At 44.5% G+C, this 57,671-nt stretch carries 53 protein-coding genes and 1 pseudogene (2 of these 54 cut by a window edge); 28 read left to right on the forward strand and 26 right to left on the reverse strand.

What is annotated here, in order from left to right; all coding sequences use genetic code 11:
- The 7 genes from L3V30_RS10045 to L3V30_RS10075 form a co-directional block, all read right to left on the reverse strand.
- Window positions 1–1,043, reverse strand: the 5' portion of a protein-coding gene (locus tag L3V30_RS10045) for a glycosyltransferase family 4 protein (RefSeq protein WP_237308848.1). It extends 28 nt beyond the left edge of the window; 1,043 of the gene's 1,071 nt are visible here — the first part of the coding sequence; the start codon lies at window positions 1,041–1,043; the stop codon falls past the left edge of the window.
- Window positions 1,018–2,541, reverse strand: a complete 1,524-nt coding sequence (locus L3V30_RS10050; protein WP_237308849.1) for a sigma-54 dependent transcriptional regulator — start codon at window positions 2,539–2,541, stop codon at window positions 1,018–1,020. The genes L3V30_RS10045 and L3V30_RS10050 overlap by 26 nt, the downstream gene beginning before the upstream one ends.
- A gap of 277 nt (window positions 2,542–2,818) precedes the next feature.
- Window positions 2,819–3,199, reverse strand: coding sequence for an Hpt domain-containing protein (locus L3V30_RS10055; RefSeq protein ID WP_005394262.1), 381 nt, complete (start codon window positions 3,197–3,199; stop codon window positions 2,819–2,821).
- Between the two features lie 11 nt (window positions 3,200–3,210).
- Window positions 3,211–3,897, reverse strand: coding sequence for an AAA family ATPase (locus L3V30_RS10060; protein ID WP_053807396.1), 687 nt, complete (start codon window positions 3,895–3,897; stop codon window positions 3,211–3,213).
- Window positions 3,897–5,999: an SLBB domain-containing protein gene (locus tag L3V30_RS10065; protein ID WP_237308850.1), complete on the reverse strand. Its 2,103-nt coding sequence runs from the start codon at window positions 5,997–5,999 to the stop codon at window positions 3,897–3,899. Before L3V30_RS10065 ends, L3V30_RS10060 begins: the two co-directional genes overlap by 1 nt.
- A complete protein-coding gene (locus L3V30_RS10070) occupies window positions 5,996–6,862 on the reverse strand; it encodes an OmpA family protein (RefSeq protein ID WP_046875254.1) in 867 nt (288 codons plus the stop codon). Before L3V30_RS10070 ends, L3V30_RS10065 begins: the two co-directional genes overlap by 4 nt.
- Window positions 6,863–6,888: 26 nt before the next feature.
- Entirely contained in the window at window positions 6,889–7,209 is a 321-nt protein-coding gene (locus L3V30_RS10075) for an STAS domain-containing protein (protein WP_005394270.1), read from the reverse strand.
- 423 nt (window positions 7,210–7,632) lie between these two features.
- On the opposite strand from L3V30_RS10075, the pseudogene L3V30_RS10080 reads away from it, so the two are divergent.
- Window positions 7,633–8,467, forward strand: a pseudogene (locus L3V30_RS10080) (DNA ligase).
- Between the two features lie 15 nt (window positions 8,468–8,482).
- Here the strand turns inward: L3V30_RS10080 and L3V30_RS10085 are convergent.
- Both L3V30_RS10085 and L3V30_RS10090 read right to left on the reverse strand, forming a co-directional pair.
- Entirely contained in the window at window positions 8,483–9,481 is a 999-nt protein-coding gene (locus L3V30_RS10085; protein WP_237308851.1) for a DUF3080 domain-containing protein, read from the reverse strand.
- 133 nt (window positions 9,482–9,614) lie between these two features.
- Window positions 9,615–10,985: an MATE family efflux transporter gene (locus L3V30_RS10090; protein WP_065646737.1), complete on the reverse strand. Its 1,371-nt coding sequence runs from the start codon at window positions 10,983–10,985 to the stop codon at window positions 9,615–9,617.
- Between the two features lie 394 nt (window positions 10,986–11,379).
- On the opposite strand from L3V30_RS10090, the gene L3V30_RS10095 reads away from it, so the two are divergent.
- Window positions 11,380–11,991 carry a riboflavin synthase subunit alpha gene (locus L3V30_RS10095; RefSeq protein ID WP_237308852.1) on the forward strand — a complete coding sequence of 204 codons (612 nt, stop codon included), beginning with the start codon at window positions 11,380–11,382 and terminating at the stop codon, window positions 11,989–11,991.
- Between the two features lie 75 nt (window positions 11,992–12,066).
- Here the strand turns inward: L3V30_RS10095 and L3V30_RS10100 are convergent, their stop codons facing one another.
- Window positions 12,067–12,261, reverse strand: a complete 195-nt coding sequence (locus L3V30_RS10100; RefSeq protein ID WP_005396219.1) for a CPXCG motif-containing cysteine-rich protein — start codon at window positions 12,259–12,261, stop codon at window positions 12,067–12,069.
- Between the two features lie 253 nt (window positions 12,262–12,514).
- On the reverse strand, window positions 12,515–13,381 hold the full coding sequence (locus L3V30_RS10105) for a fructosamine kinase family protein (protein WP_237308853.1): 867 nt from the start codon (window positions 13,379–13,381) through the stop codon (window positions 12,515–12,517).
- 224 nt (window positions 13,382–13,605) lie between these two features.
- Between L3V30_RS10105 and L3V30_RS10110 the strand changes: the two genes are divergently transcribed.
- The 3 genes from L3V30_RS10110 to L3V30_RS10120 all read left to right on the forward strand — a co-directional run bounded on the left by L3V30_RS10110 (window position 13,606) and on the right by L3V30_RS10120 (window position 16,077).
- Entirely contained in the window at window positions 13,606–14,580 is a 975-nt protein-coding gene (locus L3V30_RS10110; RefSeq protein WP_237308854.1) for a response regulator, read from the forward strand.
- A complete protein-coding gene (locus L3V30_RS10115) occupies window positions 14,580–15,542 on the forward strand; it encodes a diguanylate cyclase (protein ID WP_005396213.1) in 963 nt (320 codons plus the stop codon). Before L3V30_RS10110 ends, L3V30_RS10115 begins: the two co-directional genes overlap by 1 nt.
- A 190-nt stretch (window positions 15,543–15,732) precedes the next feature.
- Window positions 15,733–16,077, forward strand: coding sequence for a DUF3802 family protein (locus L3V30_RS10120; RefSeq protein ID WP_005396212.1), 345 nt, complete (start codon window positions 15,733–15,735; stop codon window positions 16,075–16,077).
- Window positions 16,078–16,121: 44 nt separating this feature from the next.
- Here the strand turns inward: L3V30_RS10120 and L3V30_RS10125 are convergent, their stop codons facing one another.
- Window positions 16,122–16,616, reverse strand: a complete 495-nt coding sequence (locus L3V30_RS10125; protein WP_005396208.1) for an NlpC/P60 family protein — start codon at window positions 16,614–16,616, stop codon at window positions 16,122–16,124.
- Window positions 16,617–16,750: 134 nt separating this feature from the next.
- Here L3V30_RS10125 and L3V30_RS10130 point away from each other — a divergent pair, with 134 nt between their 5' ends.
- From L3V30_RS10130 to L3V30_RS10150, 5 genes are all read left to right on the forward strand, one after another.
- Window positions 16,751–18,769: a methyl-accepting chemotaxis protein gene (locus L3V30_RS10130; RefSeq protein WP_237308855.1), complete on the forward strand. Its 2,019-nt coding sequence runs from the start codon at window positions 16,751–16,753 to the stop codon at window positions 18,767–18,769.
- Window positions 18,770–19,049: 280 nt separating this feature from the next.
- A complete protein-coding gene (locus L3V30_RS10135) occupies window positions 19,050–19,463 on the forward strand; it encodes an NUDIX domain-containing protein (RefSeq protein ID WP_012841842.1) in 414 nt (137 codons plus the stop codon).
- Between the two features lie 69 nt (window positions 19,464–19,532).
- Window positions 19,533–19,937 carry a hypothetical protein gene (locus L3V30_RS10140; protein WP_237308856.1) on the forward strand — a complete coding sequence of 135 codons (405 nt, stop codon included), beginning with the start codon at window positions 19,533–19,535 and terminating at the stop codon, window positions 19,935–19,937.
- Between the two features lie 236 nt (window positions 19,938–20,173).
- On the forward strand, window positions 20,174–20,554 hold the full coding sequence (locus L3V30_RS10145; protein WP_012841841.1) for a hypothetical protein: 381 nt from the start codon (window positions 20,174–20,176) through the stop codon (window positions 20,552–20,554).
- Between the two features lie 47 nt (window positions 20,555–20,601).
- A complete protein-coding gene (locus tag L3V30_RS10150) occupies window positions 20,602–20,832 on the forward strand; it encodes a hypothetical protein (protein WP_114322346.1) in 231 nt (76 codons plus the stop codon).
- 90 nt (window positions 20,833–20,922) lie between these two features.
- On the opposite strand, the gene L3V30_RS10155 is transcribed toward L3V30_RS10150, so the two are convergent.
- Window positions 20,923–21,744, reverse strand: a complete 822-nt coding sequence (locus L3V30_RS10155) for a sterol desaturase family protein (RefSeq protein WP_012841839.1) — start codon at window positions 21,742–21,744, stop codon at window positions 20,923–20,925.
- Between the two features lie 149 nt (window positions 21,745–21,893).
- Here L3V30_RS10155 and L3V30_RS10160 point away from each other — a divergent pair, with 149 nt between their 5' ends.
- On the forward strand, window positions 21,894–22,643 hold the full coding sequence (locus L3V30_RS10160; RefSeq protein WP_054867106.1) for a tRNA-uridine aminocarboxypropyltransferase: 750 nt from the start codon (window positions 21,894–21,896) through the stop codon (window positions 22,641–22,643).
- Between the two features lie 173 nt (window positions 22,644–22,816).
- Window positions 22,817–23,725, forward strand: coding sequence for an N-acetylglucosamine kinase (gene nagK / locus L3V30_RS10165; protein ID WP_150918685.1), 909 nt, complete (start codon window positions 22,817–22,819; stop codon window positions 23,723–23,725).
- A 240-nt stretch (window positions 23,726–23,965) separates the two neighbouring features.
- Here nagK and L3V30_RS10170 read toward each other — a convergent pair whose 3' ends face one another.
- The 6 genes from L3V30_RS10170 to L3V30_RS10195 all read right to left on the reverse strand — a co-directional run bounded on the left by L3V30_RS10170 (window position 23,966) and on the right by L3V30_RS10195 (window position 28,940).
- On the reverse strand, window positions 23,966–24,232 hold the full coding sequence (locus L3V30_RS10170) for a DUF2960 domain-containing protein (protein WP_005377584.1): 267 nt from the start codon (window positions 24,230–24,232) through the stop codon (window positions 23,966–23,968).
- Between the two features lie 74 nt (window positions 24,233–24,306).
- Window positions 24,307–26,085, reverse strand: a complete 1,779-nt coding sequence (locus L3V30_RS10175) for a bifunctional molybdopterin-guanine dinucleotide biosynthesis adaptor protein MobB/molybdopterin molybdotransferase MoeA (RefSeq protein WP_237308857.1) — start codon at window positions 26,083–26,085, stop codon at window positions 24,307–24,309.
- Window positions 26,082–26,669 carry a molybdenum cofactor guanylyltransferase MobA gene (gene mobA, locus L3V30_RS10180; RefSeq protein ID WP_005453897.1) on the reverse strand — a complete coding sequence of 196 codons (588 nt, stop codon included), beginning with the start codon at window positions 26,667–26,669 and terminating at the stop codon, window positions 26,082–26,084. The genes L3V30_RS10175 and mobA overlap by 4 nt, the downstream gene beginning before the upstream one ends.
- Entirely contained in the window at window positions 26,647–27,366 is a 720-nt protein-coding gene (locus tag L3V30_RS10185) for an energy-coupling factor ABC transporter ATP-binding protein (RefSeq protein WP_237308858.1), read from the reverse strand. Before L3V30_RS10185 ends, mobA begins: the two co-directional genes overlap by 23 nt.
- A 50-nt stretch (window positions 27,367–27,416) precedes the next feature.
- Window positions 27,417–28,115, reverse strand: a complete 699-nt coding sequence (locus L3V30_RS10190; protein WP_005396188.1) for an ABC transporter permease — start codon at window positions 28,113–28,115, stop codon at window positions 27,417–27,419.
- A gap of 6 nt (window positions 28,116–28,121) precedes the next feature.
- Window positions 28,122–28,940 (reverse strand): substrate-binding domain-containing protein, encoded by an 819-nt coding sequence (locus tag L3V30_RS10195; RefSeq protein WP_005396187.1) that lies wholly within the window; start codon window positions 28,938–28,940, stop codon window positions 28,122–28,124.
- Window positions 28,941–29,273: 333 nt separating this feature from the next.
- Here L3V30_RS10195 and L3V30_RS10200 point away from each other — a divergent pair, with 333 nt between their 5' ends.
- The 3 genes from L3V30_RS10200 (at window position 29,274) to L3V30_RS10210 (ending at window position 34,564) form a co-directional block, all read left to right on the forward strand.
- The gene (locus tag L3V30_RS10200; protein ID WP_005396186.1) at window positions 29,274–30,725 is read left to right on the forward strand and encodes a sigma-54 dependent transcriptional regulator; all 1,452 of its coding nucleotides are present in this window, start codon (window positions 29,274–29,276) and stop codon (window positions 30,723–30,725) included.
- Complete coding sequence (locus L3V30_RS10205) at window positions 30,715–32,754, forward strand: cache domain-containing protein (RefSeq protein ID WP_237308859.1); 2,040 nt, start codon at window positions 30,715–30,717, stop codon at window positions 32,752–32,754. The genes L3V30_RS10200 and L3V30_RS10205 overlap by 11 nt, the downstream gene beginning before the upstream one ends.
- A gap of 217 nt (window positions 32,755–32,971) precedes the next feature.
- Window positions 32,972–34,564 carry an ABC-F family ATPase gene (locus L3V30_RS10210; RefSeq protein ID WP_012841837.1) on the forward strand — a complete coding sequence of 531 codons (1,593 nt, stop codon included), beginning with the start codon at window positions 32,972–32,974 and terminating at the stop codon, window positions 34,562–34,564.
- A gap of 362 nt (window positions 34,565–34,926) precedes the next feature.
- Here the strand turns inward: L3V30_RS10210 and L3V30_RS10215 are convergent, their stop codons facing one another.
- Window positions 34,927–35,760 carry a formate dehydrogenase accessory sulfurtransferase FdhD gene (locus L3V30_RS10215; RefSeq protein WP_005396179.1) on the reverse strand — a complete coding sequence of 278 codons (834 nt, stop codon included), beginning with the start codon at window positions 35,758–35,760 and terminating at the stop codon, window positions 34,927–34,929.
- 325 nt (window positions 35,761–36,085) lie between these two features.
- Here L3V30_RS10215 and L3V30_RS10220 point away from each other — a divergent pair, with 325 nt between their 5' ends.
- The 12 genes from L3V30_RS10220 (at window position 36,086) to L3V30_RS10280 (ending at window position 51,771) form a co-directional block, all read left to right on the forward strand.
- Window positions 36,086–36,550 carry a DUF3305 domain-containing protein gene (locus L3V30_RS10220; protein ID WP_005396177.1) on the forward strand — a complete coding sequence of 155 codons (465 nt, stop codon included), beginning with the start codon at window positions 36,086–36,088 and terminating at the stop codon, window positions 36,548–36,550.
- On the forward strand, window positions 36,540–37,169 hold the full coding sequence (locus L3V30_RS10225; protein WP_237308860.1) for a DUF3306 domain-containing protein: 630 nt from the start codon (window positions 36,540–36,542) through the stop codon (window positions 37,167–37,169). The genes L3V30_RS10220 and L3V30_RS10225 overlap by 11 nt, the downstream gene beginning before the upstream one ends.
- A 308-nt stretch (window positions 37,170–37,477) precedes the next feature.
- Complete coding sequence (locus L3V30_RS10230) at window positions 37,478–39,139, forward strand: 4Fe-4S dicluster domain-containing protein (protein ID WP_237308861.1); 1,662 nt, start codon at window positions 37,478–37,480, stop codon at window positions 39,137–39,139.
- A gap of 9 nt (window positions 39,140–39,148) precedes the next feature.
- Window positions 39,149–39,775 carry a molecular chaperone gene (locus L3V30_RS10235; protein ID WP_006742580.1) on the forward strand — a complete coding sequence of 209 codons (627 nt, stop codon included), beginning with the start codon at window positions 39,149–39,151 and terminating at the stop codon, window positions 39,773–39,775.
- A gap of 73 nt (window positions 39,776–39,848) precedes the next feature.
- Window positions 39,849–40,049 (forward strand): twin-arginine translocation signal domain-containing protein, encoded by a 201-nt coding sequence (locus L3V30_RS10240; RefSeq protein WP_005396171.1) that lies wholly within the window; start codon window positions 39,849–39,851, stop codon window positions 40,047–40,049.
- Window positions 40,050–40,059: 10 nt separating this feature from the next.
- Window positions 40,060–42,915, forward strand: a complete 2,856-nt coding sequence (locus tag L3V30_RS10245) for a formate dehydrogenase subunit alpha (RefSeq protein ID WP_005396169.1) — start codon at window positions 40,060–40,062, stop codon at window positions 42,913–42,915.
- 11 nt (window positions 42,916–42,926) lie between these two features.
- Window positions 42,927–43,535, forward strand: a complete 609-nt coding sequence (fdh3B, locus tag L3V30_RS10250; RefSeq protein ID WP_005377536.1) for a formate dehydrogenase FDH3 subunit beta — start codon at window positions 42,927–42,929, stop codon at window positions 43,533–43,535.
- Window positions 43,536–43,549: 14 nt separating this feature from the next.
- Entirely contained in the window at window positions 43,550–44,602 is a 1,053-nt protein-coding gene (locus L3V30_RS10255) for a formate dehydrogenase subunit gamma (protein WP_047008778.1), read from the forward strand.
- Window positions 44,586–45,002: a hypothetical protein gene (locus L3V30_RS10260; protein ID WP_005396167.1), complete on the forward strand. Its 417-nt coding sequence runs from the start codon at window positions 44,586–44,588 to the stop codon at window positions 45,000–45,002. Before L3V30_RS10255 ends, L3V30_RS10260 begins: the two co-directional genes overlap by 17 nt.
- A 423-nt stretch (window positions 45,003–45,425) precedes the next feature.
- A complete protein-coding gene (locus L3V30_RS10265) occupies window positions 45,426–49,580 on the forward strand; it encodes an RHS repeat-associated core domain-containing protein (RefSeq protein WP_237308862.1) in 4,155 nt (1,384 codons plus the stop codon).
- Window positions 49,581–49,582: 2 nt separating this feature from the next.
- Window positions 49,583–50,089: an ankyrin repeat domain-containing protein gene (locus L3V30_RS10270; RefSeq protein WP_012841835.1), complete on the forward strand. Its 507-nt coding sequence runs from the start codon at window positions 49,583–49,585 to the stop codon at window positions 50,087–50,089.
- Window positions 50,090–50,550: 461 nt separating this feature from the next.
- A complete protein-coding gene (locus L3V30_RS10280) occupies window positions 50,551–51,771 on the forward strand; it encodes an ammonium transporter (RefSeq protein ID WP_046875293.1) in 1,221 nt (406 codons plus the stop codon).
- A gap of 32 nt (window positions 51,772–51,803) precedes the next feature.
- Here L3V30_RS10280 and L3V30_RS10285 read toward each other — a convergent pair whose 3' ends face one another.
- Window positions 51,804–51,977 (reverse strand): hypothetical protein, encoded by a 174-nt coding sequence (locus L3V30_RS10285; RefSeq protein WP_012841833.1) that lies wholly within the window; start codon window positions 51,975–51,977, stop codon window positions 51,804–51,806.
- Window positions 51,978–52,095: 118 nt separating this feature from the next.
- Between L3V30_RS10285 and cobB the strand changes: the two genes are divergently transcribed.
- On the forward strand, window positions 52,096–52,827 hold the full coding sequence (gene cobB / locus L3V30_RS10290; protein ID WP_005396469.1) for a Sir2 family NAD+-dependent deacetylase: 732 nt from the start codon (window positions 52,096–52,098) through the stop codon (window positions 52,825–52,827).
- A gap of 89 nt (window positions 52,828–52,916) precedes the next feature.
- Here the strand turns inward: cobB and L3V30_RS10295 are convergent, their stop codons facing one another.
- From L3V30_RS10295 to potA, 5 genes are all read right to left on the reverse strand, one after another.
- On the reverse strand, window positions 52,917–53,954 hold the full coding sequence (locus tag L3V30_RS10295) for an extracellular solute-binding protein (RefSeq protein WP_053807418.1): 1,038 nt from the start codon (window positions 53,952–53,954) through the stop codon (window positions 52,917–52,919).
- Window positions 53,955–54,201: 247 nt separating this feature from the next.
- Window positions 54,202–55,233 (reverse strand): extracellular solute-binding protein, encoded by a 1,032-nt coding sequence (locus tag L3V30_RS10300; protein ID WP_012841832.1) that lies wholly within the window; start codon window positions 55,231–55,233, stop codon window positions 54,202–54,204.
- Between the two features lie 106 nt (window positions 55,234–55,339).
- Complete coding sequence (gene potC / locus L3V30_RS10305) at window positions 55,340–56,110, reverse strand: spermidine/putrescine ABC transporter permease PotC (RefSeq protein ID WP_005396472.1); 771 nt, start codon at window positions 56,108–56,110, stop codon at window positions 55,340–55,342.
- On the reverse strand, window positions 56,110–56,970 hold the full coding sequence (gene potB, locus L3V30_RS10310) for a spermidine/putrescine ABC transporter permease PotB (RefSeq protein WP_012841831.1): 861 nt from the start codon (window positions 56,968–56,970) through the stop codon (window positions 56,110–56,112). Before potB ends, potC begins: the two co-directional genes overlap by 1 nt.
- Window positions 56,951–57,671: the 3' portion of a spermidine/putrescine ABC transporter ATP-binding protein PotA gene (gene potA / locus L3V30_RS10315; RefSeq protein ID WP_005396475.1), read on the reverse strand. Its footprint extends 395 nt past the window's final position; 721 of the gene's 1,116 nt are visible here — the last part of the coding sequence; its start codon lies off the right edge, out of view — the gene reads right to left on this strand; the stop codon is at window positions 56,951–56,953. The genes potB and potA overlap by 20 nt, the downstream gene beginning before the upstream one ends.

Here is a 57,671-nt window from a genome sequence, read left to right on the forward strand (position 1 = left end):
CGTAGCAATACAGGAATAACGTTTTGCGCCGAGAAATCATCAATAATGGTCTGCCGAGCGTTTTGACGAATGTGAGATTGCTGCACTTCATCAAGAGACATCCAATGTTTAAGGCATTGAGCGAGAGATGGGACGTCATCGACAATAAAGCCATTTTCGCCAGTTTGGATAATATCGGGCAAGCGACCCACGCGTAGGCTCATCACTACTATTCCTCTAGCCATTGCTTCAAGCGCCGCCATAGGCAGGCCTTCATAGCGAGAAGAAATTACCAGCACGCTAATGTTTTTCCAAACGGTCTCCATTTCAGTTTGATGACCGAAAAATATCACATTTGAAGGGGCAATGTGGGCGAGTGATTCTCTTTCGGGTCCATCACCGTAAACACTAAACTGCAGTGTTGGGCAGAGCTTAGCCACTTCGATAAATTGGTCGGCACCTTTTTCTTGGCTCAATCGGCCGACGAAGGCGATTTCTTGATAGTTGAGATTACAATCGGGAATCGAAACAAAGTTATTCAGCAGTTCCGAAGGGAAAATGACTTTGCGCTGAATGCTTGGGCTGACGGAAAAGCAGTGGTTAGAGAGGTAGCCTGAACTTCTATCAAGCCAATCATAGAGCCACAGTTTTCCCGAGGATGATTCTCCTGCATGATAAGTTGAAATCAAGCGAGGAAATGTGCGCGTGAGTAGCTTGGCACAGCGCGCCAAGATTGACGCTTTGTAACCGTGGGAGTGAATGACCGATGGTTGGTGATTGGCGACCGCGCTTGTTAGGTGTTTGATCTTTAATGCCTTATGTGGCTCACCAGACAAATGGTTCAAGTAACTCACAGGGATAGTGGATTCTTCTGCTTTTTCTACAATCTGTGCTGGTGGCGAGTACTCAGTCGCTAAGACAACACGTGCTTTGTGCCCAAATGTCATTAATCCACGAGCAAGCTCTATGACGTGACTTTCGATACCGCCAAACAGGCGGCTATCAAGAAAAATCCAAATTTCACCAACGTCAGGTTTCTCAAGATTGTTCGAGATTAATTTCATCCGCTTCCCACGCTTGTTTTTTTCGGTAAACCGTAGATGGGCTTAGCTCCAGCATTACGGCGGCATTGAGTACGTTGCCATCACAGTATGCGATTGCGTTTTGAATCGCCTCACGCTCCACTTGCCACATAGGGCGAATGGTTCCATCAGAGTTAAAGTACGGCGAGGCAGCCGCTGATGATTGTATGTTAGGTTCCGGTGTCGGTATTGACGGTTCTCTAGCGGGGGCCGATTGTTCCTCAACATACACTGGTTGGGATGTTATTGTTGGAGGGGGTGCTGGCTCTTGAGTTACATGTGCGGGAGTGGATGTTCTCACCGTTTTAGACTTTCTAGTCAGTTGAGCGGGTAGGTGATTCACCGTGACTTTTTCGTCATTATTAAGCACCACAATGTTACGTATGATGTTTTGTAATTGCCTTACATTACCCGGCCATTCGTAATGCTTGATGATATGTTGAGCTTCGCTGTCGATTGTTGAGAATTTCTTTTTGTCCTGTTTGGCATAAGTGGTCAAAAAGTGCTTGGCTAGCGTGACAATGTCACTTCCTCGCTCGCGTAGGGGGGGCATATCGATAGGTATTACGTGTACGCGGTAATACAAATCTTCACGAAAACGACCTTCTTCCACTTCTGTTAATGGATCTCGGTTGGTGGCACAAATGATTCGAACATCCACCTTCATCTCTCGAGTGCCGCCAAGCGGTGTGTAGGTTCCTGTTTGAAGAAAACGGAGCAACTTCTTTTGCATCTCAAGTTCCATTTCACACAGTTCATCGAGAAAAAGCGTACCACCGTGAGCCAGCGTCGCAGCACCTTTTCGGTCTGTTGTGGCTCCGGTAAATGCGCCTTTAACGTGGCCAAAGATCTCACTTTCCATTAAATCTCGTGGGATAGCCCCGCAGTTAATAGCAATAAAAGGCTTGTCTTTACGATCGCTCTGACGGTGCACGGCTTCAGCACAGACTTCTTTACCTGTGCCGCTTTCACCCACAATAAAGACACTGGCAGATGTTGGAGCAACGGCATCAATGGTTTTATATACCGCCTGCATTGGGAGACTTGAACCGATAAATCCGTGATAGTTATGGCGATCAAACTTGGACTGAATGTTTTCTACTAAATCTTCCAATTTGGCGCGTTTGAGGTGTAATGCAACAGAAGTTTTTAGGCGATCGGCGTTAATAGGTTTTTCTAAGAAATCTTCCGCACCTTTTTGAATTAGGTTAACGGCTAAGTCTACGCTGCCGTGCGCTGTAGCAATAATAACTGAGGTAGGAATGTCATTCTGGTTGATCCAATCCAATACGTCTTCACCAGACATATCGGGCAGTTTCAAATCGAGAATGATGAGTTGAGGTTTGCTTCTTTCAATAAATTGAATTGCTTCGCGACCTGTTTCAACATGAAAAATGTCATAAGGTTCGTCTTTGACATACTGCTTATAAAGTATGGCTAGTGAAGTAGAGTCTTCTACCAGTAACACCCTTGGTCTCATAGTCCTATCCCAACGTAGTTCGTTTCACTTTTATGTTTTTTTGTCAGCACTATTATTTGTATTTGGCGTGATGAGCGAGTTATATGACTTAGTGCTCTCTAGTGCTGAATATTCTCAATTTGAGAAAAGCGTTATCTAAGTATTAGCACAAGGTGGGAAATTTGCGAAAAATCCATACTTTTTAATTGATTAAGTTAAATTGTAAATGTCTTAGATGATATCGGCATCGCACTTTAATAAGTGCGATGATTCATAAGATAATTTATCATTGAAACTGTTACTCGAACCCTTGATCTTTTCGCTTTTCTAGCGCGTCAAACGATTCATTGGCCAGCTGGGAGAGAGACTCACAGAGAGCCAATGCTTCTAGTGTTTTTCCTTCCACACAATATTTCTCAATCATTCTTGCTTGTCTGGAAAGCGTTCGGTTACCTAAAGCAAGGGCAGAGCTGCCGAGTGTATGAACTTCGAACTCTAATGTTTGGAGGTCTCTCGCGCTTAATGCTTGCTCTATTTTCTCCATGCGCTCTCGTGACTCTTCAATATAGTGTTCAATCAGCGTAGGGATGATTTCGGCGCACGTATCTTTGATCATTTGCTGGAGAATGTGTTCATCCACCAATTCTTGTTCGATAGTCGGTGTGTTATTTGCAGTCATATTGGCGCTCCCTATAACATAAACAGTTCACTTTTCTTAATTTGTTGAGATATCTTTTCTTTCCACTTTTTGGGTAAAAAGCGTAGCTTGGAAACTTGGCGGATCAACTCATCTTTCAGGCTAGGTGTATGCTTCATATTCAGCACGGAACCAATCAAATTCGCATCGCTAGCATCAAGTAGTTTTTTGGCTTGTTCGAGTTGGGTTGCCGTCGTAGAGCCATAATGTGCGACTAATAAGGTGGCATCACATACGCCCGCAATCACTTGAGGGGCAATATTGCTTCGGTTGACACTCAGAAGTGGAGATGTGTCTATCACGACGCGCTCGTATTGCGTTAACCACTCTGCAATATTGCGCTTCAGCATTGTCGGGTCTCGGTACGCCAATTGAGTGCTGGCGAGAGATGGAGCAGGGAGACCGACTAAGGTTTGATGCGTATTTTCTCTTGTGATCAGGTGGCCAACTTTTTCGGCATCATCAAACTCGTGAATGGTGCGATAAGCGGGCTTGAACAGGTTAAGATCCACATACAAAGTATTGTGCCCAGCTAAAACCAGACGCTCTGCTAGAGATGAAGCCACGGAAGTGACGCCGTCTTCAGACTTACAACCCACAACACAAATCGTTTTGTGGCCTTTCTGTTCACTCTGAAGATAAATTTGCTCAATCTCAGCGTGAGTGGCAGGAATAGTCATTACAACGCTCCTATTAACACGATGGTTGTGGTGATTTGTAGAATATCTCTTAATCCGGCTCTCGCTTTTTCAGCAAAGCTTTCGTCTTTATGTGGAATGTAAATAGTGTCGCCTGCACGGATGACTGGTAAATCATAAATGTTGGCGGTTTTGCTAAATTTCACCAAATCAAATGTTCGAGCTTGGCCCTGACAGCAAGACATGTTGACCACACTGATTTTTTCAAGATACGCATTGTTTGTCGGGCCTCCTGCTTCGGCCAGCAAGTCAAGTACCGTCATGTTGTCATTAAATACATAGCGCCCAGGGTCTCTTACTTCACCTAATACACGCACGGTGGATTCTTTGGAGCGATCCAACCAGTTTTTGTTTTTTTCCGGAATGTAAATGGTATCGCCGGGACGAACGTGGGGCAGAATAGACTCATCGCCCGTTTCAAAGTACATCGACAAATTCAATTTACTCACTTTGGCATAGCCTAGGCCACGGTGCGTCACACGAATATTGTGAATATCGGCATCCATTGTTGGTCCATCGGCGGCAGATAAAATATCCAGAAAGTGCATCTCTTCGGTAAAGCGATAGCGGCCTGGGGCATTGATTTGACCGAAAACATATATCGAGGCATCAGAGCTCTGGCTTACCCATTGCGATTTGTTGTCTGATGGATCGTCAGGTAATGCATGGACTCTTACTACCGTGCCAGCAGAAACTCGGGGCAGATTCGATGTTGGTGAGCCATCTAAAATGTATTGATCTAAATCGAACTGTGTCATTTGACCATTATTGGCGACTTCAATTTTGGTGGTGTCAGCTCTACGTGTTGGGCCGCCAACATGCGCAAGCAGATCAATTAAATCCATTTCGTCTGACCATTCAATACGTCCCGGGCGCACGACTTCTCCCATCACAGCGACCGCTCGACTTGGCGCCACTTTTAGCCATGACTTCTCGTTGAAATCGGTTTTCTCAGGGACGAAAATCGCGTCGCCAGGTCCGACATTCGGTGGTCTAACCGAAGACAGCCCCTCGGTATGCGCGGTTAGGTCGAATTTGATGACCTTACCATCGGCTTTTATGACACGAATTTGGCGAGATTCTGCATAGCGAGTAGGCCCGCCTGCATTGGCGAGAATATCCATGAAGCTAGCGTCTTGCTTTCCTTCATACGCGCCAGGGTGGGCAACTTCACCCATGACATAAACCACATTTGCACCCGCTTTGATTTCTTCTTCCTGTTTTGGAACAAAGATGGTGGCACCCGGTAGGATTTCTGGTAGTAAGCTTTGATCACCCGTATCTAGATACTTTTTCAGATTAAACATGGTTGGGTTGTTATTTGTGATCACGCGAATTTGCTCAACACTGGCATATCGTGTTACGCCGCCAGCTCTCATCACGACATCAACGAGCGTGGTGTTCGGTTTGTAAGAGAATGAGCCGGGAGCATTAACTTCACCAAAGACTTTGATGGCACGAGCGGAGTCTGCGCTGTCGCCTGAGTTCGCGAGTTTTGCTGCATCAAATTCTTGCTCAATATTCCCAACGAGTGGAGATGCTGGAACAAACAGTACGTCCAGCGATTCCAATTTCGGGAGCTGGCTATTGTCACCAGTATCAAGGAAACGTTTGTAGTCAAACTCGATGTTTTTGTCGCCGCGTTTAACGATCATTTTATCGAGCTGAGCACCAGCGCGAAGGCCGCCAGCTTCGTATACAAACATTTGAATGTTGGAACCTGAAGGTAAGGTATATTCCCCGGGTTTGACCACGTAGCCTTGGACCGACACTAATAACTGTTGTTGTTTGATAAAGACTCGAGCGTTGTTTACGTCACGATACACGGTTTTTAGCGTTTCGATAATCACGTCTTGGAGCTGTTGCTCATTATATCCAGCAACAAATACAGGGCCGACTTCCGGTAAGTTAATACGCCCACGGCGATCGACTTGAAACCCTTTATTTAAAGAAGCTTCTCCAGGTAGGTTAATCTGAATTAAATCGCCGACCTTAACAGTATTGTTTTCATCAGCTGACGAAGTAGGTACCCAAGCGACCAAGCACAAAAGAACTAAGGTGATAAATGGTTTCATCGTGTTCATAGCGCACCTCCTACAGATAGATTGCGATTTACTGAGGTATCGCTATCTGAATTAGGGCTAATAACCTCGATGCTTACGCGGCGATTGGTTAAACGCACGGCAGGTGTTTCACCCTCATAAAGCGGCAGGCTATCTCCCACAGATTTGGTGGTTACGCGTTCTGAAGTGATGCCAAATACAGTCAGGTAACGCTTCACTTGTTCTGCACGCGCTTGAGCGAGTTTCTGGTTGTAATCTGGTGAGCCAGTGACATCGGCATGCCCAGTCACCACAAGAGTTAGGTTAGGGTGGTCACGTAAAATGTAGGCAGCTTCTGCCAAATGTCCCATGTACTTTGGATTAATTTCTGCTGAATCGACAGCAAATTGATTATCAATATTGAGGAGTGCATAAATTTCAGCGACGACGTTCAAATCGCTACGCAATGCTTCAATATCATCGGGTGGCGTACAAGTGGTTTGGCTTAATACATAGTCGAGTTGCTGTTCAAGTTGGTTTAAACGTCGACGCTGAATCACTAGGTCGTTAGCAGCATCGAGTAGAAGTCCGCCTTCTAACTCACGTGCGATTCTGTTTTGCTTCTCAAGCGCCTGCACTACTGCCGCAGGAAAGCACCAGCGTGCGCCTTCTTGAATCAACGCGTCTAGGTGTAGCTTGGTGAGTTGCCAATCAAACCTCAACCCATGCTCTGGACCTAACGGTTCATCGGGCATGACTGGGGAAAACTGATAATTTTCAATTGAGATATCTTGATAGTTTTCCGCCAAGCCACCTTTTCCGTGGTCTGGGTAGTCAAACGACGAACAACCAAACATGCCGACAACAAGACCGCTTACTACATATCGTCGTATAAGATTTACCATGCCAACCTCCGTTTAAACCGGTATTTTTAGTGTCCTTTTGAGTTAACGGGAATAGCATGGTTAATACGAAGCAAGCTCATGATTTCTAAAGGTTGGCCTGATACGTTTTCAATACTCATGCTTCTTTCACGTTCAACTAGACGCTTATATAAGTAAACAATGGCACCAATCCCTGAAGAATCAAGAAATTGGACGTGCTGTAGGTTAATTTCGACTTCTTTGTGATGATTGTCGTGAATTACTTCATCAATGTGATGTTGTGCTTGTCGACAGCCACTTGCGTCTAAGTCACCAAAAAACTCAATGGCTAATTTGTCTTGATTAATTTCTAGTTTGCGTAATTCCATGACTCTATCTCCGTTTGTTTTCTCTACTTGGATATAGAGCAGGTAACGTGCCAGATTTAAATGCAAATAAAATCAAATAGTTATGATTTTTTGTTGATGTCATTCAAATTGAAAAGGAATAGGTTCTCAATTTGAGAATCAAAAACGCATAGACAAACGGCTTGTTCAGGAGAGGTGTCGAATTAAGATCGTTCGCTAAAGCAAGAGTCTCATCGAGATTAGGTTGTGACTTGATTTGAGACTCCCCCATCTTATTGTGAACAATGTGTAAATATTAAATGCAAAATCTGTCTAAAGTTTATGATTGTCCTTGCAAATCATTACTTAAGTTGATTGTTCTGAGTCGAAGAATGACTAGTAACAAATAGGTCATCGAGAGGAGTTACGGTTCAATAAAGGCGCTTTTTTGTACAAGGTCTTCTTATGCCATTAAAAATGACATTAATCGCGCTGGCTGTTATGACAGCGTCTTCGCAGCTTCAAGCTGATACTTCTCTCACACCTCCAGTTTCTCTTGCGCAAAGCTATCAAGATGGTATCGATGTATCTGAATACTGGTATAGCGAAAAACTCGACGGCATTCGCGCCTATTGGACCGGACAACATCTCGTGACGAGAAATGGTAACCGAATCTACGCTCCAGATTGGTTTATAGATTCACTCCCTGATTATCCGTTAGATGGTGAGCTATGGGCGGGACGAGGCAATTTTCATCTCGTACAACAAACGGTTTTGGATAAAACGCCTGTGGAGTCAGCTTGGCGAAACATTGATTTTATGATCTTTGATATGCCGTATTCTGCTGGTGATTACCGGAAGCGTTATTACAACATCAAAGACTTAGTGCTCGAAGTAGACCAACCTCATATCAAATATGTCGAACACCGAGCGATCCAAAATGAAGCTCACCTGTTTGCGCAATTGGATAAGATTTCAATATCCGATGGTGAAGGGGTGATGCTACGTAAGGTATCAAGCTGGACGTGGTAGTGATTTACTTAAACTGAAACGATACGCGGATGATGAAGCGCTAGTCGTGGGCTATAAACCAGGCACGGGGCGTTTATTGGGTATGATGGGGGCGATGTTAGTTCGCTTACCAGATGGTACAGAGTTTTACATCGGTAGTGGGTTTACCGATGAAGTACGCCGTCAGCCCCCGAAAATAGGTTCAACCGTCACGTTCAGGTACAATGGTTTTACTCATACTGGTAAACCACGTTTTGCCCGATTTTTGCGTGAGAGGCTGAAGGAATAGAACGCTCTGCACTTACTAGTTGCCAACGGTTACGCCGCACCGCTTGAAGAGACCCTGCCAAAACTGAACGTGGTTTAGGGTTTCTTGTCTAAAGGTTTTGTGTGCTTCTTTTATGCCATATTGATGACCATGAAGTTGCATACGCTTTTCTATCAAGGTGGCGCCATCATGAAGTTGCTGATAGGTACTGTCTAAATAGGCTAAGTAAGGTTGCACTTCTTCAACGTAAATGGATTGAAAGACATTTCTTAGGTAGCGGAACTGGGTGGTGTCTCTGTTCGGCCCGCACAATACATTGCTCTGATTCTGCTCAAGTAACTGAGTCGTAGCTTTTAGCCAGTGAGAAGCGTTTATTATCGAATAGTAAAGTCGTCCGATTAAACGAGATTTCTCTAGCTCTTCTTGATACTGCACAACCTCAATATCGGGTAGACGTGAAATGGCGCGATGAGGCAAGCCGTACATTTCACTGAAAAGGCGATAGACGTCGTTAATACGTGCAACATCATTTGCTGTTTCTTGAGATAGCCAATCCGACGCCGTTAGCTGCTTTTGCATTGCATCACTCGCGAGTAGCAAGTTGTCAAGATGAGTACCTAAATGTTGCCACTTAGTCGAATAAAGCTCTGTCAATGTCGCGCGTTCTTCATCGCTAAGTGGAAATTCGGATAAACATCGATTCATGACTCGTAACAGTGAAGTTTGGTAATCAAAATCATGAAAGGCATCCTGCACCTTTCCAAGTTGCGAGTTTTTCTCGGCAAGTAGATTGAATAATCCACACTGGCGTAATTGGTAGCTTTCTAGTAAACCAATCGATAGCCTTGGAAGTGGCTCGAATAAGTCACGTTTTGCAGGTATGGTCACAGTAGGTTGCGATTCGATTGGAAGAGTAGGAGCGTCCAACACATTGGCGACACGTTGGTGATACTTGTCAAACATGGCGTTTTCTGGGTTGAACCAGCTATCGCAACCGTTAAGAAACAAGACTAATAACAATAAAATAGACCGCACAAATATCCTTTTTATAACTTCGTATTCGTCACACTGAGAGCAGGCTAAACTGGCTCACAAGCTTGTTATAAGTATACTCAACAGCGTTATTATTCGATCAAAAAAGCCAGCGTGTGCTGGCTTTTTCTTATGATCACTGAACTGAAAAGTTCAATTGCACCTCTGGTTCTTGGCGATGCATCCAGCGCATTCTTACCCCTAACATAAGTGCGGCAGAAGAAAGGCCGATGATAAAGCCTAGCCAGAAACCTTGCGCTCCCATTGGCTCGACGATCCAGTCTGTGCGGCCAAGGACGTAACCCATTGGTAAACCAAGAATCCAGTAGGCGATAAACGTACGGTTGAAGATGGCTCGCATATCTTTATAGCCACGCAGTGCACCTGCCGCGATTACCTGAACTGCGTCCGTACATTGATAAACAGCAGCAAATACGAGCAGTTGCATCGCTAGAGTGATGACCTCTGGGTTGCTAGTGTAAAGTTCGGCGATCCATTCACGAGACAATACGGTTAATATCGCTGTAAGAACAGATAAACCTAGACCAACCATTATGCCCACTCGTGAAGCAACGCGAGCGCCATCTACGTTTTCTTCGCCAAGTCGATGGCCGACACGAATACTCACTGCGGCACCGATACTCATTGGAAGCATAAATACCAACGAAGAGAAGTTAATCGCAACCTGATGCGCAGCAACGATGATTGGTCCTAATGGTGATACCAATAATGCAACGACAGCAAATAGTGTCACTTCAAAGAACAGCGCTGCTGCAACAGGAAAGCCGAGTCTGAACAGACGAACTTGCGCTTTCCATTGTGGTCGATGCCATTCACCAAATAAGTTGATGCTTTTAAGTCGATCTGATGTCATTACATAAAGCAATAGTAGGGCAAACATGACCCAGTAAACAATCGTGGTTGCGACACCACAGCCAATACCGCCTAATTCAGGTGCTCCAAACTTGCCATACACGAAAATCCAGTTTAGGGGAATGTTGAGCAGTAAACCGATAAAGCCAATGACCATTGCTGGTTTCGTCAATGACATACCATCCGTAAAGCTTCTAAGCGTTTGAAAAAGCAAGAAGGCAGGGACTGCTAAGATAACAGCATGAATGTACCCCACTGTTTTTTCTGCCATCAGCGTTTCAACATCCATAAATCCGAGAATAAATTGGGTTTGAAGCAGCACTGCAATAATCGGCACACTGATCAACAATGCCAAAACGACGCCTTGTTGAATTTCAAACGGGATTTTTACTCGACGACCAGAGCCATTTAACTGTGCGACAACAGGGACTAACGCCATTAACAAACCCACACCAAATAAAATGGATGGAAGCCAAATACTTGAAGCGACAGAAACCGCAGCCATGTCGGTGGCACTAACGCCTCCGGCCATAACGGTATCAACAAACCCCATACCAGTTTGAGCAACAGATGCGATCAATACCGGGGTCGCCAATTTGATGAGACTTGATGCTTCTTCTTTATAGCGATGCACGAAAAATACTCCAGAGCGGAACAATAAGTTGAAAGAATGAGAGCGCTCGAGGACAAAAGATGTGGTGAACTGATCTGATGGTTGATTTTAGTCACGATAAGGTGAAAAAATGCCTCGGAGAAACTCCGCGCAAATGATAAACAATTGTATGTTTATATTCCATAGTTAGGTTGCGAATAGTGGATAACACTAACTTAATGCTCGCTAAGCTCAGGGTACGCTAATACTGAGAGCTGTAATAAATCATGTTAATGTTAGAAGCATGTATGAGAACAAGGCTTCATTTTTCAATAGGTCGTTGCTCTATAATCTACAGGTTTTATCTCGATACACAGTGCTGTGCTTAAGGCTCTGTCATCGATTGCAGCTTGTATGAAATCAATAGGTAAAAAGAATGTTTACAGGAATAGTTCAGGGTACGGCGAAGGTCGTTAAAATTGATAAAAAAGAACGCTTTCAAACGCATGTTGTCGAGTTAAGCGAAGAGCTTTGTAAAGGATTAGAAATAGGTGCATCTGTCGCTCACAATGGCTGCTGCCTGACCGTGACCAAAATTAATGGCAACCTTATCAGCTTTGATTTAATGCAAGCGACATTGGCTCTCACCAACTTAGGCGAGCTAGTTGAAGGTGACAGCGTAAACATTGAGCGAGCTGCCAAGTTTGGTGATGAAATTGGCGGACACAGCATGTCTGGCCATATTAGTTTGATGGCTGATATTATCGAGATCATCGATACGCCTAATAACCGCACTATTTGGTTCCAACTGCCGCAAGAATCAATGAAATATGTGTTAGCGAAAGGCTATATCGGCTTGGATGGTTGTTCTTTGACGATTGGTGAGGTTGAAGCGTGTCGTTTTTCAGTACACCTAATTCCAGAAACCTTGCAACGAACACTCTTTGGAGTAAGACAAGTAGGGGACCGCGTTAATATTGAGTTTGACCCTCAGACTCAAGCCATAGTTGATACTGTTGAGCGAGTTCTCGCAGCAAAACAGCTTTAGAATGATAAAAAGGAGCCAAGCGCTCCTTTTTAATTCAAGTGACTTTGTGTTTCCAACGCTTACATGCTCGAGTTGTTATTCGTAATTGTCATCGATAAACAGTTCGACTTTATCTTGCAGCTCATCTACTCGCATATTTAAGTGAATGGCATGGCAACAAGCTGGGCAATCATCATAAAACTCTTGGTCACCATTACTTGCATCTAGTGTAATGCCGATTGAATGTCCACAATGGGGGCATTTGACATGCCTTTCGGTATAATTTTTCATACAACAACTCCTAATATCGCAGGGCTTTTAAACACTCTATTCTTTAAGGAAGTACAGCCCTTCACTTACTTTGCCTACAAGGAAAATAGGCACAATCCAAAGTTAAGTCTCCTTTGATATTAGGTGGAGTTGTTGCTAATTGAGTCGAAATAAGTATAAAACTTGACCCCAAACTCAACCTTGAGCTTAGGGGCATTTTCTGTAGTGATGTGCCTCGAGGTTTTACATCTTGAAATATGCAGTGGCTTCCAAATTAATAAGAAATAATTTTATTAATAACTTGTTGAGCCTGCTCCAAGTAATGGCCGCCAAATAAATTGCAATGGTTGAGAACATGGTAAAGGTTATAGATATCTTTACGCTCTTGATAACCAGCAGAAAGTGGTATAACAGATTCATAACCTTGATAAAATTCCGGTTGAAATCCACCAAAAAGCTCAGTCATCGCAATATCACACTCCCTGTCACCCCAGTAGCAGGCGGGGTCGTAACAGATAGGGCCACATGCCGTGAGAGCCGCATTCCCATTCCATAAATCGCCATGCAGCAAGGAAGGCTCTGGAGCATGGTTTGCTAGCAGTTGTTTTACGACATCTATAAAGTCGTCGATATCAACTAAAGTGACGCCTTTTTCTTTAAGAAGTTGTAATTGCCATCCTATGCGTTGTTCAGCAAAGAAGACACACCACTTCTTGTGCCACTTATTGGGTTGTAGAGTGGACCCGAGATAGTTATCCGTATCAAAACCAAATTCCTTTTGCTCGCCCCATTGATGAAGGTGAGCTAATTGCTGTCCTAATTTAAAGCTGTTTGGGCCATCTTCTAATGGCTTTGTTGGAAGGTAGTTAAGAATTAGGAATGAGGCGTTTTTGGTTTTACCAACCAACACAACCTCTGGAACAAATAGGGTAGATGTCTCACGCAAAAGATGCAGACTTTCTGCCTCAACTTCAAACTTAGACAAAAACTCGCGATCGTTAATTTTCACGAAATAGCGCTGTTCGCCGTCATTGATCATGTAGCTTTCACTGATATCCCCACCAGACAGTCTTACTTTTTCCGTGATCTGGTACTCGAATAATAAAGTATCAGAAAGCTGTTGCGATATTGCTTGCCACATACAAAACCTCGCGAATCTATTTGACCACCAACAGTTTAGGATAAAAAGCAAGGTGTTGGCGCTACGTTGAGCATACTTCGTAAAGAAACCTTCCTCTCAGTGTAGTCAATTTGTATAAATGTGAATCAAATCGCTTATAAGCCTCTGATTTGTCGGCATAGCATATGGAGATGAACGTATACAACAGGTATTATTATTTTTTTGACGTTAGTTCCATTGGTGACATGAAAATACTGATATGTGATGACTCAGCGGTTGCAAGAAAGCTCATTGCGCGCTCCATCGTACAAGATACATCATTGCACCTGATCGAAGCTCAAGATGGGTATGAGGCGCTAAATATTCTTGCGGAGCAAAATATCGATATTTTGTTTCTCGATTTAACGATGCCGATCATGGACGGTTTTGAAGTCCTCGAGTCATTACCTGTTAGTCATTACCAGACTAAAATCGTCATTATTTCTGGAGATGTTCAACAAGAGGCAAAACAGCGCTGCATAGAGCTAGGTGCTCAAGCTTTTATCGCTAAGCCTCTGACAGAAGAGCAGGTGATACCGCTCTATGAACAATTGGGGCTGCACTATGCGTTCAAGCCTAGCCATTCGATGGATCCTAAAAGCCAGATTTGCGAGGAGTTCTCCTCATTAGCCAAATTCCGCGAGATTGCAAACATTGCCCTTGGTAAAGGGGCTGCGATTATGGCAGACCACTTACACGAGTTCATCCAACTTCCTGTTCCACATGTTGGTCCGTTATCCTATGGCGAACTTCATATGACGCTTGTCGACGTTGTTGGGCGTGATGGCTCCGTCGCGGTTGCGCAGAGGTTTGTTGGTGGCGGTATTCATGGTGAAGCTCTGGTGTGTTTGCGTGGTAGAGACATCAATCAAATTGGCGAGAAGTTAGGCTATCTGCTTGAGTTTACACCTCATAATGAAATCATTTTGAATATCTCGAACTTACTGGTTTCTTCATTTCTCACATCGTTAGGGGATCAGCTCGACAAGCAATTCTCACTTCGTCAGCCAGGCATTGTGGATACGTTAACGCCTTACTGTGAAGAGCAGGGTGAATTAGGTGAGCTGTTTACTATCGAATACACCTACATGGCAGAAGCGCTCGATTTTGAGTGTGAGGTACTGTTTTTAATTGATAAACCATCCGTAGAAATTATTTATGAAATCATGGAGCTAATCTAATGTCCGATATTACGCTGGACATAGCAGACTTTCATTGGGTCACACAAATTCTCGATACGATGGATTCAGGGCTTATCGTGTTGGATCAAGAGTATAAGGTCTGTGTGTGGAACAGTTTTATGCAGTCATACAGTGGCGTTCTGTCACAAGAAATCCTTGGCCAATGTTTATTTGATCATTTTGAAGAGCTGCCAAAAACTTGGCTAGAAACCAAGATAAAAACCGCCGCCGATCTGGAAACTCGTTCCTTCTCTAGCTGGGAAAACCGACCGTACCTTTTTAAATTCAACAATTTTTCTCCGGTTTCAAACAGCAGTGATTTCATGTATCAAGACATCGTAATCACCCCGTTAATCGGGCTCTCAGGAGAGGTCAGCCACATTGCTATTCAAGTGAATGATGTCTCTGAAACGGCAAGAAATCGCATTCATTTGAAAGAAACAAATCAACATTTGTCTGAAATCAGTCGCAAAGATGGTTTAACAGGTTTATTTAATCGTGCTTATTGGGAGCAATCTCTGAAAGAAGAGTTTGCTCACCTAAAAGTTATCGACGGACCATGCTCATTAGTAATATTTGATATCGACCACTTTAAAAAAGTGAATGATACCTATGGTCACCCGACGGGAGATGAAGTCATTCGTCGTACTTCTTCGTTATTAAGAAAGACAGCAAGAAGCAGTGATGTGTGCGGTCGTTTTGGCGGAGAAGAGTTTACGGTATTGCTTCCTCATACGAATCAAGAACAAGCTTGCTATTTCGCGGAGCGTTTACGTAAAAGAATTGAGCAAGAGATCGTGAAAGTGGAAGATTTTTTGATTAATTACACGATAAGTATTGGTGTTTGCGAGTATAAACCTTATTTTGAAACTCACACTCAATGGTTAAAGAGTGCCGATGCTGCGTTGTATCGTGCAAAAGAAAACGGTCGTAACCAAACTTGTTTGCATGAAAATGACTGAAATACAAAAAGGTTTGAAGAAACCCTGTATCCGAACGCAGTGAGGCAAAGCGCAATTGTTTGAAAAACATCCAGTTGGTTCGTGAATGTTTGTTAATATGAAATAAGTTAATGAAATTTTCTCGGCATGTCTTACTATTGAAACTATTCCGCTTTCAGCTTCGAAGGCTTGCAATAAACGGAGAAAAACAGTGGTTTTAGAAACCGATGGATATCTCGCTCTTATCGAGCACTTGTCGCTAAATCTAGATATTTTCACGACTGAAATTGGCGACACTGGATCCGAAAGCATCGAAGATGTCGTCACCGATATGGTGGCTTCAAACATCATGGCGATCTTTGAGCAAAACCCAGAGCTTCACTCAAGCGTACGCTTCAAATTACTAAAAGAAGCGGATGCGGTTGTTGAAGATCTTGGTGAGATATTGGCTGGTGTATGGCATAAAAAAGCGACTAATGAACAGATCACGTTCCTTGATGAATACATCGCTTTGGTTAAAAACCTATTCGATACTGCCGTTGCTACTTACGATTGATATTGTTTGATACCAGTCATCTCCAATTCTAAAAGTAAGAAGAGTTACATTGTAACTCTTCTTACTTGCCAAAACTTAGATGCCCAGTATGGGTTGTCGATTCTTGAAATGATCACACCTTTAGACGTTGACGCATGCATGAACTGCTTGTTACCCAAGTAAATCCCTACATGATAGGTCGTCCGTCTTGTCTTAAAAAACACCAAATCTCCTTGTTTGGCGTCCGTCCAATTTAATTCCACACCTTGTTTCGATTGTTGTCTCGTTGTCCTGGGTAACGATAGCTGATAAGCCTCGACAAAGGCTTTTTGCACAAATGCCGAGCAATCAATACCAGATTTTTGTGTGCCGCCTAAGCGATAAGGTGTGCCATGCCATTCTGTATAAAACTGGAACAAGTCAGGGTTATTGTCCAATAACTGATTTGTAGGTGTTGTCACTTGCACTTGCTCGCTAGGTTCAGGCCCAGAAGAGCAGGCGCTTAGTAGCACACTGATTATCAAAGGAAAATATACTCGACGCAAATCACCACCTGTCATCTCTACGACTCACAACTGAAATATTAGTGTCATAACCAATCCATAGTATGGGCTGCAAATCACGGTTTTGTCTCACAAATGTGACGGAATCACTGCAAAACCGATTCAACCTTAAGAAAGAATAAAAATTGATTATGGCAAAGCGAAAACGCTCACGCACATCACTTTCACTGATTCAGGCTGTTAGTGCAACATTTTTAACTATCATAGCTCTTGTTATAGCCCTTTCTGTCTCAAGTTTCAAAGGAATGGAACAGGTAGGAGAGCAATTTGAAGACTTGTCGCAAAAAGCGTTACCAATCGCGATGGCGAACGCAAAGTTAACCAGGAATGTATTGGAGATGGTTAAGCTACTCAACCATGGTATGCAAATTACTGAGCCAAAAGAGTTGCCTCTAATAAAAGAGCAAATCGATTCACTTGCGACTCAAAGTAAAAGTTTGGTTGGAGAAGCTTCTGGTGTTGCTGAGCAACTCTCTGAGGAGTTAGATACAAATTTAGCGCGTTTACATAACATCACGCAGTCCATTTTACTGAAGCAATCTTCAGTGATAAAAATTCAAATGGATATTGATGCAGGAGTTGGTGGGTTCCGCTATGGACTCAGCTCTATCGGCCCGGAAATGAATCGAATTAGCTCGTTTCTTAGTGCCGAAAATCCTGAATCGAGTGATGCCGCCAACCGATTTATTGCCTCAGCGAGCTCAATGGAAAGCACGTTCTTAGTAATGATGATGCATTCTGAGCTGAGCAAAGCCGAAAAAGAATACCGAGAAATGCGTAACCGTATTGCAGGTATTAATCTCGCCTATGAAGATTTCCAGTCTTTACATCCAGAAGTAAGCGAATACGCAAGCCTAACGGCACCGTACGAGATGGTGAAGCAAGGCTTTAGTGAAAAGGGCGTGCTGCGTTTGATCCTCGCCAAACTAGAACAAGGGGAACTGCAACGTTCAGAGTTTAAACAGGCTTCGATTCTTGCGGATGAAACCATGCGGTTGCTTGATCAAATATCACAAGCTGCTGGTGAGTTGATTGCGGATAAAGAGAGTGTGGTCAATGAGACCATTGAGTCGGTGAGTGTTATGATCGTTTTTGCGGCGTGCGTGATATCTTTCATTATTCTGGTTACTTGGTTTAGCCTTAAGTCATGGACAAACCGAGGGTTAAGGAATGTACTAACGCGTCTTTCAGCACTTACCGAGCATGACTTTCGTGACAATGCAGATGAGGTCGGCCCTTATGAACTAAAAGAAGTGGCACGAAAACTAAACCAAGTGATTGATTCAACAAACAACTCTATCCAAACAGTTACACGTAACTGTGAGACGCTTTATCAGACGGCCGAAGTAAGCCACAGTGCAGCTGAACAAACGAGCGATGGGTTGACGACACAAAATGAAGCGTTGGCGAGCATGATCACGACCATTACGCAACTTGAAGCCTCCATTCGTGAAATAGCAACAGTGACAAATGCCTCGTCACAGGACTCGATGCTTGCTACCCAGCACACTGCAAAAGGCGTTCAAGTTGTGGAACAAAACCGTGAACGTTTGGAATCACTTGAAAGCTCTTTGGACATGAATGAGCAATCTATGTTAGAGCTAAACCAGCGTGTTAAGCAGATTCGTGAAATGGTCGATATGATCAGTGGTATTGCTGACAACACAAACTTGCTTGCTCTCAACGCAGCAATAGAAGCCGCTCGAGCTGGTGAACAAGGGCGTGGGTTTGCTGTTGTCGCGGACGAAGTCCGCAAACTAGCAAGTGATACTTCTCAACAAACAACGAATATCCGAGCAATGATGAGTGAGCTTATTACCGCAGCAGAGCGTTCTCGCCAAGCGGTAAGTGATTCAAGAGAAGAAATGGCCCACGCGCTGCAGTCCAGCAATGAAGTGAAATCGACATTCTCTGATATCAACCTTGCGGTCAAACACATTCAAGAACGTGTTGAGCAAATCTCAGTTGCTACAGAAGAACAAGAACGGGCGACGGCAGATGTATCTCAATCCATTACCCATATTTCTGACCTTGGCGAACGTACAAAGCTGCAGCTTGAGTCTATGGTTGAGAGTTCTGAGCAAGTGGCGGAAATTGCGGGGCATCAACAAGCGATGTTGCATAAATACGAGCTACATCAGTCCGCCTAAGTGACATGTTTTTATCTTCTATAAGCAGAACTTCGGTTCTGCTTTTTTGTTGCTTCTACGCAACTTCTCATCGCTATTCAAATCGCAAAAGTGAGTTATATCGCATCTTGCTCATTTCTTAAGGGCTGAGTTATCACTACGTGGTGTTAATGCTATCTCGGTGAAACAAGATGGCTAGAATGTTGTCCGAATTCAAAGGAATGAATCATGCAACTTCATGCGATTCCTTTATATCCAGAACAAGCCAAAGCTTTCTGCTTAAACAACGAGGAGTGGTTTTGTGATCGATAAAGTTTGTCCCGTCGTTCTGCGTAAGCAAAACCAAGAGCTCCTACTTTTTAAACATCCGTTGGCGGGTATTCAGCTCGTCAAGGGCACTATTGAGACGTTTGATGAAAGTTACATCACGGCTGCAAAGCGGGAGCTTGCTGAAGAATCTGGAATTACGCACGTTATCTCCGCTCGGTATTTATGCTCATGGGACAGTGGCTTTCAAAATCAAGTATGGCACTTTGTTTCGTGCGAGTGTGCTGACCTGGCGGATTCATGGACGTTTCATACGCAAGACGATGGCGGACATGATTTTGCGTTCTTTTGGCACGATATAGGGAGCGATATTTCCTCACAAGCGCATACCGTTTTTCAGAACGCACTGGAAAAAGTTCGAAAACTGATAGACCAAGGGGTGGTGTAAGTGAGGTTGCAAGTTGGAGGTTTAACAAAGAAGAACTTGTTAAAGCACTTGAGTCAAAAAGGTGTTCAATTGAATGCCTTCGCCCAACAACTATTCGATGATGACAAAGTCGAGTGCTCAGATGACATTCAATCGATCTTTTTAACGATAAAAACACCGTTTGACTTCGGACTTTATTTTGGCGCGACCCTTGGAGAAATGATTGAAGTGGCGTCGACACAAAACCTATCACCTTGTCCTTTAGCTGTTGCGCCATACCTCCGCTTACAAGAAATTGACTTGGCGAAGGGAGAGTACCTTACTGTGGTGTCTTCCCCGCTTTCGAATGACAAAGCTTATCCACGTGGTTTGTATCTACGGGATCTCGACGACGGATTCTGGCTACGAGGCTTTAGATGCTCGGAAGATTGTATCTTTCCGCCGTCGAAAAAGTTTGTTTTTGTGTCTGAAATAGTGAAGGAGAGTAGAGTGTGACATACCTTTATTATCGCGCGCCTGACAACCTTTCTCACCTTATCACTTGGGAAAACTAGCGGATTTGAGCGAAATGCCAAAGCTAACACTATGCTTCTATCAGGAGCGAATAAATTTCTTTCACACGCCTCGCGTACTGTTTAAAGGCACTGTCGATCTCAAAAATGGCTATGAGATTACAAATGTTTAACTGACTTCTATATGCTTTGCGCATTCATTCAGATAAGGAAACGATAATGGATAAATTCGTCGTGTTTCTCTTATGCCTTTTTATGACAGTTGGCGGTGTGGTTCATCTTTATGACAACATTGCTAACGGTTTTTTGCCTTATGCTTTTGCGCCAGGCTGGTTGAATATTTATTGGAGCTCATTGGGGCTGTTAGACTTACTAGCGGTGTATCTGTTGGTGAAGCACCGTCGTTCCGGATTAGTACTTATGCTATTGATTCTGACGACCAATGTTATTTTTAGCTCGCACGCTCACTATACATTAGAAATATTGGACAACAATGCCGCACTTCAAATGAAAACACTCTTTTTAGGTTTTTCATTCGGCGTATCTATCTGGTTATGGAACGCGCGTAAACATCGACAATCACGCCAGATATTTCGTTAACTTTCACTTTTCATCACTCAATTAAGGATAGTAAACAGGGATTCGTTATGAACGATTTTAAAGACTTGGCCAGTTTCGCTGGTTTCAGCGTACTGACAGGTTTAAGCTTTGGTACCACTTTCTTCAGTCTGGCTTTTCTATACAGCTCAATAGAAGCACAACAAGCAATGAATACTAATGCTTTGGCGTGCACGGTGCTTGGTGTGGTTGGTTTATTTGTTGGTATTACTCAGTTAAACAAAAAACGTCAACTAACGGAGAGTGAATCCACTAGCTAGCATCGCAAGGATGAAGTGGTGTTTAACTGGTTGGTGTTTAGGTTTAGTCTATTCGCTTTGTTTACGCACTTCATCCACAAAAACTTTTCTTCAACTGTTGCGTCTTCTTCGGTTATAGCGAAAAGGTTGCGTTAACAGCTTGTCTAATCGTTGTTCTGCTTCATTCCTAATTTCCGGTATACCAATTACGACATCATCATGGCCAAGTTCAGGCTGAGCTCGATATGTCCCAAAAAGTCGGTCCCAAACAGAAAGGAAGAAACCGAAATTCGAGTTGGTTTCTTTTGCTATCACGGAATGATGAACGCGATGCATGTCTGGCGTCACTATGACGTTTCGCAGTTTCTGATCCGCTGATAAAGCCAGTTTTGCATTACTGTGATTAAACATCGCACTGGCATTGAGCACTATTTCGAATACCACGATAGCGATAGGAGAAACGCCTAAGATAAATACAGTGGCAATTTTGACACCCATCGAGATGATGATTTCGATGGGATGAAAACGTGCGCCAGTAGTGACATCAATGTCGAGATCGGCATGGTGCATTCGATGAAGCTTCCACAGTGGCTTTACATAGTGAAAGACCACATGCTGAACGTAAATGACGAAATCAAGCAGAATAACCGCTAGAAGCACGTTTAACCAAGCGGGCAGGGAGAGCAAATTAAATAGTCCCCATTGTTGCTCCTGAGCGATAATTGCAGCTTGAAAGGCGGCGATAGGCATGACTAACGCAACAATCAAGCTATTCACAGCAACCAGTGATAAGTTATTGACCCAGCGAAACCCGCGTGAAGCGGTAAGTGTTTTTCTCGGCAGTTTGTTTTCCCAAAGGGCACAAAGTAATAATACGCCGAGAAAAAAGCCTAATCTTATCCACGAGGGATCTTGAAACGTCGTTTCTGTCACTGTCATTTCCTTATTTATTACTTTATCTATGACCGAGATAAGGGTGAAATTATTTCAACAAACAGTAAGGTGCGTTGAAGGGCTTATCTTGAGGCGAAACCATAATATCAGTAGAATCGCGCTCTACTTTTTACTTGGCATTACTTACCATGAGAATTCACGCTTTCCACCGTTTATATCAGTACCGACAATCTATCTCAACCAAGCCTTTCAACGCGCGTGGATGTAAAGTGGTTCGTTGCCAATATTGCCAGGTTTCTGAGCAACACTGTTTGTGCGATCTTCAGCCAAACATCAAGGCTAATATTGCATGTATGTTGATTGTTTCTGAAAACGAAGTATTTAAACCAAGTAATACCGGTCGCTTAATTGCTGATACGATTCAAGAGACTTACGTGTATCAATGGAATCGAACAGAACCGTCTGAGGAGATGCTGGAGCTACTACAGGATGACAACTACCAACCAGTGATTGTATTTCCTGCAGACTATGTGGATGACCCATCTCGTTTAATTGAAGATCTGGAGCCTGCGCGATTAATAAACGAAGAGGCTCAGAACAAAAAATGGTTGCTGATCTTTATTGATGGTAGCTGGCGTGAGGCACGAAAGATATTCCGTCGTTCTGACTTTCTTAAATCTTTGCCTGTGCTTTCTATTGAGCCAGAATCTCTGTCTGAATACATCATGCGCCGTTCTGAGAATGAGCAGCATCTTTCAACCGCCGAAGTCGCGACGTTAGTTTTGAAACAAGCCGGTGAGAATAAAGCATCGGAATGCCTGCAGTTGTGGTTTGAAGCCTTTAGAGAAACCTACATGTTGACCAAGACCCGAGTCAAAAACGATCCCAACCGACCGCATTTAAAACGTTTCAAAGAGTGGGTGAAAACCGAGAGCTGACTCTAAGGAATGAACTTTTGTTGATGGCATGTTGTTCAACTGGCTGCGGTGAGGGTATAAATCTGCATTCGGTCACGGTTTGCAGGCGTACAGATATGGATAATGCCACTAGTTTATACTTTTGACTCCAGCCATTTTTGGAGTCGTTTAAGCATTTTTTAGGAGAGAAATACATGTATTACGGCTTTGATGTCGGTGGCACTAAAATTGAATTTGGTGCATTTAACGAGAAGCTTGAGCGTGTAGCGACGGAACGTGTACCTACACCAACAGACAACTACGAGCTGCTGGTTGATACCATTGCGGAATTGGTTAACAAATACGATGCAAAGTTTGGTTGCGAAGGCACCATTGGTCTTGGCCTACCAGGCATGGAAGACGCAGACGATGCAACGGTATTAACAGTTAACGTTCCTGCGGCGAAAGGCAAACCACTGCGCGCGGATCTTGAAGCGAAAATCGGTCGCAGCGTAAAGATTGAAAACGATGCGAACTGTTTTGCGCTATCAGAAGCATGGGATGAAGAGCTTCAAGATGAGCCTTCTGTTCTTGGTTTGATCCTAGGTACTGGTTTTGGAGGCGGTTTTATCTACGATGGTAAAGTTTTCTCTGGCCGTAACCATGTAGCAGGTGAGGTGGGCCATACTCGTTTACCTATCGATGCTTGGTTCCACTTAGGCGAAAACGCACCTCTGTTGGGCTGTGGTTGTGACAAGAAAGGTTGTTTAGACAGTTACCTTTCTGGTCGAGGCTTCGAACTTCTTTATGCCCATTACTACGGTGAAGAGAAGAAAGCGATCGACATCATTAAAGCGCACGCAGAAGGTGAGGCGAAAGCTGTTGAGCACGTTGAGCGTTTTATGGAGTTGCTGGCTATCTGTTTTGCAAACATCTTTACAGCGACTGACCCACATGTTGTTGTGCTGGGTGGTGGTCTTTCCAACTTCGAATTGATTTACGAAGAGATGCCAAAACGTATTCCTAAACACTTATTGTCTGTGGCTAAGTGTCCTAAGATCATCAAAGCAAAACACGGTGATTCAGGCGGTGTACGCGGTGCTGCGTTCCTAAACATCAAGTAGTGACTGAAACGTTACTCGATATAAAGTAAGAAGAAATCTACGCCCCGTTTAGACCATCAAGGTAAAAACGGGGCGTTTTACTTATATACCCAAGTAATTTCGATATGCTTGGGTCAGCGAAAATAACTTGGTTTGTAGACGAGGCGGCGATTTAAAGAACTAGTGGGTCTAAATCAAGAATCGGCAACATGCAAACAGAAAACTCGCGACGAATCGCGAGTTTTCTGTTTGCAGCTAAGCTTATTTGTTCTTTTTGCCTACGCCCAGGTTTTCTTTTTGAGCTAGGGTGATTTTGCTAAAGCCTAATTTTCTGAAGTAGTTATCGCGGTAGTTTCGTACCGCTTTAGTGTCAGACACTGCTTCGATTTGTTGCTCCATCTTTAGGAACTCAGTGATATCGATACCTTCTGCTTCTGCAACCGCTTCTTGAATGTTGCGGTGCTGCTGGTATGAGAACGTCAGTTCTTTGTCTTGGTCTTTGTAAGTGTAAAGAATGGTGCGAGCCATAGCTGTCTCTCTGAAAAGGTTTCTGTATTAAATAAAAAGGCCAGACTCGCTGACCTTTGAATTTCTAGTTTGGGCTAGATTCTGCCTTGAAGTGGGATAATTGTCACGCTTTCTCCCGCTTTTACTGTATCAATAGCTGGGGAGATTTCGATCAAACAGTTTGCCTCACTCATTGAGCGCAAAATACCAGAGCCTTGCTTGCCTGTTGTACGAACGGTTAAACGGCCAGTGTTATCCAGTTCATAGATTCCTCGACTAAACTCGGTACGACCTTGTCGAGAGCGAAGATTCTCAGTCGCGATGGCATTCACTTTCAGAGGCTTCCAGCCTTGTTCGCCTTGCATCTTACGCAGTGCAGGCTCGACAAAGTTAATGAAAGAGACCATCACGGCAACAGGGTTGCCCGGCAGACCAAAGAACGGCTTGTTGTTGATTTGACCAAACGCTAGTGGACGTCCCGGACGCATGTTGATTCGCCAAAAATCGATTTGACCAAGTTTATCCAAGGCAAGTTTGATGTAATCCGCATCACCAACGGATACGCCACCAGAAGTCATAACCACGTCCGCTTGCGCCGATGCGTTTTCCAACGCTTCAATCATTAACTGTTCGTTGTCTTCCAGAATACCGAAATCCAAGATCTCGCAGCCGAGCTTTTCAAGCATGCCCATGATGGTAAAACGGTTGGAATCGTAGATAGAATTCGCTTTTTGCTCTGTTCCCGGCGCTTGTACTTCGTCACCGGTGGAGAACACGGCAACTTTCAATTTGCGGAACACATTCGCTTCACCAAAACCAAGCGAAGCGATCATGCCCATTTCTGGAGAGGCTAGGCGAGTGCCTGCGGTAAAGACGTCACTGCCGATAGCGAGATCTTCACCTGCTTGACGAACGTTTTGGCCTGCTTTGATATTCGCACCGTTAAAGGTGACCTTGTCACCTTCTTGAGAGGCTTGCTCACGCATGACCACTGTGTCGCCGTTTAGTGGTGTTGGTGCGCCGGTCATAATCTTCACCGCTTGGCCGACTTCCAGAGGTTGATCGTAAGCATGGCCCGCCATCACTTCAGCAACCACTTGGTAGCTATCGCGCTCAATATCATCACTGCGGATGGCATAGCCGTCCATCGCGGAGTTGGTGTACTGCGGCACGTTTACTGGTGAAATGATATGTTCCGCGAGAACGCGGCCATAGGCGTTTTCAATCTTGCATGCTTCTATTTCCGAAACCGTGTTCACCAAAGAAAGGATTTTTTCTTGGCCTTGAACCACAGAAAGGAAAGCCGGAGAAAGTGTGTCGCAACATGCGGCGTCTTTCTCTTTAGATTTTGGTGCTTTTGCATCTTGAACGTATTGAAGAACAAATTGAGCGATGGCATCCAAATCATTGATGTTCATTTGAGGGAGCTCAGAATCTAACTCCGCACTGTCGGAAGCGATAACAATGATGTTTTCATCGTGAGGGTAAAGCCAAGGTTTACCCACTTCTTCACGGTGCAATTCAATTTTAGGAAACGCGATGTTTTTACAGCCTTCGACCAAAACTACATCGAGCTTGTCTTCATCAAAACGTGTTAATAGGTATTCAAACTCTGCTTCGGCTTCTGGCGTTTCTGTCATTAACGCAAAACGGTTGCGAGAAGCAATCAGCATTTGAGATGCGCCAGCTTTGCGTAAACGGTAGCTGTCTTTACCTGGCTTATCGACATCGAAGTTGTGATGAGCATGTTTTAGCATGCCAATGCGTAAACCTGCTTCAGTCAGCTTTGGCAATAGGGCTTCAAGTAGCGTGGTTTTGCCTGTGCCTGAATAAGCTGCAAAACCAAGAATAGGAATGTTTAGCGTGTGTTTCATGATTCTAATTGTCCAAATTGCGCCAGTTCTTCCGGAGTGTTCAAGTTGACGAAACAGTTTGGTGAGTCGCTAAAGTCAACGTAACTGGTGTTGCACTCTTTGTAGAGCAGAATGATTTTGCGGTCGCCACGTTCTAAAAATGCGGTGAGTTTTGGCAGTACGCGTTTGTGGTAGAGCGTGAAAACAGGTTGCTGATGGTCACCATCATGCGCGACTAAAATATCACTGTCTTCTTTGACTGCCTGGCAGAAACGCTCGACAAGGTCGGTGTTAATTTGAGGGCTATCGCAAGGTACAAATCCGACCCAGTCAGTTTCAGCATGCATCAAACCCGCGTGAATACCGCCCATAGGTCCAGGGAAATCTTTGAATTGATCACTAAATACGAAACCAAATTTGCTGTACGCATCTTGGTTTCGATTGGCATTAATTAAAATGCGTGGTGTTTGTGGAGATAAACGCTCAATAACGTGTTCGATGAGTGGCTTCTGATTTAATTCAATCAGACCTTTATCTTTTCCACCCATACGGCTGGCTTGGCCACCAGCCAAAATGACCCAACTAGTTTGTGTTGGTTGAAGCATATGCATTCTCTTGGGATGTTTCTTTTGGTATGACATACAACAGGGGAGACTCTATCAAAGTCTTGTCTTTAATCCACCACTGTTTTTTACATAAGTCGGTCAGTGCGTTGGTTTGATGGCTTGTCACCACAATACTGGAACCACGATCCAAAAGATCTTTCGCCATCACCACCAATCGTTCAATGGATTCTTGGTCTAAAGACGCACTTGGCTCATCCATCAATAAAATCGACGGTTTTAAGATCCAAGCCCTTGCCATGGCAACGCGCTGTTTTTCACCGCCGGACAACACGGAAATATGTTCGTCCGCTAAGGTTTCTAAACCTACCATGCGCAGCGCGTGAATAACTTGAGCTCGCTTATCTTTTGGTGTGTCTTGTTGATATTTCAATCCATAAACTACGTTCTCATATACAGTGCCGTCAAAAAGGTAAGGAGATTGATGGAGATAAATCACATCGACACGACCATTGCGACGCGTCAGTCTTTTCAGCAACGTATCTTTTGGCGCAACAACATCGCCAGTAGAAGGTTTGAGCAAGCCGGCAAGGATTTTGAGTAGGGTAGTTTTGCCCACACCATTGTCCCCCTTGAGATAAATGGCATCATTTGGGCCGATGGCTAACTCAGGGATGTGGAAAAGCACACGCTCTTTAAAGCGCATGGATAACTGCTCGGCGGTGATTTTTATAGTCATAATGCGCCTCTACATGGGGTTAATGGTGAGTCGTTTGTTTGCTTCATGTTCTATGTTCTGAGGTAGCCTTTGCCTCTCATGCTTGATAAGAAGAAGTTTAGTGCCAACGCTAAAGATAGTAATACAATTCCTAATGCAACTCCTTGCGCAAAAGCACCTTTGCTGCTTTCCATTGCGATAGCAGTGGGAATATTGCGCGTCACGCCCATAATGTTTCCGCCTACCATCATTGAGCAGCCCACCTCGGTTACGATACGTGAGAACCCTGCAATGATAGCTGCGAGTAGAGGAAAGCGGGTTTCCCAAATCATCGTAGCGGCCACGCGCGGAATGGAGACGCCTAGCGTGATGGCAGTTTCCACAGCGCGACGGTCGCTAGATTGCAATGCACCATGCATCATCGATACCAAAACAGGGAAACAGATCACCATTTGGCCGAAAATCATCGCCTTCTGAGTGAACAGCATTTGCCAGTCTCCCCAAGGGCCAGCGCGCGACAGCAACATGTACAGCAACAGGCCAATCACGACGGTAGGGACCGCTTGCAGCGTATTCACGATCGACAACAAAAACCATTTACCGCGAAAGTCGGTATACGCCAGTACAAAGGACATCAAAATAGCCGGCAATACCACTAAAGATATTGCCGTGATAGAAACACTAAAGGAGACCGCAACGATCTCCCATAGGTCTGCATCAAAATTCACCAGTAAGCGAAGCGCTTCCAGTGTTGTATCAGCAAGATTCATATTGCGTTATTTGCTCTCAGCATTCGCAACAAACAGTTGTTTACCGTTTAGGCGGAAACCATTGATAAGTTCCTGTCCGCGAGGGTTCACCAACCAATCACTGAATGCTTTCGCGCCTTGGTAGTTGATTGTTGGGTAACGCTCAGGATTAACAAGAATAACTTGGTACGGGTTAAACAGTTTTTCATCGCCTTGGAACAGAATTTCTAGATCCAATTTGTTTTGATAAGCCAACCATGTGCCGCGGTCTGTCATGGTGTAGCCTTGCATTTCAGACGCCATGTTCAGAGTTGGGCCCATACCTTGACCTACGCTGCGGTAACCGCCAAAGTTTGGTTCGATTTTAGTTTGAGCCCAGAAGCCCATTTCTTTTTTGTGCGTACCAGAATCATCGCCGCGAGAGATGAACGTTGCGTTTTTGTTTGCGATCTCTTTGAATACATCTAACACGCCTTCGTCATTTTTGATTTTTGCTGGGTCAGCTTTCGGGCCAACAATAACAAAGTCGTTATACATCAGTTTACGAGGTAGAACGCCGTAGCCTTTCTCAACGAATGTGCCTTCGGCTTTTGGTGCGTGTGTCATCACCAAATCTACGTCACCGTTTTCGCCCATTTTTAAGGCCTTGCCAGTACCCGCAGCGATAACATCGACTTTGTAGCCCGTGTCTTTTTCAAATTGTGGAAGCAGGTAATCAAGTAACCCTGAATGGTAAGTACTGGTAGTGGTTGCTAGGCGAACGTGCTCGCCATCTTGAGCGGAAAACGCAGAGTAACTTACAAGCGTGATTGACGTCGCAGCCAGAGTTAGCGCAATTTTTTTCATTTTTATATGTTCCTTTCCAATGATTCTTTGGCTTTTCACCCGATGTATTGGGAGAGGCCTCTTGGGCGAGAGCGATTAGTTCAAAGTGCAAGTTGTCTTAGGGTGTTGGAATAACAAACACCAACATCCTGAGATCACTTGAATACGCCCTGTAGCCACCTTATAGCAAACAAGATGCCAACCTTTTACAAGCGAAAAGTGCTCGATTTATGCACTAAATCATGGGGTTATTTGCACAAAAGTTTGCGTTGGTACAAAATGTCGCACTTTTTGTAGGGTATCTCTGTTTAAACTTGGTACACTCTGTCCCATCCGAAGCCATCTGGGGTAAATATGTCTACTCAATCCCATATTAGTACAAACCAACAATATAACGCCTTTTCCGTACTGGTCGTTGATGATGAATTGGGCATGCAAGCCATTTTGAAAAAGGCATTGGGGAAGCTTTTCTCACATGTCGACACTGCTGGCAGCATCGAAGAAGCAGAGCAACTGCGTAATTCTCGACATTATGATCTGATTTTACTGGATATTAATCTGCCGGGGCGCTCTGGGATTGAGTGGGAAGAAGCGTTTGAAGATGACGACAAACGTGCCGATGTGATCTTCATGACGGGCTATGCGGATTTAGAGATTGCTATTCGCGCACTTCAACTTGGTGCTTCTGACTTTATCCTAAAGCCCTTCAACCTAGAACAAATGCTAAAAGCGGTCAGTCGCTGCATGGACCGACGTCTAAACGAGCGCATGCAGTACGCCATGAAGCGCGATTACCAACGTCACAATACCTCCGAGATCATCGGTGGTTCAGAGAAAACGCGTCAGCTTAAGCAGCTTATTAACCAGTTTGCACCGTCGCGTGCTTCTGTGTTGGTCGAAGGTGAGTCGGGTACGGGTAAAGAGCTGGTTGCGCGAGGTATTCACCAAGCGAGTGGGCGAACGGGCCCATTTGTGCCAATCAACTGTGGCGCCATTGCGCCAGAGCTACTTGAAAGTGAGTTATTTGGTCATACATCGGGCGCGTTTACCGGTGCGAAAAAATCTCGTGAAGGTTTGTTCCGCGTAGCAAATGGCGGCACCTTGTTCCTCGATGAAATCGGGGAAATGCCACTTGCAATGCAAGCGTCGCTGTTACGCGTTTTGGAGCAGCGTACTATCCGTCCTGTTGGTTCAGAAAAAGAAATCAGCATTGATGTCCGTATTGTTGCAGCAACCAACCGAAACCTTCAAGAAGAGGTCAATCAAGGCAACTTCCGCAGTGACCTGTATTACCGTTTAAACGTTCTGAAAATTGAAGTGTGTCCTCTGCGTGAGCGCAAAACCGATTTGTTTGAGCTCGTGCCATTTTTCAGCAATATGCTGACGCGCGAGCTCGGTATGCCTGCGCCAAAATGGGCGCACGAGGACATGGAAGCCATGAGTGAGTACGATTGGCCGGGAAACATTCGTGAGCTGAAAAACTTGATTGAGAGATGCATTTTGCTTGGCAAACCGCCTGCGCATTATTGGCGGGAGCTAAATGGTGGACACTCATTGCCTAATGTGTCGATTACTGTTTCTCACTCTGCTGAACTACCGACATTTAAAGAAGGTAGAGAGTTCACCGGTGAGGGGTATCCAAACAACTGGACTCTGAAAGAAGTCGAAAAAGCGCATATAAAACAGGTCGTTAATTTGCACGAAGGCAACAAGTCAGCCGCTGCTCGTGACTTAGGCGTTGCGCGTAAGACCTTAGAACGTAAGTATAAAGAATGGGATTCTGAGGATGAGGAATATGCCGACTAACGGCCCGCAGCACAAAGGATTGTCGAAATGGACGCACCGTTTTAAAACCATGGTGCGTTATCGCTTATTATTTTTAACCTCCGCACCTATCTTTCTGACTTTGATAGCCCTGATCGGGATTACCATTTATTGGTCCATCCATTATACGTGGCAAAATGCACTGCTTGATGTTTCTGAGCGTCTTGGTGTTGCGAATAACAGCGTAACGTTGTTACAGCAAAAGCAATCGAATTACGTACGTGCGTTTGCTGACTCATACGATTTTCGTATTCGCATCAATCAAGGGATACCGCAAGATGAGCTGCAAAAGTGGGTCACTGAGCAGAAGAAACGATATGCTTTAGATTTTCTCTCTTTCCAACGCGTCAACTCGATGGAAAACAAATTCCGCTTTATGGATCTCACTAAGCGAGAATCGTTTTTTGATGTACTCAATAAAGAAGAACTCGAACGCCTCGATCCTGAACTCGCTAAACGAGCGGAAGTGCCTATTCTTGCCGATGGGGGCATGGAAGCACGTGGGCTAGTCAGTCGAACCGTGATTCCTGTGCATAGCCAAACGAATGATTTGATCGGCTTTCTTGATGGTGGTTTGCTTCTCAATAACAGCACTGTATTGGTAGATCAAATTCGCGACTTAATCTATCTCAGCGATAATGATCGCCTTCGTCCCGTTGGCACATTGACCGTATTTCTTGATGATTTGCGTGTGAGCACCAACGTTCCTCTAGACAGCGAGCATAGGTTAGGGCGCGCCATAGGCACTCGCGTGAGCGCAGAAGTGTATAACCAAGTACTTTCAAAAGGTGAGCAGTGGGTTGACCGAGCCTATGTGTATGACGCTTGGTATATTACGGCGTATCAACCGATCAAAGACCAATACGACAACGTCATTGGTATGCTTTATACCGGTTACCTAATGTGGCCATTCGTAAAAGCCTACATGACCAACATTGCCGAAATTAGCTTGATTACCATTATGTTATTGCTGGTTTCCGGCGTGATGGTATATCGCGGTTCTTATGATCTGTTTCGGCCGATCGAACGCATTCATAAAGTAGTTAAGCAGGTCCAACAAGGAAAAGAAAAACGGATTGGTCCATTGGGCTTAGATGCAGATCATGAACTTGCGCAGTTAGCCAGACAGTTTGATGATATGTTAGACGCGCTAGAAGAGCGCAAAATTGAACTGAAGAACTCCGCAGCACAACTTGAATGCAAAGTTCAAGAGCGCACAGCAAGCCTTAGAGAAAAAACCCAAGATTTAGAGCTGCATATTCAACTGCTCAACCAAACTCGCGACAAACTCGTTGTTCATGAAAAACTGGCAGCACTGGGAGAACTCACCGCGGGGATTGCTCACGAAATTAATAACCCAACCGCCGTGATCCTTGGCAACGTGGAGTTGATCCACTTTGAGTTGGGTGACGATGCAAGTCGAGTACAAGAAGAGATTGATGCTATTCACGCGCAAATCGATCGTATTCGCAATATCACGCGCAGTTTATTGCAATACAGTCGCCAGGGCGGTGTTCAAGATGAAATCACTTGGCAACATGTCAATCCTATCATTGATGAAAGCATCACCTTGGTTAAAACGGGCACCAAGAAACGCGACGTCGAGTTTGTGACTGATCTACAAGCACATACGTCAGTTGAGATAAACCGCCATCATTTGCTACAAATCTTAGTTAACCTGCAAATGAACGCCATTCACGCAATGAACGGCAAAGGCACTTTAACAGTAGTCAGTGAAGACTGGATTGAAGAGGGAGAAGTGAAAGGAGCCGCGATTCATGTTATTGACGAGGGTTGCGGTATTAAGCCAGAAAACTTGAATCGAATCTTCTCACCATTTTATACGACGAAGCGAGAGGGTACTGGATTGGGACTGTCGGTATCCCAAAGTATTCTTAGCCAAACGGGTGGTGAGCTAAAAGCCGAGTCGGAATGGGGAAAGGGCAGTAAATTCAGTATTTATATACCTAAAAAAGCCGAACTGATCCTTGAGGTGACGAATATCGCTTAGTCACTTTTTGGAAGTATTAATGAAAAAAGAGCCAGTGATGATGCTGGCTCTTTTTTGTATTCAATGACGCATTTGTGCTTGAGCTTTTTGCTTTGAAGAAGCACTGCGATGGTTTCACTAGCGATGAATTAATAAAAACAACACTTGCAGTATGTAGCGTGAACAAGTACCGTTGCCCGGTTTTTCTAAATACACCCCAATTGCTAAGGTAAAGGTTTTGATCTCCACAGCGAATATTACTCAACAATTCGGCGCTAAGCCGCTATTCGAAAACATTTCAGTTAAGTTCGGCGAAGGTAATCGCTACGGCTTAATTGGAGCTAACGGTTGTGGTAAATCAACCTTTATGAAGATCCTCAGCGGCGAGCTTGAGCAAACCAGCGGTAACGTGAGTTACGATCCAAACGAGCGCGTTGCAAAACTAAACCAGGACCAGTTCGCTTACGAAGAATTTACGGTAATCGATACCGTTATCATGGGTCATAAAGAGCTATGGGAAGTGAAGAAAGAGCGTGACCGTATCTACTCACTTGCTGAAATGAGTGAAGAAGACGGCATGAAAGTGGCTGACCTAGAAGTTCAGTTTGCGGAAATGGACGGCTACATGGCAGAAGCCAAAGCGGGCGAGCTTCTTCTTGCGGTGGGTATTCCAATGGAGCAGCACTTCGGCCTAATGAGTGAAGTGGCGCCGGGCTGGAAACTTCGTGTGCTTCTAGCGCAAGTTCTATTCGCAGACCCAGACGTTATGCTGCTTGACGAACCTACCAACAACTTGGACATGGATACGATCCGTTGGTTGGAAGACACGCTAAACGCGCGTAACTGCACCATGATCATCATCTCGCACGACCGCCACTTCCTAAACTCAGTATGTACGCACATGGCTGACTTGGATTACGGTGAACTGCGCATTTACCCAGGTAACTACGATGAGTACATGACAGCAGCTTCTCAAGCTCGTGAACGTCTATTAAACGACAATGCCAAGAAGAAAGCACAAATTGCAGAGCTACAAACGTTCGTTGCACGTTTCTCAGCAAACGCATCGAAAGCAAAACAAGCGACATCTCGTGCGAAGCAAATCGACAAGATCAAACTGGATGAAGTTAAAGCGTCTAGCCGTCAAAACCCATTCATTCGTTTCGAACAGTCGAAAGAGCTGTTCCGTAACGCTCTGATTGTTGAAAACCTAAGCCAAGGTTTCGAAGAGGACTTGTTCTCAGACTTCAATGCAATTTTTGAAGTGGGTGAGCGCGTTGCGATCATCGGTGAGAACGGTGTGGGTAAAACAACACTTCTAAACACGCTTGCTGGTGTGCTTGAACCGCGTGCAGGTGAGTACAAATGGTCTGAAAACTCAAATATCGGTTACTACGCGCAAGACCACGCGCATGACTTTGCAGAAGACATGAACCTAACGGATTGGATGGGTCAATGGCGTCAAGAAGGTGATGACGAGCAAGTCGTTCGTGGTTTCCTTGGTCGTATGCTGTTTGGTCAAGACGACATTAAGAAGTCAGTAAAAGTACTGTCTGGTGGTGAGCAAGGTCGTATGTTGCTTGGTAAGCTGATGATGCACAAGCCAAACATGCTGCTAATGGACGAACCAACCAACCACATGGACATGGAATCGATTGAATCTTTGAACACCGCGCTTGAGCAATACAAAGGCACGTTGTTCTTCGTCTCTCACGACCGTGTATTCGTAGACTCGCTAGCAACGCGTATTATCGAAATCCGCGATGGCAAGATCACGGACTTCAAAGGCACGTACTCTGAGTTCCTAAAATCTCGTGGCGTTGACGCGTAATTACTCGCAAAGCGTTTAAAAAGCAAAAGCCTCGCTATTTAGCGAGGCTTTTTTAATTGGTCTTAATCCTTAAACTGACCGGTTATATACGCATATATGCCGACGACACCAAATGTAATGATCATTGAGAGCATGATGCCACTGGGCGTGAGCAAAAAATTCCACAGTTGGTCATTGTCCATAGTTCACATCCTTTGTGAATGAGCTGTAGTTAGCATCAATTAAAGCAAGCGTTGTTATTGCTACAACACATGTTGCTATTTCTGACTTATATCGTTTAATTAAGCCTTCATAACGTGATGATTTACTTATCCCAATTGTTATAAGTTTACACGAATCGACGGTTTTGTATTATTTTCTCGTTAACGAGATGCACTTTCGCCTTTCACATCAAACTCAATCTTGTCGGCTCCGGTAAATACTTGGAAGCGTAAACCTTTTGCTCGCGCAATCGTCGTAATGCCAAATTGTTTCGCAAGATCTAACCCCATTTGAGTAACGCCAGAGCGAGAAAGCAGAACAGGAATGCCCATTTGGGCCACTTTAATCACCATCTCTGAAGTAAGGCGACCAGTTGTGTAGAAAATTTTATCTTCACCTGTTTCTTCTTTGAGCCACATCTCACCTGCAAGCGTATCCACAGCATTGTGGCGACCGACATCTTCCACAAATGACAATACCTCATTGCCTTTGCAAACCGCACAGCCATGCACCGCACCTGCTTTTTTGTAGGTGTCGTTGTAATGAGTCAACGCTTCCAATGCGGAATAGATTTCTGATTGTTTAAGCGGAACTTGAGGCACTTGGTAGTTCTCAAGCTGCTTCATCACGTTGCCATACATGGTGCCTTGACCACAGCCAGATGTGACGGTTTTCTTTTTCAGAGCGCCTTCTAAATGTTCGGTATTTTCTTTAGTAATTACCGCTGCGGAATGCGTTTCCCAGTCAATAATGACGGATTCAATCGCTGCTGGATCGGACAGGAAGCTTTGGTTTTTCAAATAACCTAGTACTAACGCTTCTGGACGCGAACCTAGCGTCATGAGCGTGACCACTTCTTTCCAGTTCAGCATGACCGTAAGAGGGCGCTCGCATGCGATTTGCTTTGTCAGTTTTTCGCCGTACTCGTCGTACACGTCGACTTCAATGGTTTGCAGGGGATTTTCACTGGTTTTAATAATATTTGGTTTCAGCACAGTCGTGTCCTAGTGATTAAGAGCGTTAGGTTGCTACGCATTTAGCTTGCTAAGTGGTTAGCAAAGCAAATCTCGTTCCAAAATAACGGTTCCCACAAAAATTGCGAGGTTTTATGTCAACAACGCATTAAAACTGCGAGTTCGCAGTAATGACACATCAGTACATTTGAGTTTCGGCTAGTTTGGTACTTATAGCCAGAGGACATGAATAGGCTAAGCTTTATCAGTGTGGCTCGTTTATTGCTTATAAGTCAATAAAATGGTCGAAAGTAAGGTCAAAGTGTCCTGATTGCTTTCAGACCAAAATAGAAAAACTGGGTGAGTTATGTCGGATAAGAAAGATTTCGAGAACAATTACGAGAAGACCGAAGACGCATGGCCAATTGGCGTAGAGCTTGTTGAGCATGAGATCAGTACAGGGATTTGGGTAACAACCCAATGGCAGTTGACGGGGTTTGCGCTAAATCCGACGGAAGAGACTCCAGATGTTTGTCTGTTGCAATTGCACAAAGACGAGCGTACAGACTACCGCTTTAACTTAAGCTCTCAGCAACCTAAACTTTTTTTAGTGATGGATAACGTCGAGTCTGGTGAAAAACCAGCGATACAGCTACTAACGGCTTCACAATCTGTCGCGGCGCAATATATGGATGGCGACAACCTTGTACTATCCAACGATATGCCGTTAGCCGTTCAGGCTTGGATGGAAGCCTTCATCGGTCGCCACGGTGAGTTGTTAGAAGTAAGACGTAAGAAACGCAAAGGAGCGGGCAGAGCAAATGGCAACTAGTTTTTTAAGCCGTTGGTCGAAACGTAAATTAGAAGAATCTTCCCAACATGATGAAGAGATCACGCCGATAGCAGAGACGGAGCAATCCGAAGATAGTGTCACAGCGCTTTCAAACGCTGACGAAAGCTCAGACGCTTTGAACGTCAACGAGGTTAGTCAGTCACCAGACATTACCGCGAGTGTAGAGACTGAAAAGCCCGAAGAAATGTCTGTGGCGCAACTGCTGGTTTCTGAAGCTTCAGAAAGTGTTAAGAAAGCCGCGCTGCGCAAAATGTTCTTGTCCGAAGAATTTAACGTGCGTGATGGCCTAGACGATTACGATGATGATTACAGTAACTTAAAGTCACTTTCTAAAGACGTCGCAGAGACGCTGCGTGATTGGGTTAAAGAAAAAGTGGAAGAAGAACCAGACGCTGAAACGGCGCAAGGATCTGAACTTAACGCTGACGATATCGCATCTGAGGTGGTTGAAGACTCAGAACTAAACGCCGAAAAAAGTGCCGGAATTACCCAAGATGAAAATGAACTGTATATAAATACAGCATCTGGTGAAAGTGATACTTTTGCTGAGGAATCACCGCCTAACGAGGTGAGACAAAATATACCACACAAAGAATAGGTACATTTTGACTAAACACTCAATGAACCGGCTGGGACAAAATGTCTCAACCGGTTTTTTTATCCCTACCATTTGTCGGTAAAATATCTAAGCTGTTGAATTTTAATTGATATTTTATTGGCATGACATTTGCTATTTGTTGCTCAATACCAATCTGGTTGAAGTTAGCACGGACGCACTGCGTAGTATTCATCGCCTATAGATGGCGGAATAAGAATGCTCATTGATAAGTTAATCAGCAGAATCTCCGGCGCTAACTACACTAAGAGATGGAAAAGACTATCCATGTTCATAAATGGAATTGAGCAATGCTGAAACAATTATTAGAACAAGCAACTTCCAATAACGGTAAAGCGAGGCTGTACGCTTTCGAAAATACCGTAGAGTTGACCAATCTTATTCCACCAACCGTAAGCTATGAAAGCGGCGGTAATACTTTGATTGTAGGTCCAACGGCAATCATCGAAAGTGCGGCAGCGCAATTGTCGCAAATGAACAGCCTAACGCTGCTTTCTACCGACGGCGAAAAGGGCACAAATCCCGAGCTTTACTACGCCAATTCGGTTCAGGTTTCAGGGTTCTTAGGTACGTTTGAAGTTCTCATTGAAAATCATGGTTCGACCAACAACCTTGCCAAGGTCGCGATCAATAGCGATTGTTTCGATATCGTACTCGATCTTTGCCTAAACAGCTGCATGTCGGAAGAAGTACCAGTACCAGGCTACTACCCAGTCGGTCGTGGCTATCCGAAACTGGCTGAAGCGTTGGAAGAAATTCCAACCTTGATGGGGACGTTCGATAAACCGAAATTCTTCCGTTTAGATACCGATCTATGTGCACACAGCTCTCGTGGCGTAAAAGGTTGCGAACGTTGTGTGGATGCTTGTCCGGCAGGGGCACTATCGAGTGAAGGCAGCGACAAAACGGGCCATCGCATCGAGATCAACCCATACCTATGTCAAGGCGTTGGGACTTGTGCTACAGCGTGTCCGACGGAAGCTATTCATTACGCATTGCCAAACCCCGAAGATACCCAAAAGTTTATTGAACGTACGCTCGCCAACTATGAGCAAGCGGGTGGTTTAGACCCTATCGTATTGATTTGTAGTTCTCGCCACGAGAGCTACAACGTGATGGCACTAAAAGCACTGCCAGATAACGTGATTCCAATTGTGGTGGAAGAACTGCCTTCGGTTGGTATTGATACTTGGTTCGCTGCGCTTGTGAACGGTGCCACTCAGGTGCTGTTTGCGGCTTCGCGTTTTATGCCTCAAACCATTATTCGTGTGCTTAATAGCGAAGTAGGTATTGCTCAAGAGTTGCTCGACCAGCTTGGTATCGCTAAAGAAACCATCGACATTCTGTATCTAGAGTCACTACGTGAAAGTGCTCCGACACTTTGTACCGAGTCTTTTGATTTGGCATTAGGTGATTTGCAAGGTAACAAACGTCAGCGTCTATTTACGGCGTTGGATGCGTTGTCCGCATCACGTATTCCAGTTGAGAACATTGTTGAACTGCCAGCAAACGCACCTTACGGCACGGTCTCTTGTGAAAGCAAAGATTGTACGTTGTGCATGAGCTGTGTAGCGGTGTGTCCAACACGTGCATTGCATACGGACGGTCAATCTCCGTCGCTTAAATTCGTCGAGCAAGACTGCATTCAATGTGGGCTGTGCGAGAAAGCGTGTCCAGAGAAAGTGCTGACGCTTACTCCTCGTATGAACTGGGTGAAAGAAGAACGCCAGAAAGCGGTTGTGATTCATGAAGAAAAGGCAGCCGAGTGCATTCGCTGTCACAAGCCTTTTGCTCCGCAATCGATGATCGACATGCTGCAAAACAAGCTTCGCGGTCATTCTCATTTCTCTGATGAAGCCGCCATTAATCGCATCGCCATGTGTGAAGACTGTCGTGTGATCGACATGTTTGAGTCGATGGCTGCTGATCCAATGAATCAATTGAAATACTAGGAGCTCGCAGTGGATACACAACAAGAACAAACACTGAGAACGGACATTTATCTCGTTCTATCCGCACTTTTTCGTAGTGCGCCAAGTGATGAAATGCTGGCGTTCTTGAAATCGCTAGAAATTGAACCGTCTGAGAGCGCGATGCAAAAAGCTTGGCTCGCACTGCAACAAGCCGCGAACGAAGCGCAGCGAGAAGCGTTAGAAGAAGAATATCAAGATCTGTTTATTGGCATTGGACGTGGTGAAGTTGTGCCATTCGGATCTTGGCATCGCACTGGCTCGATGATGGAAAAACCGTTAGCGGAAATTCGTCGCGATTTGGAACTTTTAGGCATCGAACGAGAAGAGAACGTGAAAGAGCCTGAAGACCATATTTCTGCACTGTGCGAAGTGATGGCAATGCTGACGGGTGAAGAGGAAGAACTTCAACAAGCGGTGTTTAACAAACACATCGCCCCTTGGTTCCAATCTTTTACGCGCCAACTAGAGAACGCAGAAAGCGTGAACTTCTACAAGCCAGCTGCACAGCTTTGCGATGCATTTTTAACGTTAGAGCAAGTGCGCTTTAGCGTGAACACCAAAAGCAGTAAGAGCAAATTAAAAATTGATGTGAAAAACGTCACTGATTACGAGTAATCGAGCAGTACTTGGTCATATCGATAGAGAGGCATGAGTCTCCAAAGATCTACCGTAAGGTAAGGAAGCAATGATGAAAGATAATAAAGAAATAAACACAAGCCGTAGGGATCTCCTAAAAGGCTTCACAACCGCTGCCGTTGCTGGTGCTGTTGTTGCGGGAACCACAAAAGTGGCCGTTGCTTCAGAAACGGTTGAGCCTTCTGAAAAAGACGTGAAGAAGAAAGGGTATCGTGAAACTCAACACATTCGCGATTACTACGACACACTTTAGGAGATAACGGATGAAACTTGTCAAACGCTCCGACAGTGTGAGCAAAGAAACGAACCAGCTTGGCGTATCTCGTCGTGCATTCATGAAAAACACTTCGCTTGCCGCTGGTGGCGCAGTGGTTGGTGCTAGTCTATTCGCACCGGGAATGATGAAAAAGGCGCAAGCAAAATCCGTCGATCCAGAAGCGAAAACAGAAGTTAAACGTACTATCTGTTCTCACTGTTCAGTGGGTTGTGGTATTTACGCAGAAGTTCAAAATGGTGTTTGGACGGGTCAAGAGCCTGCATTCGACCACCCATTTAACGCCGGTGGTCACTGTGCAAAAGGCGCAGCACTGCGTGAACATGGTCATGGTGAGCGCCGTCTTAAATACCCAATGAAGCTTGAAAACGGTAAGTGGAAAAAGCTTTCTTGGGATCAAGCGATCGAAGAAATCGGTAACAAGGTGATGGACATCCGCAAAGAGTCTGGCCCTGATTCGGTTTACTTCTTGGGAAGCGCAAAGCACAGCAACGAACAAGCGTACTTGTTCCGCAAAATGGCATCACTTTGGGGCACTAACAACGTTGACCACCAAGCGCGTATTTGTCACTCAACAACCGTGGCGGGTGTAGCAAACACTTGGGGTTACGGTGCGATGACCAACTCTTTCAATGACATGCACAACTGTAAGTCGATGCTGTTCATTGGTTCAAACCCAGCTGAAGCACACCCAGTAGCGATGCAGCACATTCTGATCGCAAAAGAGAAGAACAACTGTAAGATCGTCGTAGCGGATCCTCGTCGTACACGTACGGCAGCAAAATCGGATCACTATGTATCACTTCGTCCTGGTTCTGACGTAGCATTCATTTGGGGTGTGTTGTGGCACATCTTCGAAAACCAATGGGAAGATAAAGAGTTCATCCGTCAACGTGTATTCGGTATGGATGAAATCCGTGCTGAAGTAGCGAAGTGGACGCCAGCAGAAGTTGAGCGCGTAACAGGCGTAAGCGAAGAAGACGTTTACCAAACAGCAAAACTGCTTTCTGAAAATCGCCCGGGCTGTATTGTTTGGTGTATGGGTGGTACTCAGCATACTACTGGTAACAACAACACACGTGCTTACTGTGTGCTTGAGCTAGCGCTTGGAAACATTGGTAAATCAGGCGGTGGCGCAAACATCTTCCGTGGTCACGATAACGTACAAGGCGCAACCGACCTTGGCGTACTTTCTGATACGCTACCGGGCTACTACGGCCTTTCTGAAGGCGCTTGGCGTCATTGGTCAAAAGTGTGGGAAATCGATTACGAATGGATCAAAGGTCGTTTCGATGACAACGCTTATAGCGGTCAGAAACCAATGCACAGTGCAGGTATTCCTGTATCTCGTTGGGTTGATGGTGTACTGGAAAACAAAGACAACATTCGTCAACGCGAAAACATCCGCGCAATGTTCTACTGGGGACACGCAGTGAACTCTCAAACACGTGGTGTTGAGATGAAAAAAGCGATGCAGAAGCTGGACATGATGGTGATTGTGGACCCATACCCAACGGTTGCTGCGGTAATGAACGACCGTACCGACGGCGTTTACTTGCTTCCTGCAACAACACAGTTTGAAACATACGGCAGTGTTACCGCTTCTAACCGCTCTCTACAATGGCGTGATCAGGTTATTGAACCTTTGTTCGAATCAAAACCAGACCACGAAATCATGTACCTGCTTTCGAAGAAACTGGGCTATTCAGATCTTCTGTTCAAAAACATCCGTGTTGAAAACAACCAGCCAGTTATTGAAGACCTAACGCGTGAATTCAACAAAGGCATGTGGACGATTGGTTACACAGGCCAAAGCCCAGAGCGTTTGAAAGCGCACCAACAAAACTGGCATACGTTCCACAAAACCACGTTGGAAGCGGAAGGTGGCCCTGTCAACGGTGAAACCTACGGTCTACCTTGGCCATGTTGGGGTACACCGGAAATGAAACACCCAGGCACACACATTCTGTACGATACGTCTAAGACGGTTGCAGAAGGGGGCGGTAACTTCCGTACGCGCTTTGGTGTGGAATTCGAAGGCAAGAGCCTTCTTGCAGAAGACAGCTACTCGAAAGGCTGTGAAATCAAAGATGGTTACCCAGAGTTCACTGACAAGTTATTGAAACAACTTGGTTGGTGGGACGATCTAACTGCTGAAGAGAAAGCGGCAGCAGAGGGTAAAAACTGGAAGACTGACCTTTCTGGCGGTATTCAGCGTGTCGCGATCAAGCACGGTTGTATTCCATTTGGTAACGCGAAGGCGCGTGCGATTGTTTGGACGTTCCCAGACCGCGTACCGCTGCATCGTGAACCACTATACACACCACGTCGTGACCTTGTAACGGACTACCCAACTTGGGACGACAAAGATGCAATCTTCCGTGTTCCTACGTTGTATAAATCCATTCAAGAGCAAGACAAATCTGGCGAGTACCCAATCGTTCTGACTTCTGGTCGTCTGGTTGAATACGAAGGTGGCGGTGAAGAGACGCGTTCAAACCCTTGGCTTGCCGAGCTTCAACAAGAAATGTTTGTTGAAGTGAACCCGAAAGACGCGAACGATCTTGGCTTTAGAGATGGTGATGATGTTTGGGTTGAAGGTGCAGAGAAGGGAAGAATCAAGGTGAAAGCGATGGTAACACGCCGTGTGAAACCTGGCTTGGCGTTCATTCCGTTCCACTTTGGCGGTAAGTTCGAAGGTGAAGACCTACGTCCTAAATACCCAGAAGGTACACAGCCTTACGTTGTTGGCGAATCGGCCAACACGGCAACCACTTACGGTTACGACCCGGTTACCTTGATGCAGGAAACCAAAGTAACCCTATGTAACATTCGTAAAGCGTAAGGAGTCTGACAATGGCACGAATGAAATTTCTATGTGACACCAAGCGCTGTATCGAGTGTAACGGCTGTGTTACTGCATGTAAGAACGAAAACGACGATGCGCTTGAATGGGGCATTCAACGTCGCCGCGTGGTAACACTGAACGATGGTGAAGCTGGTGAAAACTCCATCTCTGTTGCTTGTATGCACTGTACCGATGCGCCTTGTATGGCAGTTTGTCCAGCAGACTGTTTCGAACATACCGAAGACGGCATCGTTCTTCACAATAAAGATCTGTGTATCGGTTGTGGTTACTGTTTGTTTGCTTGTCCGTTTGGCGCACCTCAGTTCCCTAAACAAGAAGCGTTTGGTGAACGTGGCAAAATGGATAAATGTACTTTCTGCGCGGGCGGCCCAGAAACAGAGCCAGGCTCTGAGGAAGAACGTCAAAAATACGGTGCGAACCGTATCGCAGAAGGCAAGTTACCGATGTGTGCATCGCTTTGTTCAACCAAAGCACTGCTTGCGGGTGACGCAGAGAAAGTCTCTGACATTTTCCGTCAACGTGTGGTAGAACGCGGCGCGAAAAACGCAGGTTGGACAGACGGAAACGATCTTTCTTACGATGCGACGAAAAGCTAAGTAAGGAGAGGCACATGTTAAACACGCTTAAACGTGCGTCTCTAGCAATGCTGTCAATGATGACGGCATTGCTGCTGACTTTCGCAATGCCTGCTTCAGCAGAGGAACAATCTTCTAAAGTTATTCAACAGGAGATCACGCAACTCGCCGGGGCAGACTATTGGCGCGAAGTCAGAGAGGGGCAAGAAGGCTACACCACGTCTCAATCGCCAGAACATGGCGTATTGATCAGTAAACCTGGTGAGACTTGGTACATTCTAAAAGAGAAATGGATGTCTCCTGCGGGTGCTGTCGCGATTTTCGGCAGTATTGCAATGGTAATCATGGCTTACGTACTCGTTGGCCCTTTAATGCTTAGCAAGCCGCGTACTGGCAGAAAGATGAAACGTTGGTCTCGTTTAGACCGCGCGCTTCACTGGAGTATGGCGTTTACATTCTTAACGTTGGCATTCAGTGGTTTGATGCTGGTTTACGGTAAGCACTTCTTAAAACCGTACGTTCCTACTGAGTTCTGGGGCTTTATCGTCATGTTGGCGAAGCAGTACCACAATTACATGGGACCATTGTTCTTCATTTTGCTGATGCTCGTGCTCTTTAAATGGTGGCGCAAGTCGATTCCAAACATGACTGATGTTCGTTGGTTCATGAAAATGGGCGGTATGGTTGGTAAACACAAAGGCACACACCCGTCAGCTGGTTTCTCAAACGGTGGCGAGAAGGCAATCTATTGGTTATTGATCTTCTTTGGTGCTATCGCGGCAGTGAGTGGCTTAGTTCTAGATTTTCCTATCTTTGGCCAAACTCGCCGTGACATGGAGCTTTCTAACTTAGTTCACGCGATTTCGGCACTGATTCTAATCTGTGGCTTTATCTTCCACATCTATATTGGTCTATTTGGTATGGAAGGTGCGTTAGAAGGCATGGTGACTGGTGAAGTTGACGAGACATGGGCGAAAGAACACCACGATCTTTGGTATGAAGAAGTGAAGTCCAAAGAAGCGATGGGCGAAACAGATACGGCACAAACGGAAGCAAAAGGAGCGAAAGCGAATGAACAAACCTCATAACGGGATTTGGGTTGCGTACATCCTGAGCTGTCTGACCCCGTTTACGTTTCTGATCTCAGGCGTTATCGCAATTATCTATGCTGGTTACCGATTAGATAAGGGAGAAGACAGCGACGTAGTGATTTCTCATTACTACGGTTTAATTCGTACCTTCTTTCTCTACCTGACGTTTTTTGTTGTGTTGATCGTCACCGTCGCGACTTCTAACGGTGTACTCGTTGGCGTGAGTGATTATTGGTTGCATAGTACTTTGCTTGAAACCATCGCTTACTTTATTCCTTGGATAGGGATGGTGTTTGCTGCATTAGCCATCTTGGTGTGGTTTATGCGAATGTTTCAAGGGATGCAACAACTGCGCAATAACCAACCACACAGACCATCGACAGGTCCAAACCTTTAATCAGTATTCTTTAAGCAAAACCGCCGTAATAGGCGGTTTTTTTGTTGCTGTCATGTCTCAAATATGAAGCGCTGAGTCCCACAGGTGATACTTGATGCAACTTATTGAGTGAATTTACGTAACTGGGCAGAAAATCATAGTTAAGTAAGAAACATGTAAAAAAATCGCGTCGCGATGAGACATTAGTCTCACTCACGCTATTGTTCATTTACTCAGGATTCATCGTCCCGTTAAAGTACGCTGCGCTCAGAAATTCAAAGAGTTGCATACGTGAAAATTGCCATCAATACATTCAGTCTACGCATACAGAGGAATCTCTATCGGAGGATGTTTGATTAAGGCATCTTGCTCTCACAAATAAAAAGAGCGAAACGAGCATTAAATGATGCGGCAAGGTAAGAAAAGGACAAACACGTTACGGCTATGATCCCTCAATTCGTCATTCCTATCACGAATCGCTTTGGCGAAAGTTATCACTTCTCTGGTCAGTTACTTACTAGCGGCGAACCTAAAACATTCGTGACCAAACAAGAGGCAATAGAGTTTCTTGAGAGCTTTGGTGAGCTTGACCTTCGCTCTGTCGAAGACTTGTTCTATTTGATTGGTCAATTCAAGCCAAACATACCTGACGGTGAGCTTACTTCCCAACACTATAATTCAACGTTTGCCAATGCTTTGGTGAACGGTGACTTGCATGTTGCTCGAATTGTACCGACCGGAGAAAACTACGCACTCTCCTCTGCGGTTACGCCTCCACCGACTCAAAATACCGTCAATGCAAAACCATCGAAGGGAAAGGGTAAGTCGAATAAAAAGAATGGCAGAAGTGCCGCATCTGCTAAGCCTCAACAACAAAGTAGCGAAAAACATGAGAAAGCCGGTGATCCTGTATCACTTGTGACGGGTGAAGAAATTCTCGAACTCTATGATATCGAGCTACAACAAGGTACTACTTGGCAGCGTACTTATCGCTCTTCGCAGTCGGATGTAAATCATGGAATGGGCTTTGGTTGGAGACATGCATTTCAGTTTGAATTGCACGAGAAGACGGACGAGAAAGACAACGTTATCGCTTGGGAGTTTGTTGACGATAAGGCAGATATCACAGAATTTGAGCCAGTAGATACTGGAGCAACAAGTTACCAGATATACGCTGGTGCGAGCTGTTATTTCCTAAATTCAGCAACTCGGATCGTGACGCTCGCTAATGGGCATCAATATCGATTTGAACAGAAAGATGATCGTTGGCTTGTTAAACAAGTCAGAAATGGTACGTTTTCAACGTTTCAACTGCAGTATTCTCGAAACCATCGATTGATCGAGATTGCATACAACAAGCGTCCGGTTCTTGAATGTCAATATGATAAGCAAGGACGCCTTGTAGAACTGCTTAATGCAAAGTCCCAAAAAGTTCTGACAACTTATACCTATGATGAGCACGATGATTTGGTCAGTGCAACTAATCATTTGGGCTTGAAGGAACAGTATCAATACCGCGGCCATTTAATTGTTAAACGTGTACGACCAACTGGCTTTACTCATTATTTTGAATGGGATGGCGAATGTGCTAACGCGAAATGCATCAGGAACGTTGGGGACGCAGGAATTTATGACTATCGCTTCCATTATCAGGGAAATCATTCTTCTTATTCTGACTCGTTAGATCATCAATGGTCTTTCTTGCATGACGAGCAGGGTAACTTACTCGAGAAAATAAGCCCCACAGGTAAAACTTGGCGATGGCAATATGATGAATTAGGACGAAAAGCACAAGCTATCTATCCTGATCAGTCAACGGTCAATTATCAATATAATCAGCATGGTCAATTAGTTTCTAAGTTTCATTCCTCTGGCAAAGAAGTTCAATATGGTTATGACGGCTTAGGTAAGTTAGTTAAAACGGTTTCACCTGACGGGGATATCGAGAAGGCTTACTACAATAGCCTCGGTCAAAGAGTTTGGGATACCGATCAGTTCGGCTGTGTAACAGAATATGATTACGATAAACACGGGCAAGTCGTCAAAAAAGAGTCTGAAGATGGTAAGAAAAGTCAATGGTGGTGGGATGAACAACAAAGACTTATCGCGAATGAAATAGACGGTACATTACTTCGTTACAGCTACAATGAAGAAGATTTAGTGAATGGCGTCGCTTATCCCGATGGGTGTATTGCTCAACTCGCTTATGATCAATTTGGCAGGCGTACATCAGTTCGTTATTTTAACGACGAGGACAAAGTCGGTTATAGCGAAGAATATTCTTACGATGAGCACAGTCGTGTTGCTCAGATTCGAACTCCAGCTGGCGTTACCTCGTATCAATGGGGAGCACTCGCGCAACAAGAAGCAGTCATCTTTCCCGATGGCAGCCATATTTCTTATGAATACGATCAACAACGTAACCTGACTAAATTAGTTCGGAGTGACGGCTTAGAATTCGAATTCCTGTATGACGATGAAGGCCAGCTATCAGGAACTGTTGGGTTTGATAATCTACACAGCCAATTTGATTATGACGATATGGGGCGGATCCATCGTAAGCAAGCCGCCGATAGGACTGTGCTGTACCGCTATGACGCTGCGGGTTATCTCAAGCACGTCAAAGCAGGAAATGGTAGCAGTATTGTAGAGAACCACTTCAATTATACGCTTGGTGGGCGACTTACTTTCGCATCCAATCGCCATCAAACATTGCAATACCAATACTCTTCATTCGGGCATTTAACAAAGCGCATTCAAGGTCAGTTTGAGATAGCGCAGGAATTTAACAGAGTTGGCCAACGCGTATCTCAGGTACTGCCAGATAATACGGAACTGAACTTCTCTTATGATCGATATGGGCGTTTTTCAGCGATTCGGTTTGGAAACCTAGATTTACCTCAAATCAAATTTCATTACGATGAAATGGGACGAGTTTCCCAAATTGAAACGGCATATTTTAATGAGCGCATCATTTATGATGGTGTTGGTCGTTTGGTCGAACAACATTGGCCAGATAGAGAGAAAAAGTACGTTTACAATGCGCAAAACCGTATTTCATCAATCATTGATAATACGGCAGGAGCAACGCACTATCAGTACGATGCCTTAGGGCAACTTAAACGAGTCAATGCTTCCGGAGAAGTGACTAAGTTTGAATACGATAGTTTTGGCAATCCTACTTTGCCATCTTCAGAGGTATTCGCTGATCGTATTGAAGTACACGATGGTGTCCGGTTCAAATATGACGCGCAAGGAAACCAGACAAAACGTGAGGGACAAGGACAAGTTCAGACTCGAGTGTTTGATGCGTTAAATCAGCTCATTGAAGTTCACACCGACGATGGCATCAGTCAATATGAATATGATGCATTAGGGCGCAGGACGAAGAAAATTACACAACATGGCGTTACGGAGTTCTTGTGGGAAGGGGAACGTTTAATTGGTGAACGCTCTTCATGTGCTTTCCGCTGGTACCTATATCAACCCGAAACTTACACGCCAGTGGCACTGCTAGAAAATGACGTTATTTATTGGTACCAGTGCGATCAAGTTGGTAAACCAGAGCGACTGATCGATAGCGAGGGGAATGTTGTATGGAGTGCCAGCTACGATGCTCACGGCTTTGCTCATGTACATATTGAAAAAGTAGTAAATCCACTGCGTTTTCAAGGGCAGTACTTCGATCAAGAAACCGACTTACACTACAACCTCGCTCGGTATTACGACCCTGAGCTAGGACGTTTCATCCAACAAGATCCGATATCTATTGCTGGTGGTATTAATCATTACCAATATGCAGTCAACCCAATTCAATGGATTGACCCAACAGGCTTCTTGTGTGAAGAAGGGCTAAAACGCTTACAACAAATGCTGGCTGAGTATCAGGCGCAAAACAACGTTCCCCAAGAGGTTTGTGATCAGATTTTAGAGGCAGCAAAAGAGTCATCCGTCGGAGAAGATGGCGTCCGTTCACAGGTCAAAATCCGAAGACCGGATGGCCAAAATCATATTCGCTATGAATATGATTTAGAGCGCATTGATTCGCAGAAAAACGAGATTACCTTCTATCGCCACATAAATTATTCTGACGGCAGAAAACATGAAGTTCATTGCGTTGTCAAGATAGAAGATTTTGTAAATGCACACGTTATCGACAGAAATGAAGGATCTGGTATTGCGAACACATCTTTGGATAAAAGTGGAAGTTTGCGAATTTTACAAGGATTGTTATTGGAGACGAAGAACTCTGATGAAACCTTTGATTTTGGAGCATATTTAAGGTCTGTCGTGGGGCCTCCTCCTAAAGATATGCCTGATCCACATGCTCACCACATACTCTTTAAGAAGGGCTTGGGGGCAGAGCAACAAGCTCTCGTTACTGAGGGCCAAATTCTTTTGAGGAAATATGGCATTGATCCAATATTTGGCCCTGAGAATTTAGTGTGGGCTCCAAATCGCATTGAAGGTCAACATGATATTAAGGCGTTACAACAAGTTATTGATTTTCTTAAAATGACCGATGAAATGTTTGGTACGCGTGATGAGATGATCAACGCTTTAAAATCACTGGGTAAAACAGCAGCTGTGAGGAGATAAAGATGGCAGGTGAGCATAGCGCAAAAGATGTAATGGCCGCGATTAAGTCGGGTGATGTAAGTGAGGTTGAAAAAATTCTCTCAGGAGATGACAAATTACTTCATCTAATTACGCCATTGGGTTCGTGGTTGCACATCGCAACGGAGCAAGGGCAAGATAAAATTGTAGAGCTTCTGGTGAATCTAGGTATTGATGTAAATGTCAAGGGGGGGCCTTCAGGTGTAACTCCCTTAAATACAGCTGCATATGAAGGTAATTTAGACTTACTTATCTATTTTCTAGAAAGAAGTGCAGTGATGGATATATCTGAACCAGACCGCAACCCATTGTTTGCTGCGATCCATGCAGGTCATAAAAATATTGTGGAGTTATTACTAAAAGCTGGTATAGATACAACGGTTAAATATACTGGTAACTCTATGAAAGACATGGACGCTATAGCGTTTGCTTATGAGTGGGGACGCAAGGAAATCGCAGAAATGATTAAAGAGCACAATAGGCACGCTTAGTAGAAGTTAATATGGTACGACAAAGGTAACCGTTTATCTGTTGAAACTGGTTGGCTTCCTCCTTATCTCGTCGAGGGGCGTTGGCAGAAGATGTAAAAGCAGGGAAGAACACTCGATAAACTCCTTTAGTTAGCAATTCAGTATATAAGCCACCTCTCATGAGGTGGCTTTTATGTTTATGGTGGGGAGTTTGCTGCTTGTTGAGCTATATGGTGCGCATTATGTTGGTGCACTACAACCATATTGGTGCATTTATTAGCGTGTTAAGCACCATTTCAAGAATGCATAATTTTATTAAAGTTCATACAAAACAATAAATTAAAGCGTAAGTGTTAGAAATGTAAATTATGGAATGAGAATTGCTCTGTTAGACGCTCTATAAACTAAGTTCACCAAATTGGTGATGAGCCTAACTTTGATGCACAGGATAAGTGCGCTACAGATCAACGGAGACAATCATAATGAGTGTAACTGCCAATCAGGTACACGGCGCTGTACAAACTCTCACGCAAAGTTCCGACACACTTTTCTTACTACTTGGCGCAATCATGGTTTTTTTGATGCATGCTGGTTTTGCTTTTCTTGAAGTAGGAACCGTGCGCCAAAAGAACCAAGTTAATGCTTTAGTTAAAATATTGGCTGATTTCGGTATATCCGCCATCGCGTATTTTTTTATTGGATACTGGGTCGCTTATGGCGGCACCTTCTTTGCTGATGCAGAGACATTATCTCAAGGCAATGGTTACGAGTTAGTGAAGTTCTTTTTCTTGCTGACCTTCGCTGCAGCGATTCCCGCTATTGTTTCAGGTGGTATCGCAGAACGAGCTCGTTTTTATCCGATTCTAATCGCAACATTTTTTACTGTCGGCATCGTATACCCGTTATTTGAGGGAATAATCTGGAACGGAAACTTTGGTGTTCAAGCTTGGTTTGAAAGTACCTTTGGTTATGGCTTTCACGACTTTGCAGGTTCAGTCGTTGTACATGGTGTTGGCGGCTGGATAGCGTTGGTTGCCGTTGTGTTTTTGGGCATGAGAAAAGGCAGAGTTCGAGCAGGAAAGCATACCAACTTTGCACCTTCGAATATTCCGTTTTTGGCTTTGGGAGCTTGGATCTTATGTGTGGGGTGGTTTGGCTTCAACGTCATGTCAGCTCAAACCGTGTCAGGCATAAGTGGCTTGGTGGCTATGAACTCATTGATGGCAATGGTCGGAGGCATTGTCGCGTCATTGTTGGCTGGTAAGAATGACCCCGGCTTTATTCATAATGGCCCACTAGCTGGCTTGGTTGCTGTATGTGCGGGTTCAGACTTAATGCATCCTATCGGTGCTTTAGTGACAGGTGCGATTGCTGGCGTTCTATTTGTTTATCTTTTTACCTACCTACAAAACAAAACCAAGATTGATGATGTGCTAGGTGTCTGGCCTTTACACGGTTTATGTGGTGCTTGGGGGGGGATTGCAGCAGGGATCTTTGGGCAAAGCGCGTTAGGTGGGCTAGGTGGCGTGAGCTTTCTCGTTCAGCTTCTAGGAACGCTTTTGGGCATTTCTATCGCAGTGATTGGGGCACTTGCAGTCTACGGCGCGATCAATGCCAGTATGGGACTAAGGCTTTCGGAAGAAGACGAATTCAATGGCGCTGACCTAGCCATTCATAAAATATCTTCTACCAACGAGGATTGAGGCCAATGTGGGAGCGGCGTAAAGCCGCTCTTTTAGCAATTGCCTTTTTTTGCTTGGCCAGGGGGACAGAAATCTCCATTACCACGATGGTTATCGTCATTGGTGCTGACTCTTACTTTTACGTCGTCCACTTCGCCTTCAACATTGGTTAGTTGGCAACCTGCTAAAGTCGTAAGTAATATAAGCGCTAGAGATACTTGTCTCATTGCTGTTCCTCTTAAATTGTAATTCTAATAGTGACCATTACGACCATGGTCTAATCCATATTACTACTGTTGCTATTCTTTCAGTGTTAAGCTAATGAAAAAACAGCAAGGATGAGTTATGAATTTCCCTTATAGAAATATTGTAGTACTTACTGGTGCAGGTATCTCGGCCGAATCTGGTATTCAAACATTTCGTGCGCAAGATGGCCTTTGGGAGAATCACCGTATTGAAGATGTAGCAACACCTGAAGGGTTTGCTCGCGATCCGGACCTTGTTCAAGACTTTTACAACCAACGCCGCAAGAAACTTCAAGACAATGCGATACAGCCGAATGCCGCGCATAAGGCACTGGGCCGCCTAGAAACCGAGTTAGAAGGTAAAGTGACGGTCATCACTCAAAATATAGACAACCTTCACGAAAGAGGCGGCAGCCATAACGTCATTCATATGCACGGTGAGCTTTTAAAAGCGAGGTGCAGTGAATCAAACCAAGTTATAGAACATAGTGAGGACATTAAGACTGGTGAGCTTTGTCACTGCTGTCAGATCCCTTCACAAATGCGACCACATATTGTTTGGTTTGGTGAAATGCCACTACGAATGGGGGATATCTACGCAGCATTAGAAGAAGCAGATTTATTTATTTCTATCGGGACATCTGGCGTCGTATATCCCGCAGCAGGTTTTGTTCATGATGCAAAAATGCATGGCGCGCACACCATCGAAATTAACCTCGAGCCTAGTGCGGTAGAAAGTGAATTTGAGGAAAAACGCTACGGAAAAGCAAGCGTCGAGGTTCCAAAATTAGTTGACGAGATACTGGCTCTAGAAGGAAAAGAAAGAGCGTAATAATTCTCACAGAGGAGAGTTTTTGTCTTGTCATTAAGAACAAAAAAAGCGGCTCATGAGCCGCCTTTCATATCTTTAAAACTAACGAATTAGTTGTTCACTTTTAGCTTTTGGAAGTACTCATCGTACATTACGCTCGCTTCGCCAACTTCATCTTGCCAAGTACCGCTGTCCATCACTTCTTGTGGTGGGAAGATGCTTGGATCGTTAGCAAATTCTTTCGGTAGCAGTTCGTGTGCCGTTTTCACTGGAGTAGGGTAACCAATCTCTAGTGCGATCTTAGCTGCGTTTTCTGGGCGCAGTAAGAAGTCAATCATCTTATGAGCCGCATCAACGTTCTTCGCGCCAGTTGGAATTGCCAGGCTGTCCATCCAGAAGATCGTTCCTTTTTCTGGCCAGATGATGTCGATGTTCGCGCCTTCTTGACGAGCCATGTAAGCAGAACCGTTCCAAAGCATACCAAGTGAAACTTCACCCGCTAGGTAAGGGTTTGCAGGAAAGTCTGAGTTAAATACTAATACGTTTGGCATTAGTTTCTTCAACTCTTCATAAGCCGCTTTGATTTCATCTGGGTTAGTGGTGTTCGGTGAGTAACCAAGTTTAGTCAATGCAATGTGGAATACTTCGCGAGAATCATCCATTAGCATTAGTTGACCTTCCCACTTGCTATCCCAAAAATCATCCCACTTAGTAACAGACGATTTGTCTAGCATGTCAGCATTGATACCAATACCAGTCGCCCCCCAAATGTAAGGGATAGAGTAGTTGTTGTTCGGATCGAACGGTTTGTTAAGGAAGTTAGTATCAAGATCGGCAAAATGAGACAATTTCTCTTTGTCGATCTGTTGCAGCATGCTTTCTTTACGCATTTTAGAGACGAAATAGGTAGACGGTACTACCAAGTCGTAACCAGAACCTTGGGTTTTAAGTTTTGCGTACATACTCTCGTTAGATTCATATGTAGAGTAAATAACTTTGATTCCAGTTTCTTTTGTAAAGTCTTCAAGAACTTCGTTTGGAATGTATTCCGACCAGTTATAGAAATACAGTTCTTGATCAGCAGCCATTGCAGGGGTAGCGATGAGCGTCGCTGCACATAGAGCGCTTGCGTAGAATTTACTTTTCATTTGTTTTCCGTTTTGTTTCGCGATTGGACAAGTCAATACTAGCTGGAGTTATCAAGTTGAGCCAAATCGCAGTAAGCACAAATCTGTTTATTTAGCTCGAGGGCTGTATCTCCGCTTTGTGAGAAGATAAAACTAGACATCGAGCCAGATAAACCTAGCAACGCATAATTATATCAGTCAATTACAAAAATAGGCAGCGTATTGCTGCCTATTTTCTTTTAGTCGATGACTTGTTACACAAGCTCGATTACTGTCCCGCTTTCAGCTTTAGGAAGTAATCTTCGTACTTAACGGTTAGATCACCAACCGCATCTTGCCATTCCACTCGATCAAGATCTTCTTGAGAAGGAAATAGCGGTGCAACATCTTTAAACTTAGCGTTCGATTCCTCTACCGCTGTTAAGTAACCAGTATCACGTGAGATTTGCTCTGCGATTTCTGGACGTAGTAGGAAGTCGATCATCTTGTGAGCTGCTTCTACGTTCTTCGCACCGGAAGAGATAGCGAAGTTATCAACCCAACCGATACCGCCTTCTTTAGGAAATACGAGTTTAAGATTTAGGCCTTCATTTTGAGCAGCTGCAGCGCTGCCGTTCCAAAGCATACCAACGCCCACTTCACCAGACATGTAAGGTGCGCCTGGGTTGTCAGAGTTGAAAACTAGAACGTTTGGCATCAACTTTTGTAGCTCAGCGTACGCTTCATCTATTTGTTTAGGGTCTTTTGAGTTGCCTGAATAGCCAAGTTTACGCAGAGCGATATGGAAGACTTCACGAGTGTCGTCCATCAGCATTACTTGACCTTCAAGCTCAGGCTTCCATAGATCTGCCCAGCTTTGGAAGTCGTTTGGATCGTACATATCTGCGTTAACCGCTAGACCTGTAATCGCAACAACGTGTGGAATAGAGTAGTCGTTATTTGGATCGTAAGGCTTGTCTAGATAGTTCTTATCTAGGTTGCCGAAGTTTTTAAGCTTAGTCTTATCGATCTTTTGTAGCATACCTTCATCGCGCATTTTTGCTACGAAGTACGTTGAAGGTACCACTAGATCATAACCTTGGTTATGAGTTTTTAGCTTTGCGTACAAAGTTTCATTCGACTCGTAAGTCGAGTAGATCACTTTGATACCAGTTTCTTTGGTAAATTGCTCTAGGATATTACTGTTGATGTAAGGCCCCCAGTTCATAAATACCAATTCTTTATCGTCCGCTGCCGCTGAACCTGAGAACAGAGAAAGCGCACATGCACTACCAGCTAATAGAGTAGCCCATTTTTTCATTGACGTTAGCTCCAAACCAAACGTTGTCCAAATCATTTTGGACGGTAGATAGAAAAACAGAATGGCATGTAACCATTCTGTTTCGTGATGTTAACGGATGTGGATTTTACTTTACTTTTTCTCTTGCAAGCAACTGAGAAATTACGACAAGAATTAAAGAAACCACCAACATGACCGTTGCAAGAGCATTCACTTCCGGTGAAATACCCACCTTAACCATCGAGTAAATTTTCAATGGTAGGATTTCATACGTTGGACCTGTTACGAACGAACTAATAATTACGTCGTCCAGAGACAGGGTAAAGCTAAGCAGCCAGCCTGCCGCAACTGCTGGTTTTGCAAGAGGAAGGATGATCTGCTTTAAGATAACCCATTCACTTGCGCCAAGATCTTTTGCTGCTTCCAACATCTTCACATCGAAGCCATTTAAGCGGCTGTATACGGTTACCACCACAAATGGCAAACAGAAGGTGATGTGGGCAATCAATAGAGTAAAGAAGCCCAGCTGTGCGCCTAATACTAGGAACAGAGCAAGTAATGAAATCGCCATGACAATATCTGGAGACATCATTACGACAAACAGCATGCCGTTTACAGCACCTTTGCCTTTGAACGAGTAACGGAATAGGGCAACAGCTGTTAAGCTCCCAATAATAGTAGCCGCTGTTGCAGAAAATACCGCCACGTTCAATGAGTGCCATGCAGCCTGCATTAGGCTGTCGTTGTTGACTAGGGTTTCATACCATTTCGTGGTGAAACCACCCCATTTCATACCAAATTTATTGGCGTTAAATGAATTTACAATTAGTACAACGATTGGCAGATACAAAAATGCATAAACCAACGCCATAAAGCTAAATCTAACTGTGCGTCCCATTAGTCTAGCTCCACTTTCTTATTCAATAATTTTCCTGCTCGGTAGTAAGCGTAAAGCATGACCGCCATTGCGAAGGTGAGGGCGATACTGGTCGCAGCACCAAATGGCCAATCACGAGCGTTCAATACTTGGCTCTTAATTACGTTACCAATCAGTAGGTTCTTCGCACCGCCTAGAAGATCTGAGATGTAGAACATACCCAGCGCAGGTAGTAGAACCAACAAACAGCCACCGATAATGCCAGGCATTGTCAGAGGTAGAATTACTTTAGTAATGGTTTGGAGCTTGTTCGCACCGAGGTCTTTTGCTGCCTCGATGTAAGTGTTGTCCAACTTCTCGATTGCCGAGTAAAGCGGCAGAATCATGAAAGGAAGTAGGATGTATACAAGACCAATCATTACAGCCGTTTCGGTATACATAATACGCAACGGCTTGTCGATGATTTCCATTGCCATCAGCGACTTGTTCAAAATGCCCTGTGTACCGAGAACAATCTTCAGTCCGTAAGTTCGAATCAAAGAGTTCGTCCAAAATGGTACGATCACCAAAAACAGCATAAACGGACGCCATTTTTCAGGCATTTTCGCTACGATATAAGCAAACGGGTATCCAATGACTAAACACAACAACGTTGCCACAATTGCCATGTAGAACGAGTGCATCAGCACTTTCGCATACAGTGGGTCCAGCAGACGCAAGTAGTTGTCGAAAGTGAATGTCATTTCGATTAAGTTTGCTTCATCACGCGTTAAGAAACTGGTACCAATAATCATCACGTTTGGTACCAACACAAACAGTGTTAGCCAGCCTACGATTAAGGCAATGATCGCGTTCTGAAGATTAATCTTCTTGCTTATCATTGAGTACTACCTCCCAGCTCTCAACCCAAGTGATAGCGACTTTCTGGCCAAGTGAGTGGTCCACATCAGGATCATCTTCGTTAAAGAATTCGCTTACCATTACACGCATACCTGAATCCAATTGGATAACAGAATCTAACGTCATACCTTTATAAGTACGCTCAGTCACGTGACCTACAATGCCTTTTTCTTCAGACTCTTTGATTTCTTCGATACGTAAGTCTTCAGGGCGAAGTAGTACTTGTAGTTTGTCGCCTTTCTGTGCTTCCTTATCGTAGTAAACGACGGATTCAACACCTTCAATTTCTGCGCGGATGCGTTTGTCATCGATGCGCTCTAGCATGGTTGCATTGAATACGTTGATCTCACCAATAAAGCGAGCAACAAACAGGTTCTTAGGCTCTTCGTAAATCTCACGCGGAGAGCCATCTTGTTCGATAACGCCATCACGCATCACGATAATGCGGTCTGACATCGATAGGGCTTCTTCCTGATCGTGTGTTACAAAGATAAAGGTAATACCAAGTTGACGCTGAAGCTGCTTCAACTCGATCTGCATTTGTTTACGCAACTTGTAGTCCAGCGCCGATAGCGATTCATCGAGCAGAAGTACTTTTGGTTTATTAACAACTGCACGAGCAATTGCGATACGCTGTTGCTGGCCACCAGAAAGTTGGTGCGGTTTACGCTGTGCCATTTTT

This window comes from Vibrio sp. A1-1, from assembly GCF_021728175.1.
In the GTDB taxonomy this organism is placed as follows: Bacteria; Pseudomonadota; Gammaproteobacteria; order Enterobacterales; family Vibrionaceae; genus Vibrio; species Vibrio diabolicus.

What these genes read in the sequence shown, in the direction of transcription:
- L3V30_RS10230 (WP_237308861.1), top strand. Translation starts at nt 37,478, where the DNA reads ATGCTGAAACAATTATTAGAACAAGCAACTTCCAATAACGGTAAAGCG.
- L3V30_RS10295 (WP_053807418.1), bottom strand. Translation starts at nt 53,954, where the DNA reads ATGAAAAGTAAATTCTACGCAAGCGCTCTATGTGCAGCGACGCTCATC.
- L3V30_RS10260 (WP_005396167.1), top strand. Translation starts at nt 44,586, where the DNA reads ATGAACAAACCTCATAACGGGATTTGGGTTGCGTACATCCTGAGCTGT.
- L3V30_RS10050 (WP_237308849.1), bottom strand. Translation starts at nt 2,541, where the DNA reads ATGAGACCAAGGGTGTTACTGGTAGAAGACTCTACTTCACTAGCCATA.
- L3V30_RS10060 (WP_053807396.1), bottom strand. Translation starts at nt 3,897, where the DNA reads ATGACTATTCCTGCCACTCACGCTGAGATTGAGCAAATTTATCTTCAG.
- L3V30_RS10280 (WP_046875293.1), top strand. Translation starts at nt 50,551, where the DNA reads ATGAGTGTAACTGCCAATCAGGTACACGGCGCTGTACAAACTCTCACG.
- L3V30_RS10145 (WP_012841841.1), top strand. Translation starts at nt 20,174, where the DNA reads ATGGATAAATTCGTCGTGTTTCTCTTATGCCTTTTTATGACAGTTGGC.
- cobB (WP_005396469.1), top strand. Translation starts at nt 52,096, where the DNA reads ATGAATTTCCCTTATAGAAATATTGTAGTACTTACTGGTGCAGGTATC.
- L3V30_RS10175 (WP_237308857.1), bottom strand. Translation starts at nt 26,085, where the DNA reads ATGAAACACACGCTAAACATTCCTATTCTTGGTTTTGCAGCTTATTCA.
- L3V30_RS10270 (WP_012841835.1), top strand. Translation starts at nt 49,583, where the DNA reads ATGGCAGGTGAGCATAGCGCAAAAGATGTAATGGCCGCGATTAAGTCG.
- L3V30_RS10115 (WP_005396213.1), top strand. Translation starts at nt 14,580, where the DNA reads ATGTCCGATATTACGCTGGACATAGCAGACTTTCATTGGGTCACACAA.
- potB (WP_012841831.1), bottom strand. Translation starts at nt 56,970, where the DNA reads ATGATAAGCAAGAAGATTAATCTTCAGAACGCGATCATTGCCTTAATC.
- L3V30_RS10245 (WP_005396169.1), top strand. Translation starts at nt 40,060, where the DNA reads ATGAAACTTGTCAAACGCTCCGACAGTGTGAGCAAAGAAACGAACCAG.
- nagK (WP_150918685.1), top strand. Translation starts at nt 22,817, where the DNA reads ATGTATTACGGCTTTGATGTCGGTGGCACTAAAATTGAATTTGGTGCA.
- L3V30_RS10200 (WP_005396186.1), top strand. Translation starts at nt 29,274, where the DNA reads ATGTCTACTCAATCCCATATTAGTACAAACCAACAATATAACGCCTTT.
- L3V30_RS10110 (WP_237308854.1), top strand. Translation starts at nt 13,606, where the DNA reads ATGAAAATACTGATATGTGATGACTCAGCGGTTGCAAGAAAGCTCATT.
- L3V30_RS10130 (WP_237308855.1), top strand. Translation starts at nt 16,751, where the DNA reads ATGGCAAAGCGAAAACGCTCACGCACATCACTTTCACTGATTCAGGCT.
- L3V30_RS10075 (WP_005394270.1), bottom strand. Translation starts at nt 7,209, where the DNA reads ATGGAATTACGCAAACTAGAAATTAATCAAGACAAATTAGCCATTGAG.
- L3V30_RS10055 (WP_005394262.1), bottom strand. Translation starts at nt 3,199, where the DNA reads ATGACTGCAAATAACACACCGACTATCGAACAAGAATTGGTGGATGAA.
- L3V30_RS10070 (WP_046875254.1), bottom strand. Translation starts at nt 6,862, where the DNA reads ATGGTAAATCTTATACGACGATATGTAGTAAGCGGTCTTGTTGTCGGC.
- L3V30_RS10190 (WP_005396188.1), bottom strand. Translation starts at nt 28,115, where the DNA reads ATGAATCTTGCTGATACAACACTGGAAGCGCTTCGCTTACTGGTGAAT.
- L3V30_RS10195 (WP_005396187.1), bottom strand. Translation starts at nt 28,940, where the DNA reads ATGAAAAAAATTGCGCTAACTCTGGCTGCGACGTCAATCACGCTTGTA.
- L3V30_RS10095 (WP_237308852.1), top strand. Translation starts at nt 11,380, where the DNA reads ATGTTTACAGGAATAGTTCAGGGTACGGCGAAGGTCGTTAAAATTGAT.
- L3V30_RS10065 (WP_237308850.1), bottom strand. Translation starts at nt 5,999, where the DNA reads ATGAACACGATGAAACCATTTATCACCTTAGTTCTTTTGTGCTTGGTC.
- L3V30_RS10185 (WP_237308858.1), bottom strand. Translation starts at nt 27,366, where the DNA reads ATGACTATAAAAATCACCGCCGAGCAGTTATCCATGCGCTTTAAAGAG.
- L3V30_RS10220 (WP_005396177.1), top strand. Translation starts at nt 36,086, where the DNA reads ATGTCGGATAAGAAAGATTTCGAGAACAATTACGAGAAGACCGAAGAC.
- L3V30_RS10240 (WP_005396171.1), top strand. Translation starts at nt 39,849, where the DNA reads ATGAAAGATAATAAAGAAATAAACACAAGCCGTAGGGATCTCCTAAAA.
- L3V30_RS10125 (WP_005396208.1), bottom strand. Translation starts at nt 16,616, where the DNA reads ATGACAGGTGGTGATTTGCGTCGAGTATATTTTCCTTTGATAATCAGT.
- L3V30_RS10105 (WP_237308853.1), bottom strand. Translation starts at nt 13,381, where the DNA reads ATGTGGCAAGCAATATCGCAACAGCTTTCTGATACTTTATTATTCGAG.
- L3V30_RS10255 (WP_047008778.1), top strand. Translation starts at nt 43,550, where the DNA reads ATGTTAAACACGCTTAAACGTGCGTCTCTAGCAATGCTGTCAATGATG.
- L3V30_RS10160 (WP_054867106.1), top strand. Translation starts at nt 21,894, where the DNA reads ATGAGAATTCACGCTTTCCACCGTTTATATCAGTACCGACAATCTATC.
- L3V30_RS10300 (WP_012841832.1), bottom strand. Translation starts at nt 55,233, where the DNA reads ATGAAAAAATGGGCTACTCTATTAGCTGGTAGTGCATGTGCGCTTTCT.
- L3V30_RS10265 (WP_237308862.1), top strand. Translation starts at nt 45,426, where the DNA reads ATGATCCCTCAATTCGTCATTCCTATCACGAATCGCTTTGGCGAAAGT.
- L3V30_RS10285 (WP_012841833.1), bottom strand. Translation starts at nt 51,977, where the DNA reads ATGAGACAAGTATCTCTAGCGCTTATATTACTTACGACTTTAGCAGGT.
- potC (WP_005396472.1), bottom strand. Translation starts at nt 56,110, where the DNA reads ATGGGACGCACAGTTAGATTTAGCTTTATGGCGTTGGTTTATGCATTT.
- L3V30_RS10170 (WP_005377584.1), bottom strand. Translation starts at nt 24,232, where the DNA reads ATGGCTCGCACCATTCTTTACACTTACAAAGACCAAGACAAAGAACTG.
- L3V30_RS10225 (WP_237308860.1), top strand. Translation starts at nt 36,540, where the DNA reads ATGGCAACTAGTTTTTTAAGCCGTTGGTCGAAACGTAAATTAGAAGAA.
- L3V30_RS10150 (WP_114322346.1), top strand. Translation starts at nt 20,602, where the DNA reads ATGAACGATTTTAAAGACTTGGCCAGTTTCGCTGGTTTCAGCGTACTG.
- mobA (WP_005453897.1), bottom strand. Translation starts at nt 26,669, where the DNA reads ATGCTTCAACCAACACAAACTAGTTGGGTCATTTTGGCTGGTGGCCAA.
- L3V30_RS10205 (WP_237308859.1), top strand. Translation starts at nt 30,715, where the DNA reads ATGCCGACTAACGGCCCGCAGCACAAAGGATTGTCGAAATGGACGCAC.
- fdh3B (WP_005377536.1), top strand. Translation starts at nt 42,927, where the DNA reads ATGGCACGAATGAAATTTCTATGTGACACCAAGCGCTGTATCGAGTGT.
- L3V30_RS10100 (WP_005396219.1), bottom strand. Translation starts at nt 12,261, where the DNA reads ATGAAAAATTATACCGAAAGGCATGTCAAATGCCCCCATTGTGGACAT.